Below are 56,888 nucleotides of genomic sequence, written 5' to 3' on the forward strand. Positions count from 1 at the left end.
AATGGCAAATTTGCAAAAGACTTCATACTTGAGAGAAAAGCGGGTTACGTTAGAATGAACGCTGAACGCGGTATAGCTGAGAGAAGCTTGCTAAATCAAACTGGCAAAAAACTTCGCGCGATGATGCCTTGGATAACTAACGGCAAACTTATAGATCAAAATAAAAACTAAGCCTTGAGCGAAAAAAAGACTACAAAGAAGCGACCTACAAAAAAGAGCGCAGGTCGCTCTAACAACAAAACCTATCTTGGTATCGGCATTATCGCAGCTATTTTGATAATAGCACTTAGCGTAGCCCTTAGTATAAAAAATAATAGTGCAGAACAGATAAGCAAAGCAAATGAGCCAAAGATAGAGAAGCAAATTCTAAAAAAAGCTGAGACAAAGGTTGCTAGCAAAGAAAAAAAACAAGAATACGAGAAGAGAAAATACCCTCTAAAATTTGATGAAGATGAAAATTTAAGTAAAATTTTTACCGATCCTAAGCATAAAAGTGAGCTTGTTTTAAATTCAAAAGTTGAGCCAAAAGAGCAAAAAAAGATAGCTGAAGTAAAGAGTGAAGCCAAAAAAGAAGAGATAAAAAAAGAGCAAAACGATACTAAAAATTTACTTGCAAGTTATAAAAACACAGAACCTAGCGTAATAGAAAATGAACAAAAGATAGAGCCATTTTATAGCTCAAAAATCGAACAAAAAACCGAGCTAAAATCTCAAAATTTTGAAGTAAAAGTCGATCAAAATAAAAGTACTGAAATAGAAAAAAAAGAGAAATTTAAAAACGAGAACATAAAAGTCGAGCCAGCTAAAAAAGCTGAAAATTTAACTACCAAAAAGATAGAAAAAACAAAATACGAAGAAAAAAATATAAAAAAAGATAGTTTTGAAGCGGTACCTTTTACGCCAAATACTAGTGTAAAAGGGCGCGCAAAGCTCGTCATCATAATAGATGATGTAGCGACATTTGAACATGCAAGTATGATAAAGTCGCTTGGCCTAAAAATTACGCCGTCTATTTTTCCAGCGACAAAGACTCATCCAGATACGCCTTCTATAGCTAGAACGTTTGAGTTTTACATGATACATCTTCCAATGCAAGCAAGACACTTTGATAGCCCAGAGATAGGTACTTTGACTACAAATGAAAGCTATGAAAGCATACTTGCTAAGATAAAAAAGATACGCAAAGATTTTCCTCGCGCAAAATATACAAACAACCATACAGGATCTCGTTTTACCAGCGATTTTGATGCGATGGATAAGGCTTATAGGGCATTGATTGATCAAGATTTTATTTTTGTTGATAGTAAAACCATATCTCAAACTGCCGTGGCAAGGGCTGCCAAAAAATATAATCAACCTTATATCGCAAGAGATATATTTCTAGATGACAATCCATCTGCCGTAGCTGTTAGACGTGAGCTTGTAGCTGCTGTAAATTTAGCTAAAAAAAGAGGCTATGCGATCGCCATCGGGCATCCAAAGAAAAATACGATCACAGTGATAAAAGAGAGCAAAAATAATCTTTTAAAAGATGTTGATGTGGTTTATTTAAAAGATATTTTATGAGACTTGACTTTATCCCAGAGCCACTAAATAGACTAAAAAATCCACCAAAGCAGCTAAATTTTATCGGAGATACTTCACTTTTATCTTTACCAAAGATCGCAGTTGTTGGCTCAAGAAAGGCAAGTGTTTATACAAAAGAGTGTGTTGTAGCACTTTGTGCAGCACTAAAAAGTGCAAACGTCTGTGTGGTAAGTGGTGGAGCAATCGGCGTTGATATCGTAGCTCATAAAGCTGCTATGCCACGAACGATTGGCATTTTTGCGAGCGGACTTGATACCATCTATCCAAGCCAAAATAAAGTAGCGATAAAAGAAATTTATGAAAAAGCCTTGGCTCTTAGTGAGTATGATGAAGGTGAGCCACCACTTGCTTATAGATTTTTGGAGCGAAATCGCATAGTTGTTGGGCTTTGCGAAGCTTTAGTCGTCGCTCAAGCTGATCTTAAAAGTGGCTCTATGCAAAGTGCAAGGCTTGCAAATGAGCTTAAAATTCCAGTTTATGTACTGCCACAGCGCATGGGCGAAAGCGATGGGACAAATTTTTTGCTTGCAAATAAAAAAGCTGAGCTTATTGATGACTATCATAAATTTGCTTCACTTTTTGGCGAGATTAAAGAGCAAGAAAAAACTAGTGATGAGATTTTAGAATTTTGTAAAAATGGCGTAAGTCTTGATGAAGTTTTGGCAAAATTTGGCGATATCATCTATGAGTACGAGCTTGAAGGACTAGTTGAAATTTCAAATCTAAGAGTAAAGAGTGTGCTATGAGAGAGAAATTTATGGCGATCGATGTTGGGCTAAAGCGAATAGGGCTTGCATTTGGCTTTGGTGAGGTCGTAACTCCGCTTGAGCCAGTGCTTAGGAAAAATAGAAATCAAGCCGCAAGAGATGTAAGTAAAAAAGTAAATGAATATGCTCCAAATACGCTAGTGGTTGGCGTGCCAATCGGCGGTAGTAGCGAAGATGAGATGAGAAGACGCATCGAGCATTTTGTCTCACTTCTTGATGTAAAGGCAAATATTGTCTATCAAGATGAAGCTTTTAGTAGCAGCGAAGCTAGTGAAATTTACACCAATACAAGACGAGATGGCAGGCTAGATAGCATTTCAGCCACTATTATTTTAAAAAGATATCTTGGGATAAATTAAAATTAAAAAGTAAAAATCGGTCTATTTCTCAAGAGAATTTTTAAAAGCTAGCTGAAAGCTATCTGTGCTAAAAGGCTGCTTCAATACTGTGACATGATTTGGCAGATCGTTAGCTGACTCATCGCTTTTACAAATGGCTACAATACGAAAATTTTTAATATTTTTAAACTCAAGTATATCTTCTAACATCGCTTCATTTTTTAAAATTTTACTATCGATAAAAACAACAAATGGAGTAAAAATAGAATCTTTTATGTGTCTCATTAGATTGCTAAGGTCGTTTTTGCCGATAACTTTTAGACCTAAAAAATTTATCTGAGCACTAATGGTATCAAACAAAGCATCGTCATCGCAAGCAACTAAGATATTTGTATTTGTTTGATTTTTGATATTTATTTGTCTTTGGATGGCTCTATCGCCTGTTAGTGCCGCGCTAAAAGATATTAAAAATTCTCCATCATTATGAGAGATCATAGATTCATTTGCTTTTTTTAGATAGTCATTTATCTTGCTGAGATAGTAGTGACTTGGCCTCATTACGCTATGGCTAGATTTTATCTTAATGTCAAAATGTACAGATTTGGGATTATAATTTTTAAGTTGAAAGAGAATGTAAATGTCTGCATATTCGGTAGAGTAAAGGAAAAATTTGCAAATATTTTCAAGTGTTTTTATGAGATTTGTGGCATCAAATTTTAAAAGCCTTGGATAACTTGGATCGTAGCTAAAAATGATGGAATTTTTAGTATCTTGCGCATCTTGGTATATGGCGCTAAGAAAAATTTCCATTCTGTTTATGATATCGATATGCTTATCTTTCATATTATCAACATCCCGTCGCCGTATGAGTAAAATCTATACTTTTCATCAACTGCCGTTTTATAAATTCTCATCGTCTCTTCAAGCCCTATGAAGCTAGTAACTAGCATTATTAGAGTTGATTTTGGTAGATGAAAATTTGTAAGAAGGTAGTTTTGTCTAATTGGTTTATTATTTAGGTTTAAAAATAACTTACAAAAGCCGCTTACTTGCTTGCTCCTTGCAAATTCTTCAACACATCTAGTAACCGTCGTGCCAACGCCAAGGATTGGTTTATTAGAATTTATAATCTCTTGAGCTTGCTCGCTTAGCTCGTAAAATTCTGAGTGCATTTTGTGGTCATTTATATTTTGGCACTCCACACCTTTAAATGTCCCAGCGCCAACGTGAAGCGTAATGTAGGCGACTTCATGCTTTGCTTTTATCTGCTCTAGCATTTGTTCACTTATGTGAAGGCTAGCTGTCGGAGCTGCCACTGCACCACTATTTTTAGCAAATATGCTTTGATACCAGCTCTCATCATCCTTTGTGTCAGCCCTTTTAATGTATGGCGGAAGCGGGACGTGGCCAATCTTTTCAAGCTCACTAAAAAGGCGAACATTATCAAGCAAAATGCCATTTTGCGTAAAATTTACCACTCTTGTGCCATCGTCATTTAGCTCAAGCACATTTACTTTTAGATTATCAGGAAAATTTAAAACGCTACCAGAGCTTACTTTACCTCTTATATAGACGCTAAATTTATTTTCGCCTATGGGCTGATTTAGCATTACTTCGCAAGCCCCGCCGCTTTCTTTTTGTCCTAAAATGCGAGCTTTGATAACTTTTGTGTTATTAAAAATGACCGCTGCGTCCTCTGGGATGAGGTCGGAGAGATCTTTAAATTTGTAGTGTTTTATCTCTTTTGTATTTTTAAAATAGACGAGCAACCTTGCCTCTTCTTTTGGCAAAACTGGTTCTTTTGCGATGAGCTCTTCAGGCAAAAAATAATCATAACTTGAGACGTCGTTTATATTACTCATCGCTTGCTACGTCGCTGTCTTGTTCTTCTTTTTCGTCTTCATCGTCGCTCTTGTTAGCTCTTTTAGCGACGATTATTGAAATTCCATAAAGTCCGATAAGTGGCAGTGCCATTAAGACTTGGCTTATCACATCAGGTGGTGTAACGATGGCTGCAAAGATAAAGATGATAACAACAGCGTATCTGAAGTAATCTTTTAGCATCTTGTCATCGACAAGTCCGATCTTTGCTAAGAAAAATGTAATGACTGGTAGCTCAAATGAAATTCCAAAGCCAATTAGTAGTTTTGCAAAAAAGCCAACATACTCGCCAATGCTTGGTAAAGCCGTAAAGAGCTGGCCACCAAAATTTACCAAAAATGCAAAGCCAAGTGGGATGACCACGTAATAACAAAACGCCGCTCCGCACGCAAACATAAATGAAGCTGAAAGCACAAATGGGATCACATATTTTTTTTCATTGTCATAAAGTCCAGGGGAGACAAATAGCCAAAACTGCCAAAAAATGATAGGTAGCGCGATCACGACACCAGCAAAAAATGCAACTTTCATCGCTGTAAAAAATGGCTCTTGAATTTGAGTGAATATGATATTTGAGCCAGCTGGTAAGACCTGCTTTAGCGGTTCGCTCATCCATGCAAGCAGTGGGTTCCAAAATGTAAAGCAGATGCCAAAACAGACAAAAACGCTTACTATGCTTATAAAAAGTCTCTTTCTAAGTTCGATTAAATGGGGTCTTAACTCTTCAAACATTACGCCTCTTTTTTATCGTTTAAGATCGCATCTTTAACTAAATTTGTTGGATTTTGTATATTTTCTACCGTTTTTTTCGTGTCGCTTACGACGTTTTGTATATCGTTAGTGATATCATTTGCGCTTTTTTTGATCTCGTCAAGCTCCTCAAAAGTAAGCTTTTTACGCACACTTTGCGTACTTTTAGTTATGCTTTCTTTATATTTTTGAGCATCTTCTTTTAGCTCAGCTATCTTCATTTCTTGATCAAATGTTGATTTTGCGTCGTTTATGCCTTTTTTAAACATTTTTAGAAATTTTGCAATCTGAACCATCGCGCTTGGTAGCTTGTCAGGACCTAAAACTAACACTGCAATAATGGCGATAACTAAGATTTCAGAAAAACTCATTCCAAACATTTTTGCCTCTATTAAATTTTATTTAAGCTTTGTATTTTATCTTGTCTTTGCTCAAAATTTTATAAATTTAGCCCTCGATAAAGAGTGCGATTTCGTCGCTTAGTAAGAAATTTGGGTTGTAAAATTTGCCATTTTTAAAGAGCAGTTTTTCATTTTCTACAAGTATATTTGCTCTTTTTATCTGAGCCTCACTTAAGCGTCCAGCCTCCACGCCAACTATGCTTCTAAGCCCTAAAAATATATGCTCTCTTGCTAGCTCACTCTCGTTTAAAATTTCCTTTTCTCTATGTATTGGTTTGGCGATGTAAGCATCTATGTTATTCTTGGCGTAGTATCTGATGCCGTCCACAAAACCCACACTAAAAGCCCCTGCGCCAAGGTAGTTTTTGCCTTGCCAGTAGCCAAGATTGTGCTTGCAAATTTGACCAAAATTTGAAATTTCATACTGCTTAAAACCAGCTCGCTTGATCTGCTCTATCATAAATTTAGTCAAATTGTCGCTATCTTTTTTATAACTTTTTTTGCCAGCAAATGGGGTGTTTTCCTCAAGTGTGAGCGAGTATGCACTAAGGTGAGTGATATTAAGATCTTTTAAATTTGCCACTTCAGCTAAAAGGCGTTTTTTAGTATCAAATTTGGTGTCGTAGATAAGGTCTAAATTTATGCTCTCAAAGCCAGCTTTTCCAGCATTCTCTACAGCTTTAAAAATTTGCTCCCTGCTGTGAATGCGACCAAGAAATTTAAGCTTATCTTCAAAAAAACTTTGAGCACCAAAGCTTATGCGATTTGCCCCTAAACTTTTCATCGCTTTTAGCCAAACAAGGCTTGCTGAGTTTGGATTTGCCTCGAGAGTGATCTCGGTTGTTGGTGTGCAAAGAGGCACTAAAATGCTAAAAATTTCATCATAAAATTTAGCATTTACAGCACTTGGTGTACCTCCGCCAAAAAATACGCTTGAAATTTCTCTTACATTTTGGCTTTTTAGCTGAAAATTTAGATCAAGAACTAGCGCTTGAAAATAAGTGCTAGCCTTGTTAAATTCGTCGTCACTTGATCCAAAAGCACAATAAGGACACTTGCTTTCGCAAAATGGCACATGGATATAAACTTGCAAATTTCTCTCTTTTAAATTTTGAGGATTATAAGAAATTTGGCATTTATAGTAGTTTAAAAGTAGTTTTTAGTCTTTAAGAGTTTGCTTGGCAAAAAGCCAAAATTTATCTTAAAAATTTTTGCAAAATGTGCAGTATTTGTATAGCCTACGATATTTGCAGCTTCTTTTATGCTGATATCATTTTGCTCCAAAAGAGTAAAAGCGAGCTTTAGACGCTCTTTTGCTAAGAGCTGGTAGATCGTATCTTTGAAAAATAGCTTAAAATTTTTCTTTAGCCAAAAGTCATTTGTACCACAAAGATGAGCTAGCTCTTTGATACTTGGAGGATTTTGCATACGACTTAACAAGATTGTTTTAGCCTTTAAAAGAGTCTTTTCTTCGTCACTGTTAAGTGAAATTTCGCTCTCTTTTTGTATTTTGCTTTTATAAATAAGCTCTAAAATTTTTGACTCAGTAAAAATTTCCCTCAGCGCGCCTTCATATAAATTTGTCGTCTCAAGTTCATTTAAAACGCAAATTTGCGCTAAATCTTTTTTGTATTTCAAAAGCTCAAATTTATCATCAAATCTAAGTCCAGCAAATATCTCAAGCTTATTTGCATAACTTTCGTCAAAAAGTAGTGTTTTTGTCTTATAAAATTTATTTTGATACTCAAAGATGCCTTTAAAATCGTCATTAACAAGCCCAATGCAAAATTCATCTTTGTTTAAAATATACTCTTTTCTATCAAGTTTAAAGCAAAGATCGTTTTTAGCCTCATTAAACATTAAAAATAGGTATTTTTTAGACTTGTGACGATCTCTTTTTATCCTGCCGTTACATAAAATTTCACTTTTTAGATAGCTAATACCGCTGCTTTGCTTGTAAAACTCTACGCTTATTTGTTTTTCTTTTTGAGATATCTTTCTCGTTCCATATTTTTTGTCTAAATTTATCATTTTATCCCTCAAGCGTTAAATTTAATCCCTTTAGCGTTACGTATGATATTGATAACGATTATTTAATTTTAGTAAAATGCGCATTAAATTTTTATAAGGAGTTTTTGTGAAAAGTGCATTAAAAATTTCTATTTGTGCGGCAATTTTTATAAATTTACCGCTTTTTGCAAATGAAGATAAAGTTCTACCAGAAGTTAAAGTAGTGAGTGCAACAGGATTTGAGCAAAATATCAAAGACGCACCAGCAACGCTTAGCGTTATAACCAAAGAGGCATTAGAAAAGAAAAATCACAAAGATATCGAGAGCATGACCAAAGATATCCCAAGTCTTTTTGGGACGACTCCAGAAGCGGCAAATAGACGAGGAATTTCTATACGTGGATTCTCTCCAAGATTTACTAAAATTTTAGTAAATGGCATGCCAGTACCAGGCGATAACGCCTATAAAGGCCTTAGAAGCGTTGGAAGCTCATATAGTTTCATTCCGCCAGCAAGTGCGATAAGCCGTATCGAAGTGATACGTGGACCTATGAGCTCGCTTTATGGAAGTGACGCGTTAGGTGGAGTTATAAATATCATTACAGATGAGTTTAGTAATGAATTTGGTGTAAATCTTGGCTCAAGCTATAAATTTGCTAGAAATAAAAATATAAGCGGCGAGTTTTACAATAGCCTTTATTTGCACTCTGGACTAATTGACGATGTTTTAAGTGTTTCTGTTTATGGTAAAAATTTAAACAAATCAGAAGATAAAATTTCTTATGCAAATAGAGAGCAAAAGGACAGAAATTTTGGTACAAAGCTATTTTTTAGGCCAAATGAAAATAATGATCTTACGCTTGAGCTTGCAAGAAGCGATGTGAAATATAAAAGAACTAAAGGCAAAACACTATCAACTGGTACTAACTCGGTTGCTAGTGAGAGAATAAAGGGCGATGTGATAAATTTAAGCCACGAAGCAAGGCTTGATAATATCTTGCTTCAAAGCTACTTGTCTTACGGCAAGATAAAAGAGATAGCACAACAAAATTTGACGCTAAAAACACTAAATTTTGATACAAAAGGTTCATATTTTACTGATAACAACGCCTTTACTTTAGGACTAAACGCCAAAAAAGAAAAGCTTGATGAAAAGGCAACCACAGCAGACGCTGCAAATGTAAAAAGATATGACATTTCGCTTTACGGCGAGGATGATTATCACCTTACAAAAGACTTTATCTTAAGCACTGGCATTCGCTATAACTACGATGAGAACTACGGTTCGCATGTTTCACCAAGAATTTATGGTATCTATAACTTAAATGACTTTTTTGCCCTAAAAGGCGGAGTTAGCACAGGATACGCGACGCCTGACATCAAGCAACGCACGCAAGATCTTGCATTGCCATTTGCTGGAGGAGGTGGAGCACAGCTTGGCAGGAGCAGCCTTAAGCCAGAGACAAGCGTGAGCTATGAATTTGGCGGCGTTTATAATGACAATGAAGGCTTTGAAGCATCGCTAACTGGCTTTTACACAAGCTTTAAAGATATGTTAAGCTATAGCCCTATCTGCTCAAGAGGCAGTGTTTGCAGACATAAAGGCAAAATTTATCCAAATGGTATTTGGGAGAGTGTAAATATCGGTAAGGCTGAGATTTACGGAGTTGAACTAACAAATGAGTGGCAAGTCACAAACGCTCTTAGGCTAAATCAAAGCTACGTCTATACAAGATCAAAGCAAAAAGATGGAGCGGAGATCGGCAAAAGCTTAAACAACTATCCGCTTCATACATTTAAATTTGGAGCGAACTACGAGCTAAACAGATGGCTAAATTTCTGGTCACAGATAAATTATTATGGTAGGACTAAAAACTCATTTAGCTATGCTGATGACATCAGACCTTACGTGATCGCTGATCTTGGTATAAACTACAACGTAACTAAAAATTTCAGTCTAAATTTGAGCGTTTATAACCTCTTTAATGAGTACTTTACGACAAGATCAGGCAGATACGATGTTTTGATAGTTGATGGACAAAAGATCGAACTTGGCTTTAATTTAAAGTTTTAAAATGTTTAAAATTTGGCGGAAATTTCACTTAATTTTAGCTCTTGTCTTTGCTTTGCCACTTTTGATAATCTCAATTAGTGGAGCAATTATTTCGTATCACGATGAGATAATTGAGGCTTTTAGTAAAGATGAGATAGACATAACGACTAATAAAAGCGCTTTAAAAATAGATGAAATTTTAAAGGTCTTTAGCAAGACCATGCCAAATTTTAACCTTAGTTATATAAAGATAAAAGGCGAGGCAAATAGAGCTTATGTAGTAAGTGGCACAAGCGAGAGTGGCGAGTTTAAGTCATTCTTTGTAGATCCTTATACGGGCGAGATAGTCTCTGAAAATAGTGTAGAAAAATTTATAGGGCTAGCTTTAAATTTACATAAAAATCTAGGACTAGCTCTATTTAAAAATGAAAATTTATCTAAATTTGCAAGTGAGCTAGTTGCGATTTCGACGCTTGCATTACTTGTGATTTTAATAACCGGGGTGCTGATACATTTTTGGAGATTTAGAAGTAAATTTATTAGCGCCTTTAAGCTAAATCTAAAGGCAAAGAAATTTACATTTTTATATTCGTTGCATGGATTTTTAGGGCTTTATTTGGGGGTTATTTTGCTTATTATCTGTGTTAGCGGTCTATACTTTTCTTATGAGAGCTTTGCTAAGGTCATAAATCAAATTTATGGCGAGCAAAAGGTATTTAAAAAGCCAAATTTTACTAGCAAAAATGGTTTTAGCCTAAATGATGAGCAAAAGGTAGAAAATCTTCAAAAGGCTTATGAAATTTTTACTTTAAAATTTGGAAATGAGTTTGATGCTTTAAATTTTATTCTCAATAAAGATGGCGTAAAATTTATGATCTTTTACTTGCCAAAAGGTGCTAGTGAGAGTGACGGCGTTAGGCTTGCGGTCGATACGGCAAGTGGAGAAATTTTAAAAAATACCATGCCAAAATCTTTTGAAATTTATAAATTTATGCTTGATCTGCACGCTGGATATATATTTGGAGAGGCTGGAAAATTTATCTTTTTTATGGCTTCTTTTGGAGTTGGCGTGCTACTTTTTAGCGGTTGCGTGATTTACTACAAACGGCGTAAAAAGTAGTTTTTATTTATCTATCTCTTAACTCTTTTTAGTTATTATCCCAAATAAAATTTTTTGGAAAAAACATGCAAAAAAAATATAGACCAAACGTGGCAGCTGTTGTTTTGTCTAGCTTGTATCCGTTTAAATGTGAAATTTTAGTAGCAAAAAGAGTGGATATGGACGATATCTGGCAGTTTCCTCAAGGCGGAATAGACGAAGGCGAGAGTCCAAAGCAAGCCTTAAAAAGGGAGCTTAAAGAAGAGATTGGAACTGATAAAATCGATATTTTAGAAGAGTATCCGCAGTGGCTAAGCTACGACTTTCCAGTAAACGCGGCAAAGAAATTTTACCCATTTGATGGGCAGACGCAAAAGTATTTTTTAGTTAGACTTAAAAATGGTGCCAGTGTAAATTTAAAGACAGAGCATCCTGAGTTTAGCGAGTATAAATTTGTAGATTTTGGTAGAAGTTTAGAGAATATAAATCACTTTAAAAAACCTATTTATGAAAAGGTTTTGAGTTATTTTAAAGAGAAAGGATATTTTTGATGTTGATCGTTCAAAAATTTGGCGGAACTAGCGTAGGAACACTTGAACGCATCGAAGCTGTGGCAAATAGAGTCATTGAGACAAAAAATAGCGGTGCAGACGTAGTTGTGGTAGTTTCTGCGATGAGCGGAGTTACAAATCAATTGGTTGAATATAGTGAGTATTTTTCAAAACATCCAGATGGCGTCGCCACTGATATGCTTTTAAGCTCTGGAGAGCAAGTAACGACCGCGCTTTTAACGATCGCACTTAATGCAAAAGGCTATGCATGTGTGGGTATGACAGGTGCGATGGCAGGCATTATTACTGATGATATTCATACAAAAGCAAGGATCGAAAGGATAGAGACTGCTAGGCTAAAAGCCGAGCTAAAAGCTGGCAAAATCGTGGTTGTGGCTGGCTTTCAAGGTATAGATGAAAAAGGTAATATCACAACCCTTGGTAGAGGTGGTAGTGACCTTAGTGCAGTTGCATTAGCAGGGGCGCTTGATGCTGATCTATGCGAAATTTTTACCGATGTTGATGGCGTTTATACGACTGATCCAAGGATAGAAAAAAAGGCAAAAAAACTTGAGAAGATAAGCTATGATGAGATGCTAGAGCTCGCTTCTGCTGGAGCAAAGGTGCTACAAAATCGCTCAGTCGAGCTGGCAAAAAAACTAAATGTAAAACTCATTACAAGAAGTAGCTTTAATCACAACGAAGGTACATTAATAGCAAAGGAAGATGACAATATGGAAGCAGTTTTAGTAAGCGGAATAGCACTAGATAAAAATCAAGCAAGAGTAACACTAAGAGGCGTAGTTGATAAGCCTGGCATCGCAGCAGAAATTTTTACAGCTTTAGCTCATGAAAACATAAACGTAGATATGATAATCCAAAACGTAGGACATGACGGCACTACAAATTTAGGCTTTACAGTGCCACAAAACGAGCTTGAACTAGCAAAAGAGACTATGCAAAAGCTCTCAGCTGCAAAACATATAGAATTTGATGACGCGATCGTGAAAGTTTCAGTTATTGGCGTCGGCATGAAGAGCCATAGCGGTGTAGCATGTCTAGCATTTGAAACGCTTGCAAAAGAGGGCATAAATATCCAAATGATCTCAACAAGCGAGATAAAAATTTCAATGATCGTTGATCAAAAATATGGTGAGCTAGCGGTTCGCGTACTTCACGATGCTTATAAGCTAGATAAATAATGCAAGATTTTATTCAGTGGACGTTAAAGGCTATTAGGGACGAAGGCCCTTTGATGAGCTGGATGGAGGAAAGGCGTGTCGAATGGACGCCTTTGCTCGCATCTAGGCTTAAATTTTTACTTGAAGGAAGGGCTTTTATAACTATAAGCGATGAAGAGCGAAGATGGTTTGAAATTTATCTTTTAAAAAAGATGAACCATTCAAAAAGCATAAGGCCATTTTTGCCATTTTTTAGCCTAAGATCACTTTATCCATCGCTCGATGAGATAGAGACAAATGAACAAAAGCAGCTTCTAAAAGATATGCTAAGTCTTGCTTTTCCAAATGGTTACTTGTTTTTTTATATTGGAAAGAGTCTTGATAGATATGCGAATTTAGCCAAAAGCGATGAGGATAGTTATATGTGGCTATTTGACGAGCAGGCACAAAATAGCTTTACTCTTAGCTCAAGCGATGAAAATTTAGATATTAAACTAATAAGTCTTTGCAAAATTTTTGATAAAAGCATCGATGCGGCGCTCTTTGCAAAGGTGATACTCTAAATGCTTAATAAAATCGTCATTACAAGCGATTTTGAAAATTTAAAAGCCAAACTTGAAGATGAGTTTGGCATTAATAATTTAAGATTTTATGTAAGTGATGATTTTTTGCTAGAAAACGCAAAAGAGGTCATCACAGAAGCATACATTGCTGAAAAAGATGAAAAAATTTTAGTAATACATGCTAATTCTTTTAGGACAGAGGCTCAAAATGCACTTTTAAAGATCATCGAAGAGCCTCCAAGAAATATCAAATTTATAATAGCTGCGCAGAGTAAAAATTTACTTCTACCAACGATTAGATCAAGAATGCTCATAGAAAATAATCTCACAAAAAAGCCAAAAATAACTCTTGATCTAAATTTAAAATCTCTTAGCCTAAAAGAGCTAACAATCTTTATCGATCAAAAGATCGCAGACGAGCAAGCACAGAAATTTAGCAAAAACGAGCTAAAAGAGCTTGTTGGAGTTATCGTGACAAAGGCAGTTGATGCTGGGTATAAATTTAGCGGCGAGGAGATGGATTATTTTTTCTCGCTTATCAAGCTTGCGGATCTAAATGCCAAGTCTCACGCCGTGCTAACGCCGCTACTGCTTACTATATTTCAAAAAGGACGACGTTGAAATTTTACAAGATAAATAACAAAAGCGACTTTGATGAAATTTGCAAAGCTATCTCACCAAGTCCTGCTGGCATTAAGCTCATGCATGAAAAGAGCGAGATAAATTTTATTTACATAGATGAGATAAAAACCCCAGCGGCAAATATCCTAAAGCAAGATGCATTAAGTGTTGGGGCTGAGCTTGTGACACACAAAGATACGATTTTGGGCCGTGAGAGTCTAAATAAAGCATTGCTAATGGCGACAAATGCACAGCTTAGACAGCTAGCTAAAAAAGAAAAGCTACAAGACTTTGGACTTAAAAATTTAGCAGCCTTTTTAGAGACAAAATTTATAAAGCCAATAAAGCCTCTTATAATGGGCGTTGCAAATATAAACACAGATAGCTTTAACGAACAAAGCCGCATAAATACGCAAAATGGTATCTCAAAAATAGAATACATGATAGAAGCAGGTGCAGACTATATCGACCTTGGTGGCGTTAGTTCAAGGCCTGGGAGCGAGTACTGCGGTCGCGAAGAGGAATTTAGGCGCATAAAAGATATCGTGGAGGAAATTTACAAGCTAAATTTACATGAAAAGGCGAAATTTAGCCTTGATAGCTTTGATCCTTATTGTCTTGAATTTGCTCTAAATCACGGCTTTAAAATGATAAATGACATCACGGCAAATGCCTCACTTGCCACGCTTGCGGCGCGATATGACGCTGAGTTTTGCATGATGCATATGCAAGGCGATCCTGCGACTATGCAGGTCGCACCAAAATATAATGACTTAATCGGCGAGATAGCAGACTTTTTTGAGCAAAAGATAGCCCTAGCAAAGGAGCTTGGTGCCAAAAAGCTTGTGCTTGATGTGGGTATTGGCTTTGGCAAGACAGCTGAGCAAAATTTATTGCTTATCAAGCATTTGGAGCATTTTTTGAAATTTGAGTGCCCACTACTAGTTGGTGCCAGCCGCAAATCAGTTATAAATCATTACAGTCCAAGTGAGGTTAAAGACCGTTTACCAGGCTCGCTTTACCTACACTTAAAGGCCTTCGAAAACGGCGCACATATCATCCGTACACACGACGTGGCCGAGCATAAGCAGCTTTTTAATATGCATGAGGCGATGAGTCAAGCCACGCTTTGGTAGGGTGCTTGGCTAAAAGAGGCTAGATGAAAAATTTACTTCCGCCACCTTGGATCAAATTTCCCCATATCGATCCATTTTCTATCGGTTGGAGGATGGGCGCTGGTGAGGATTATAAGTTTAAATTTAATGACTGGCTAAAATCGCTAAGTCAAGATGAATATAGCGAGCATCGGCGGCTTTTTGCTGAGCCTGCGACGTGGCGTGGATACTGGGATGAGACGCTTGGAGGCGACGAAAGTGCGCTTTTTATCAACGATGACTTTGTTATAGACCTTTGGGAGCATGAGCCTAGATATGAGTTAAAATGGCTTAAAAAGCGCTATAACGCTGGAAAATCGGATAAATTTCTTCTATTTTGGGGTCATCAAAAGAGTGCAGGTATAAGTGCAAGCTGTCTTAGTCAGTGGTACGCCTCTGGCTTTTGGCAAGATGAAACTAGATACCTTTGCGCTGAGCAATATATGATGGCTAAAAAGGCTGAGTGCTTTGGCGATAAAGAGACTTTGGAGAAAATTTTATCCGCTAAAGATCCAGTGCATATGAAGGCGCTTGGCAGGCAGGTGCGTGGCTTTGACGCTAAGATCTGGGACGAGGTCAAATTTAACGTCGTGCTAAATGCGAGCTATTTAAAATTTAGCCAAAATGCCCCTTTGCGAGACTTTTTGCTCCAAACTGGGAGTAAAGTTTTGGTTGAGGCAAGCCCAGTTGATAAAATTTGGGGCATAGGTTTGTCCGCAAGCGATGAAAATGCGCAAAATCCTATGAAATGGCGAGGGCAAAATTTGCTTGGCTTTGCGCTGATGAGGGCGAGGGATGAGATAGCAAATGTCTATAAAAATGTCCATCTTTGTGACGCAAGAGAGCTAAATTTGGATCATTTATAAAGTATGTTTAAGATAAAATGCGGTGTAAATTTGGAGCAAAAATGACAAAACAAGAGTACGAACGAGCAATAGATACGCTAAATGCGTGGGCAAAGGCCTACTACGACGATGACGAGCCACTTGCAAGCGACGAGGAATACGACGCACTATATCACGCGGTTTTAGCCTTCGAGCAGGCAAATCCAAGCGAAATTTCTATCTTTTCACCTACAAAACGCGTGGGTGGTACTGTAAAAGAGGGCTTTAGTAAGGCCAATCACATCAAACGCATGTGGAGTATGGAAGATATCTTTGATCTAGCCGAGCTTGATGCGTGGCTAAAACGCGGCGAGAAAGAAAATTTAACTTTTGTAGCTGAGCCTAAATTTGACGGAGCGAGTTTAAATTTGCTCTATGAAAATGGCGTTTTAGTTAGGGCGATAACAAGAGGCGACGGCGTTACAGGCGAGGATGTGACACTAAATGCAAGGACCATTAGCTCGGTGCCAAAGAGCATTAGCTACAAAGGACTTATCGAAATTCGAGGCGAAGTCGTCATAAGAAAAGATGACTTTGAGCTACTAAATGCAGAGCGCGCAAAAGATGGCGAGGCGCCGCTTTCAAACCCTAGAAACGCTGCAGCTGGCAGTCTAAGACAGCTTGATGGTGCGGTGACTGCTAAAAGAAAGCTACTTTTTATACCTTGGGGTGTGGGCGAGCAGAGCCTTGGGCTAAAAGATCACAGCGAGGTGATGAAATTTGTGCGTGATCTTGGCTTTGAAAGAGATGATTTTTTCAAAATTTTAAAAAAAGACGAGCTTGAGGCTGCGTACAACGAGCTTTTGGCAAATCGTGACTCAAAAAGTGTGATGATGGATGGTATGGTGATACGTGTAAATGACCTTACGCGCTGCGAAGAGCTAGGCTATACGGTCAAATTTCCAAAATTTATGGTGGCGTTTAAATTTCCAGCCATTGAAAAGGTGACTAGGCTAAAAGATGTCGCACTTCAAGTTGGCAGAAGCGGCGTAGTAACGCCTGTTGGCGTGCTTGATGAGGTAAATATCGATGGTGCAAATGTAAAATCCGCCACACTTCATAACTTTGACGAGATCGAGCGCCTTGGCGTTATGAAAAACGACTATATCGGTATCATCCGCTCAGGTGATGTTATACCAAAGATAACAAAGGTTTATAAGGATAGGCGAGATGGCAGCGAGCAAGCGATTGATAGGCCTAAATTTTGCCCAGTTTGCGGCTCGCACCTGCTTGATGAGGGAGCGTTTTTAAAGTGTCAAAATTTAAGCTGCAGGGCAAGAGTGGTGGGCTCTATCATCCACTATGCGTCGAAAAAATGCCTAAACATCGACGGCCTTGGCGATGCGATCGTAAATTTACTATTTGATAAGGGGCTAATTTCCTGCATAAAAGATATCTACGGCCTTAAATTTGATGATCTCATTGCGCTTGAGGGTTTTAAAGAGAAAAAGGTAAATAATCTTTTAAATGCTATCGAAGCTAGCAAAGGTGCGGAGCTATCGCGCTTTATCACGGGTCTTGGCTGCGAGCACATCGGCGAAGTGGCGGCTAAAAAGCTTGCAAGTAGCTTTGGGCTAGGCTGGCTTGATGCTAGTTTTGAAGAGCTTGTCTCGCTTGAAGGCTTTGGCGTGGAGATGGCAAATAGCTTGATAGACTTTGCCGAGGTAAATAGGGACGAAATTTTAGCTCTTAGTCAGATCGTGCAACCAAGCGTAACGCAGGTGCAAAGCATCTCAAATGCGCTAAGTGGCAAAACGGTGGTGATAACTGGCACGCTAAGTCGCCCAAGAGATGAGATAAAGGCTGAGCTTGAGAGTTTTGGCGCAAAGGTTTCAAGCTCAGTTTCTAAAAAAACAGACTTCGTGCTAGCTGGCGAGGAGGCTGGCAGTAAGCTTGATAAAGCAAATGAGCTAGGCGTGCGAGTGATCGATGAGAGCGAATATGAGAGGCTAAAACTTGAGGCTTGATAACTACGTCGCAAGCGTTTTAAACATCAGTAGAAACAAGGCGAGCGAGCTAATAAAATCTGGCAAGGTGCTAGCAGATGGCGAAATTTGCACCAAGGTTTCAAGCGAGGTTAGTGAAGCTAAAATTTCGCTGCTAGATGAAATTTACGTTGGGCGAGGCGCGCTTAAACTAAAGAGTTTTTTAAAAGCAATGAAATTTGAATTAACTGGTAAAAACGCACTTGATATCGGAAGCTCAACAGGTGGCTTTATGCAAATTTTACTTGAAAGCGGCGTAAAGAGCGTGACTGGTGTAGATGTGGGTACTAATCAGCTTGACGATAGTTTAAGAAGCGATGAGCGGGTAAAAATTTATGAGAAAACTGACGTCAGAGAGTTTGCTAAGCAAGAGCAAGGTAAATTTGATCTAATAACCTGCGACGTGAGCTTTATCTCTTTGGATGAAATTTTGCCAGCTATTTGCCAGCTTGCAAACGAGAATTCGCTCATTATAACGCTTTTTAAACCGCAGTTTGAAGTGGGCGTTGGTATAAAACGCAACAAAAAAGGCGTTGTCACTGACGCTAAGGCTGTAAATTTAGCGATGAAGCGCTTTGAAGTGCTAGCAAGCAGCTTGAAATTTGAACTGATAGCTTGCAAAGAGTGCGAGGTCAAAGGAAAGGAAGGAAATGCCGAATTTTTCTACGCTTTTAACAAAAGATAATATCACTGCCGTTGCGATCGGGCACTTTGACGGCGTACATAGGGGACACAAGCAGCTTCTAAAGCAGCTTGGCGAGTTTGGCGGACTTGTCGTGATCGATAAGAATAAAGCCAACATTACGCCAAAGCTAAAGCGAGCCGAATACTCAAACTATCCTTGCTTTTTATATGATTTTGACACCATTAAAGGGCTTAGCGGCGAGGAATTTATCACATTGCTAAAACATGATTTTAAAAATTTAAAAAAGATCGTTGTTGGGTTTGATTTTAGATTTGGCAGAAATAGAGCGTGGGATAAGCACGATTTGAAAAGAATTTTTGATGGCGAGGTAGTTGTCGTTGATGAGGTTTGCTACGATGGTATGGGCGTGCATAGCTCAGCCATTAGGGAGCTAATACGTCAGGGCAACATTGAAGAGGCAAACAGGCTAATAGGCAGGGAGTACTCGATCGAGGGAAATGTGATAAAAGGGCAGGGCATCGGCGCAAAAGAGCTAGTTGCTACGCTAAATTTAGAGATCAAAAGCTATCTTTTGCCGCGCGAGGGCGTCTATGCGACAAGAACTAGGATGGGCTCATACACCTATGGCTCGGTCACATTTATAGGTAATAGGCTTAGCACAGATGGAAATTTTAGTGTCGAGACGCACATCTTAGACGAGATCGCGCCAAAAGTAACGAAGCACGTTGCCGTTTGCTTCATAAAACGCCTAAGAGATAATAAAAAATTTAATAATCTTAGCGAGCTAAAAGAGCAGATAAAGCGTGATATAAACGAGGCTAGACAGTGCGTGGGCGTGTGCGATCTCTTTTTTGGATAGACGATGAGATACTTTGACGGATACGGAGCTGGTATATGAGAGATGAAATTTTTAAAGAGCCTATAAGTAAGCAGTTCGAGTTTGACGACTTTGTGGCGAGCGTATTTGATGATATGATCTCGCGCTCGGTGCCGTTTTACGATGTGAGCTCAAATCTAAATGCAAAGCTACTAGCTAAAATTTTGCCAAAAGATGCAAGTGTATGCGACCTTGGCTGCTCGACGGCAAATAGCCTACTTTTACTAAATAACCTTAGAAACGACCTCGTGCTAAGTGGCGTGGATAACTCTGAAGCTATGCTAGCAAATGCCAAAAATAAGGCAAAGGCTTATGGAGCAAAGATAAAATTTTTGCTTGATGATATTTTAAAGTGTGAGCTAGTGGACTTTGACGCAGTTTTGGCAAACTATACTTTGCAGTTTATCAGACCGCCAAAAAGAGCTGATCTGGTGCAAAAAATTTATAACGGACTAAATGAAAATGGCGTCTTTTTGTTTAGTGAAAAGATCATCTTTGAAGATAAAAAACTTACTAAAAGCGTCATAGAAATTTATGAAGACTACAAACAAGCACAAGGCTACTCACGCTATGAGATCGCTCAAAAAAGAGAGGCACTTGAAAATGTACTGGTGCCATACACCGAAGAAGAAAATAGAAGCTTAGCCCTAAATGCTGGCTTTAAGCGAGTCGAGAGCACATTTAAATGGGGAAATTTTATGAGCTTCATTGCATTTAAGTAAAATTTTCATTTAAAAAGTGGTTATTTTTATAAATTTAAGCTAAATAATATATATATAGTTACACATAAAAAATAAGGATATTTTTTATGGAACTAATACTGCAACGCATTATAGATGAAGTGAGTAAAAATTTTGGTAAAGAATTTTTAGAACACTATCTGTCTGGTAGCTTTGGCTCTATGAGTAAAAGTGAAACGGAAATTCTTATATTTCATCTACTTTCAAAACATTTTGAAATTTCATCAAACTACGAAATATCAAATTTATTAAAAATAAGCGAAACAAAGGTAAAGAATTTAACTTTAAATGCCCATTTAAGGTATCCAAGACAAAGTGGAGATGAAATAGTTAGAGAAACTCTTGTAGATATTGCTAAAAAATTTAGTGCAATCTATGATGAGCAAAATGGTGAAGTTAAAATTCATATACAAAGTAGTGTTCAAAAGCGCGAAATGATAAATGCAATAAATAAACTTGGTTCGTTTGCTGATTATGGCTTAAATAATGAAATTCTAAAAATCAGAATAAATACTTTATTTTCTTTATTTGAAAAGTTTCTAGATAAAGAAAAATTTAAAGACACTGTTCAGACTTATCTCAAAGATAAAAAACTAAATGAAAAACAGTTTTTTGATGCACTTAATAATAGCCAAAGATTTATAGGAATGATAAAAAGATCTAATATAAAAATTAGTTATGTGATAAATACAATATTAAATTTTATTTAAAGGAGTTGTTGTGAAGACTATAGGAAAAATTTTAGTCTTATCTGTTCTTGGTATGGTTGTACTTGTTACTGTTGTGTATATGTTTGGTTTAAACCAGCCTACTATACGTTACGGCAGTAGTATAGTTGAGGGGTATACTGTTTTTCAGATAGAAATGCCATCTGAAAAAGGCACAGTAGATGATGTTATTGTAAACGATGGTAATTGCCCAATAGAAAGATTTAAAAAAGCAGACCAACGTAAATTGAGAGCTTATGCAGAGAAATATCCTGACCTTGTTGTGAATAGCGAACAACATAGCAATTTTATAGAAAAGATGAACGGGTATGTTTTTGATAATCTAAATGGCAAGTATGATCTATTTAATGGAGGAGCGCAGATATCAGATACAGCTACTGGAAGTAATAGTAAGTATTTAGTCGTACTTAATGCTAAAAACGGGGGAAAGGTTCCTTTTTTCGACATAAAATATAAAACAAAGGAAGCTGATGAATTTTTTGATTTATTAAGTGATGATTCAAGAGCTTTATATGTTGATGTTTTCCCGTCCAATAGCGTGCAAATCGTTGTTAAATGCTATAAAGATGAGCTGAAAAAAATGGTGGTCAAGACAAGCAATGGTGACTTTGATTATGATTTAAGCAAAATAAGATAAAGCCATGAAAAAAATAGAATAATTTTATTACTAGTATGCATATTAAGCATAGTTTTGGTAGGTTGTACAGATGGTGAAAATTCAAATAAAAATTCTCAAATAAAAGATAAAATACAAGAGAGCTCAAATAAAGTAAAAGAGAAAATAGAGCAAGTTTTAAATAAGATAGAAGTGCCTGAGATTAAATTTATTCAAGGCGAACATTGGATTTTTAAAACTCCTATATATAAAATAGCTATAACCGCTAAAGAAGATAATACAGTTATAAACGATGTTGTTGTTAATCGTGGAAATTGTATAGTAGATAAATATCGTGGCATTAACTCAAAAAAAGCACAAGAGTATGCTAATAAATATCCACAAAATGTGAAAATTGCATCCGAAAAACAGCAGAATGAGGGTAGTTTATTTCATGATATTGTAATGGTTGATAAGAATAAAGGAATACTTCTTGTAGATACAAAAAATAATGAAAAAATCATAGCAAGGAGTAGTATTTACAAGGCTGATAAAGAGAATATAGCTTATTTGCAAAATTTAAATGATGAGTCAAGAAGCTTATATATTGATGTATTTCCTTTAAAATTAGATTTTGCTGGAAAATATGAGCTAACAATCAATTGTGATATAGGTGATATCTTGGAAGTTATTTTAAAAACAAATGGTGGTGATTTTAAATACACGCCAACTAGGAGATATTAGTGAAAAAGACTGTTTTGCTAATATTTATTGCGATACTTTCACTGAAGGCTACAGATAAAATTTGTGAGACTAAACTCGACATGATTGAGGGTTGCTTATTGAAAGAGTATGAAAATGAGCGTTTAAAGGCTGATATCCCATACAAAAATAATAAAATAAATGGAGTTGTAAGAGAATACTTCTTGTCAAATGGTAGGTTGAATATAGAAAAACATGTGACAGATGATGTTTTAAATGGAGAATTGAAAGTTTGGTATGAAAATGGACAGCTCATGGAAGCCATCAATTATAACAATGGTAAAGTATTTGATGGACACTATAAAATATTTTACGATAATGGAAAATTAAAAGGCGAAACTTGGTTTAAAGATAGTCATAAAACTAAAGAAAAATACTACAAGAAAGATGGTAAATTAAGCGTTACTATGAATTATAAAGATGGTAAATTTATAGGCGGTCTTTGCGAAAGAGATAAGATAAAAATCCCAGCAAACACTAATGATTTTGTTGAATACTCATTGGAACAATTATCTACAATGTGTGAGAATGACTTCTTATTTTAGTTTAAATTTAGCGGGAGTTACCCGCTAAATTTACTCATTTACCGCTGCGTTTCCGTGATGGTGGAAGTCATCGTAGATGATCTTTGAAGTTTGGAATTTTATGCGTTTTAGTTCGCGAACTCGTAAAAATTCTTCTTCATTGATCTTTTTGATCTGAATAGCTGCTTTAAATGTCGGAGTCTTACTGATGTAGTCCCAACCGCTGCTTGTTAACTCATTGCAAGAGCTCTCCCAGTAGTGGAAAGTCATCTGGATGATGCCATCAGGAACGATGTCTGTTACTTCAGCTTTTACGACGATGTAGCCGTATCTACTCCATGCTTTGATGAAGTCGCCTTGTTTTAAGCCATATCTTGCTGCAAGTGCTGGATTCATTTCGGCGATAGGTCCGATGCTATCTCCGCCTTCTTCAATCGCTCGTGAGCGTCTTGTCATAGTGCCAACGGTGTATTGATAGACCTTTCTAGTGGTTAGAAGTTGTATCGGATACTCATCGTCAGTCTTTTCATCGACTGAGCCAGCCATGATAGGATACTCAGGCGACATATTCATCTTCTTAGCAAACTCAAGTTTTGCACTCTCGATCTTATCGGCTTTATCCACAAAAAGGCATGGCACAAAACGACCTTTGCCATCAGGTGTGAAAAATTTCTTATCAAGATATAAGCTCTGACCGCCCATGTCATCTTCATTTGGACATGGCCAGTGTAGTCCATGATATTTTTTGATACGGTAATAACTCATACCACCATATCGTCTTGGGTCGCATTTTCTAACTTCTTCCCAAATTTCTTCTGGTGAGTTGAAGTTAAAGCCCTCTGTTGCACCTAAACGGCGTGCGATCTCACAAACGATCCACCAGTCTTGTCTAGCATCTCCTGGAGGTGTGATGACTGCTTCGTTGTGCTGTACGCGGCGCTCTGCGTTTGTATAAAGTCCTTCTTTCTCGCTACTTGCAACGCCTGGAAGTATGACGTCAGCTTTTAGTGAAGTCTCGGTTAAGAATAGATCTTGCACGACATAGAAATCAACATGAGCGATACCTTTTAAGAAGTGGTTTGTATTTGGCTCAGAGATGACCGGATTTTCGCCGATAGTCCAGAAGAAATGCACCTTGCCATCAAGGATCGCATCAGGTACTTCGGTTTTATGAACGCCTATTTTTGAGCTCAAAAATCCAGGTTCTAGGTGCCACATTTTTTCAAACCAAGCTCTTTGCTCTGGATCAGTGACTGAGCCAAGATTTGGGAAGATATTTGGTAAAACACCCATATCGCAGCATCCTTGAACATTTTCTTGTCCACGTAATGGTAAGTCGCCTGTGCCAAGCTCACAGATGTTGCCAGTGATCAAGAATAAATTTGATACATCGCAAACTCCGCCAACGCCGTGGTTAAAGTGAGTTACACCCATGCCGTGAGTGATGACAGCCGGCTTTGTGGTAGCGTACATTCTAGCAGCCGCTCTGATATCCTCTGGATTTAGCCTTGTGTATTTAGCCACGACCTCTGGAGCATAGTCCTTTACAGCTTCTTTTACATACTCGATGCCTATTGTGTGATCTCTTACAAATTCCTCATTTACAAGACCTTCTTCGATGATAGTGTAAAGAAGTGCGTTGATAACAGGGATGTTGTGCTCAGGCTCTAGCTGCAAGTGGATGTCTGCTCTACTTGCAAACTCAGTCTTAATAGGGTCGATAACGATCAGTTTTGCACCGCGGTTTAGCGCTCTTTGGATGTGCATAGCTGCGATTGGGTGACCATTTTCTGGGTTTGAGCCTATCATTAATATACAGTTACTATAAGTGCCAATCTCTGTAAAGCTATTTGTGGCAGCTCCGTTTCCGATTGTTTTAGCAAGTCCTGCTACTGTCGGAGCGTGTCAAATTCTAGCGCAGTGATCGACGTTGTTTGTACCAATTACTGCACGCATTAGCTTTTGAGCGACGTAGTTGTCCTCAAGCGTACAGCGTGCTGAGAAGTTACCTGCTAGTGAGTCAGGGCCGTATTTCTCTTTTGCCTCTTTCATCTTTTCTACGACAAGGTCAAGTGCCTCGTCCCAGCTAGCTTCCTCAAAATCACCATCCTTTGAAAATACGCCATTTTTCTTTCTAATAAGTGGTTTTGTGAGTCTATCTGGACTTGCAACGTAGTCCCAGCCATAAAAGCCTTTTAAACATAAATTTCCTTGATTGACTGGATTGTCTTCAACGCCAGTGGCGGCACGAACGACGTTGTTTTCCACGTGCAAGGTTACTTGACAGCCTGTCCCACAATAAGGACAGATGACTTTGCCTTCTTTCATCACTTTCTCCTTCTAATTATGCATTTTCTGCATATTTATTTTGAGTAATATTACTAGTGCGAAACTTAATCTTTTATGAAAAATTCTTTATTTAAAAAATAAATTTTAATTTTAAGTTATATTTTATATAAAATTTAAAAAGCCGAATATATAGGAATTTAAAAAATATGCTAAATTTGCAGAAATTTCTAAAATTTATCAAATAAGAAATAAATTGTGTAAATTTGACACATAATCTGAAATAATAAAATTAATTTTTTATATTTAGTGATAAAAGGGATTTGCAGACAAATTTATTTTAATGAAAAATGTTAGTGAAATTTAAAAATAGAAAATTTAAAAAAAAGAAATTTAAAAGGAGAGCAGGTCACTCTCCGTGGGATTATTTATCTCTTAAGCCAAGCTCAGAGATTAGTTTTGAATATGTAGTGTAGTCTTTGTTTTTAAGATACTTTAAAAGTCTTTTTCTTTGACCAACTAGTTTCAAAAGACCTAAACGTGATGAAAAGTCTTTTTTGAAAATTTTAAGGTGTTCTGTAAGTTCAGTTATTCTAGCTGTTAAAAGAGCTATTTGAACTTCTGGAGAGCCTGTATCTCCCTCTTTTCTAGCGAATTTCGCAACTATTTGAGCTTTTTTAGCCGAATCCAAAGCCATGATGACCTCCTGATTGGTGAATTTTGGAAGAGCGATTATAGCATTTAAAACATAAAGTTAGATAAAACCACGCTTTTTAAAAATTAATGAAAAATGCAGTAAAAATTTAATAAAATTAGAGCTATTTAAAGAGTTAAGGAAGATAAATGCTTTTTACAAAGGCAAGCGAATACGCTCTACTTTCGCTTATTTTAATATCTCAAAAATCATCGCCAGTTGATGTTGATACGATCTCAAATGAACTTAAAATTTCAAAAAGCTTTTTAGCCAAAATTTTACAAAATCTTGCAAAAGATGGAATTTTAAAGTCGTTTAAAGGGGCAAATGGCGGTTTCGCACTAAATAACGAACCTGAAAATTTAAGCATAAAAAAGATAATAGAGTGCGCTGAAAAACGTGAACTTAACGTCTTTGAGTGCTCATCTTCTGCAGATGGCTGCCCGTCAAATAAAGCCTCAAGCTGTCAAATTTGGTCGATGTTTAGCGGTCTTCAAAGCAAGATCGACGAGATGCTTGATGCGATCAAACTAAGTGATATCATTAAGAAGTAAAGTTGGCAAAGCAAAAAAATAACATCTTAACTCTTGTTGCGCCGTTTCTTGCGCCAATTGTTAAGTTTAAAAGTCTTAGCATCGTTGGTATCATTGTTGCCATCCTTGCTATCATTATCGTACCGCTTCCAAGCGCGGTGCTTGACTTTTTCTTGGCACTTTCTATTTCTATTTCTGTGCTTATAATCTTAATTTCGATTTATGTGCCAAAACCAACCGATCTTAGTACATTTCCGACACTGATCCTTATCGTTACGCTTTTTCGCCTCTCGCTAAACATCGCAACTACGCGTATGATCTTAAGCGAAGGTCACAATGGCCCAGAAGCGGTCAGCGAGATCATCTCAAGCTTTGGAAATTTTGTCGTTGGTGGCAACTTTGTCATCGGAACCATCGTCTTTTGTATCTTGGTTCTCATAAATTTTATGGTCGTAACAAAGGGTTCAACCCGTGTGAGCGAGGTGCAAGCACGTTTTACACTTGATGCGATGCCAGGTAAGCAAATGGCGATAGATGCGGATTTAAACGCAGGTTTGATTGACGAAAAAACAGCGCGTGAAAGACGTCAAGCCATCATCGGCGAAGCAAATTTTTATGGCGCGATGGATGGTTCGTCTAAATTTATAAAAGGTGACGCCGTCGCTGGCATCATCATCACTATCATTAATATCATCGGTGGCTTTGCTATTGGCTCGTTTCAGCATGGCCTTGATATGGCTACATCGGCCCAGTATTATACGATCCTAACTATCGGTGACGGTCTTGTGAGTCAGATCCCAGGACTTATCACATCAACAGCAACTGCTATCATCATCACAAGGGCTAGCAAAGACGATGAGGACTTTGCAGAAGGCACTCTAAATCAGCTCTTGGGAGACTATAAAACCTTACTAATAGTTGGCTTCATACTCTTTATGTTTGCTCTTGTTCCTGGACTTCCGACACTATCTCTTGGCTTCATTGCATTACTGTTTTTGGGGCTTGGCTACATCATCAAGCAGACCAAAGATGGTGGATTAAATTTAAACCTTGCGCCAAAAGACAAAGCTGCTTCTAAAAAGACTGGAACAGGTGTGTCTGGTGCCGCAGGAGCTGGTGCGACAAGCGGCACCGCTGCTAAGGTTCCAAAGAAAAGCGACGAAGAGATAGCAAGAGAAGAAGAGACGAAGATAAATGATATCTTGAAGCTTGAAATTTTAGAGCTCGACCTTGGATATGGCCTACTAAAGCTAGCTGATGTAGATCTCATTGAGAGGATTCGTGCTATGAGGCGAAATATCGCTTCAAGTCTTGGCTTTTTGATGCCAAAGATAAGAATTCGTGACAACCTTCAACTACCGCCAAACGAGTACCGCTTTAAGCTAAAAGGTATCGTGATCGGTCAGGGTGAAATTTATGCGGATAAATTTCTAGCGATGGATAGTGGACTAGTTAGCGAAGATATCGAGGGGATTCCGACAAAAGAGCCAGCTTTTGGGCTGGACGCGCTCTGGATCGATGCTAGCGTCAAAGAGGACGCCATACTTAGCGGCTACACGATAGTTGATCCTGCAAGCGTCATATCAACGCATATGAGTGAGCTTATCAAACAAAATGCAGCTGAGCTTCTAACTCGCCAAGAGACGCAAAATTTATTAGACAAACTAAAGATCGACTACCCAGTTGTAGTCGAGGATACGCTAAGGATCGCACCTATAAATTTGATCCAAAAGGTTTTAAAAGCGCTGCTTAAAGACAATATACCGATCAAAGACCTACTTAGTATACTTGAATCAATTAGCGACATCGCCGAGGTTAGTAAAAACCTAGATATGATCATCGAGCACGTGCGCGCAGCGCTCTCACGTGTCATCACTTCGCTTTATGTCGATGAGAAAGGTCAGCTAAATTTTTACATTTTAGATAGTGCTGCACAGCAAAAGCTTATGGACGCGGTGCAATACAAAGACGGCGCATATCATCTTATGATAAATGTGGCTCAGACATCTTCGATCGTGCAAGCTTTGAGGCGTGAAAAAGAGAAACGTCCGATGAGTCAGCACGGAGAGATGGTGCTTTGCGTGGAGCCAAGCCTTCGCAAATTTATAGCAAATATCTGCGCAAATTTTGCCATCGACATCGTGGTGCTAAGCTTTGCTGAGATCTCGGCAAATACGCCATTTGAAACGGTTGGCGTCATAGAAATAGAAAATTTATAAAGGAAAACGATGAAAATTTATCACCTCTCGCACACCGACCTTGATGGATACGGCGCGCAATACATAACAAATTTTTACTTCAAAGATGTGAAATTTCTAAACTCAAACTACGGCAGGGAGATAGATGATAAATTTGCTCAAATTTTAGCTGAGATAGATGCTTCAAATGATGATAAAAACATCATCTTGATCACTGATCTAAATTTAAGCCTAGCTCAGTGTGAGAGCTTTGAAGATATGATAAGGGGTAAAAATATAAAGCTATTTTTGCTAGATCATCACCAAAGCGGTGCAGAGTGTGCGAGTGCCTATCCATGGTATTTTTTAGATAGCTCAAGGTGCGCCACAAAGATCACTTATGATTTTTTTGCAGGAATTTTTGGCAAAAACAAAGAGCTTGAAATTTTTAGTGACGTCGTAAATGCCGTAGATATCTGGCTAAAAGATGATAAAAATTTTGAGATGGGAAAGGTCTGCTTGGGGCTTGTGGCAAATGCTAAAGAGATAAATAAAGTGATGTTTGAAGCTGAAAACAACCTCTATATGGATCACATCCTAAAAGAAGCAAGCAAATTTTTTAACGAAAAAAACGACTATATCGGCCTTGATATGCAGGTGCATGCTATTAAGAAGTCATTTTTCAAAGAGGATAAAGACGACACGCTAAGCAATCTAATCTCAAACTATGTCGTAAAAAAGCTTAGTGAAAATAAAGAGAAATTTAGCATAAGCTATAAAAATCATAAAGGAATTTTAACCTACAATATCGGCAATGTTTCGGTTATTGGCAACGACTTTTTAGTGGCAAATCCTGAATTTGACTTCTTTATCGACGTGACAAATAAAAAAACGCTAAGCTTTCGCGCAAATGGCAAACTTGACGTTAGCACCATGGCAAAACACCTAGTTGGCGGTGGCGGGCACGTCAATGCAAGCGGCGGACTATTTGCAAATTTCAAAGATGGCTTTAGCTATGAGCCGATCAAAGCACAGATAATCGATCTAATAACTAAAAAAACACAGGAGGAAATATGAAAGAAGAAGAGGTAAGCGTAGAAGAACTTAGCTATGAGCTTAGTATGGTGCTTGAGGCGATGTTCTACTATGCTGGAGTAAAAAAAGATAAACTTGAAGAGGCGGCAAATCTTTATGTTGAGTGCATCGATGATGCGTTAGAAAATTCTGACGCTAGCGGTAGTGAAGAGGTCATAGAGATAGTTGAATATATGAAAAAACATCATTCAAAATTATTTAAATAAGGAAAGAAAATGAAGAAAATTTTAGTTTTAGTGGCAGCGGTTTTTGCGTTAGATACTATGGCAAATGAAAATTTAGACAAAGCAAACGAGCTTTATGCAAAGAAAAATTTTAATGAAGCTTATCCTTATTTTAATAAGGCTTGTGGAGAGGGTGAGAAAAAAGCTTGCACGATGAATGCGATCATGCTATTTAACGGCGACGGCGTAGCAAAAGATAGAGTTCAGGCTGAGAAAATTTTTACAAAAATGTGTGACGAAAATGAGGGCATGGCCTGCGAAAAACTAGGCGAAATGATCGCTTATGGCCTTGTAAAAGATAAAGACGCAAACGAAGCAAAAAACGAAGAAAAAGCAAAGGCTTTATTTAAAAAAGCTTGTGATAACGGCTACCAACCAGCTTGCGACTTCGTAGCAAAATAAATTTAAGAGGCTTAAAATGGGCTACAAACATAAAGATTTGATAGGAACTAGAGAGCTTAGCAAGGAAGAAATTTTATATTTTTTAGAGGCGGCGAAAGAGTTTAAGGAGCTAAATTTAAGCCAAGTGAAAAAAAATGACTATCTTCGCGGAAAGACCACGATAAACGCATTTTATGAAAACTCGACAAGAACTAGAACATCCTTTGAGATTGCCGCAAAGAGACTTGGAGCTGATACGATAAATTTCAGCTCATCAAGCTCGAGCGTGACAAAAGGCGAAAGCCTAAATGATACGATGAATAACATGGCTGCGATGAAAAGCGACATCATTGTGCTTCGTCACCCAAGCTCTGGTGCAGCGAAATTTGCAGCGGATAGAACTGACGCTAGTGTCGTAAATGCAGGGGATGGCACAAATGAGCATCCAAGTCAAGCCTTACTTGATCTTTTTACGCTAAGAGAGCATGGTAAAATTTTAGATAAAAACCTAAACGTGGCGATCATTGGCGACATCGCCAGAAGCCGCGTGGCAAGGTCTGACATCTGGGCGATGAAGAAATTTGGCATAAATTTAAAGCTATTTGCGCCAAGGATGATGATGCCAAAAGATGCTGAGGTCTTTGAGTCTCAAATTTGCAAAAATATGGAAGAAGCCTGCGAGGGCAGCGACGTCATCATCATGCTTCGCATCCAGCTAGAGCGTGGCGGTGCGGACGTAGCATTTCCAAGTTCGAGGGAGTACTCGAAATTTTTTGGACTAAATAAAAATAGGATAAAGCTAGCCAAACCCGATGCTATCGTACTGCATCCAGGACCGATAAATAGGGGCGTAGAGCTAAACTCAGATGTGGCTGATGGTACGCACTCAGTCATACTAAATCAAGTTGAAAACGGCGTTGCTATAAGAATGGCGATACTAAATACGCTTGTAAAAAATAGGGGCTAAAAATGAGAATAGCAATAATTAACGGCACTATCGTAAATAGCGACGAGAAATTTAAGGCAAATATCCTAATAGAAAACGGCAAAATAGCTAAAATCGGAAGTGAGAAATTTGAGGCTGATAAGGTCATAGATGCGACAAATAAGCTTGTCATGCCAGGACTTATCGACATGCACGTGCATTTTCGTGATCCTGGTCAAGAGTACAAAGACGACATCATCTCAGGATCACGGGCGGCCGTAGCTGGAGGAGTGACTACCTGCCTTTGCATGGCAAACACAAATCCAGTAAATGATAACGCGTCGATTACAAGAGCGATGATAGAAAAGGCTAAAAACTGCGGACTAATCGATCTTTTGCCAATCGCAGCCATCAGCAAAGGACTTGGTGGCAACGAGATCGTTGAAATGGGCGATCTTATAGAGGCTGGAGCAGTTGCATTTAGTGATGATGGCCTGCCAGTGACTAGCTCAAGCGTGATGAGAGCAGCACTTGAGTATTCAAGTATGTTTGGTAGCTTTTGTATAAGCCACTCAGAGGATTGCTCACTTTGCAGACAGGGCGTCATGCACGAGGGTAAGGTCTCAGCCATACTTGGACTTCGCGGAATGGCAAGAGAGAAAGAGGAGATCGCAGTGAGTCGTGATATGCTACTTGCAAAGCTTACTAAAGCACACATCCATATCGCTCACGTAAGCTCGGAGTACTCGCTAAAGATCATAGAAATGGGCAAAAAAGAGGGCATAAACATTACTTGTGAGGCTACACCACACCACTTTAGCTTTAGCGACGATGAAATTTTAAAAAATGCCTACGATACAAATTTTAAAATGTCACCACCGCTTCGTGAAATAAGCGACGTAAAAGCAGTAAGAGAGGCACTAAAAAGCGGACTTATAGACGTTATCGCGACCGATCATGCCCCACACCACACAGATGAAAAGATAGTGGAATTTGACAAGGCGCCATTTGGTATCATCGGACTTCAAACCCTTGTGCCACTCACTCTTAAGCTCGTAAATGAGGGCGTTATAAGCTTAGAGCGCATGGTGGAGCTAACATCTACAAATGTAGCTAAGATGCTAAATTTAAAAGATAAAGGCAGGCTTGCTGAGGGCATGCTAGCTGACATCGCGGTGATAGATCCTGAGATCGAGTATGTTTATGATGAGAAGATAAACCGCTCAAAATCTATAAATTCTCCACTCTTTGGTAAAAAACTAAAAGGCGCAGCGACTACCACGATAAAAAGTGGCAAGATCGTTTATGAGTTTGGGAAATAGTCTAAAATTGCTCGAGTTTGCGGGTAAATTTGACTTAGCCTATTTGATAGATAAAATTTGCTAGAAATTTCTAGCAAATTTTGGTTTGGATTATGAGTTGTATTTTTTAACGATACCGCGAACCACTTTTTCTATAAAAAGCGCAGATTCAACCTCGCAGCATTCTCTTGTTGAGTGAGGTGAGTGGATGTTTGGTCCAATAGAACATGCACTAAGACCCGCTTTTTTCTCCAAAAGCACGCCACATTCAAGTCCAGCATGCACAGCTGTTATCCTTGCATTTGGCTTATAAATTTTTAGCTCTTCTAAGATATCGTTTGCAAATTTATCATTTATAGGCTTCCAAGCAGGGTTTCTATCTTTTGCAATGACGCTAAAGCCAAGCGCTTTTGCAAGCTCAGAAATTTCAAATTCCATCCTGTTTAGCCCGTCTTTACTCATTGATCTAGCAAAAAACTCCACTTCAAGCATGTCATCATCTTTGATCTTTACAAGTGAGAGGTTTACGCTATCTTGTGGTATGCCTAGCTCGCAGTTGTAGGCTCTTACGCCTTGTGAAAATGAGTTAATAAGAGCTAAAATTTTCTCGCCATTTTCTAAAATTTCTTCACCCGTGCCAAGCTTTTTCACACTTAAATTTTCACACTCACTTTTTAGCTCTTTATCGCTTAGAACCAGTGCAGTTGCGCCACTTGGGATAGAGTTGCTTCGCTCGCCACCTTCAAATTTAACAAGCTTACATCCATTTTTAGTCACAAATGCCGCCAAAACCTTGATCGCATTTGGGATATTTTTATGTATCTCGTTGCCAGAGTGTCCACCAGGCAGTCCGCTCACTTTTATTTCATAAAGCGTGCTCTCTTTTGTTTTTTTGCTATTAAGCGAGGTATTGGCAAATAAATTTACACCGCCAGCACAGCCGATGGTGACCCTATCGTCCTCTTCGCTATCTAAATTTAAAAGCTTATCGGCTTTTAACTCGCCACTAAAACCAGTGGCTCCGATCATGCCGACTTCTTCGTTGTTTGTAAAGAGGCACTCTATGTCATCAAATTCGCTTATCATCTGCATCATGATAGCCACGCCGATACCGTTATCGGCACCTAAAGATGAGTTTTTGGCTCTCATGTAGCCATCATCGCCGTAAACTATCTCGATCTTTGGAGCATCGCCCATGCAGACCATATCGTAGTGGCTTTGCAAGCAAATTTTTGGTTTGCCCTTAAACGCATGAATGTTGCCAAAGCTATCGACTGTAACCTCACAGCCCTTATCTTTTGCATAGCTAGCTAGAAAATCACGCATCTTATCGGTCTCATAACTGCAGTGTGGTATCGTAGTAAGTGTCTCAAATTTCTTTAAAATTTCACTATTTGACATATTTGCCTCCGTAAATTTATTTTATCTCGCCCTTATAGCCAGTCGCATCTACTGCTTTTAAAAGCTCTTTTTCATCGACCTTATCATCTGCTATAACGACAGCTTTTCGCTCTTTTAGCGATACATCTGCCTTTTTTACGCCATCAACGCTAAGAGCAGCCTTTCTAACAATCGCCGTGCAAAGCGGACAGTGCATGCTGGGTACAGAAATTTCTATCTTTTTATCAGCATAGCTTGCTGCTACTAAAAGGGCTAAAACTAAAATTTTACGCATAAATTTCTCCTAAAAGCTCCGGATATGTAAGGAGTAAAAGTAAAATCACTCCAAAAAGTATATATATAAGTATCCATTTTTTCTTTTTATAGCTTAGGTTGCAGCTTTTTGGCTTGTAAAATAGACTAATTCCTGAAATCACAAAGCAAATGACGGCTATAACGCTTAAAGGGACGCGGTACTCGTATAAATTTTGTGTCCAAGATAGAAATGAAAAAGATGTGCCAAAAAGCAAGAAAAGAAGTGCTGGCAAACAGCACAAGGTAGCACCGATGGCGCTACCTATGGATGTTAGTATCAGCCAAAAGGCTCTCATTTTAGCTCTGTTGAGACGTAGTCGTAGCTAAATTCTTTTGGCGAATAGTAGTTTTGTGTGTTGCTATCAACCTCAGCGTATGGATAGCCAAAGTTGTTTAGCGGAGTTTGCTCTGGAGTCGGCTTTAAGATAAAGTCGCGGCCGTAGTTAAAGCCTATCCAGCACATCTCCCAGTTACCAAAGCAATAATCTCTCACAGCTACGATCTTAGCGTCATCATTTGTTAATTTCTCACCAAGTCTAACCTTTGTGACGTCTGCTGGATCAACTGGTATCCAACCATAGCCTTTTAAGTAAAACTCAGCCCTGCAGTGCTGTCCGCCTGAAATTTTAGCTACGCCATCTTTTGCGCTACCCATTTGATCTGAAAATCTAGACTGACCAACTCTAATGCCAAAAATTTCTCTTGCTGGGATGCCAACTGATCTGCAAAGTCCCACAAAAACTGAGTTTATATCGGTGCATTTACCAACTAGCTTGCCACTTTCCAGGATCGCTCTAACATCGCCCGTGCCACATCCAAGGACACTGTTATCACGCTGCATAGTGTTTGCAACCCACGTGTAGATCGCTTTTGCGCGCTCTAAATCGCCCTTTAAATTTCCAACTATATCTAGTGCTTTTGCTCTTACGACGCCGTCAGTTGGGATGTGTGAAGTTGGTTTTAAAAACTCCAAAATCGCAGGATCGACCTTCTCGTTTGGATCGAAATTTACCTTGCTAAAGTCGGTATTGCGCTCTGTTGTTTGAATTTTAAACTGCACATTTAAGATAGGTCTTGGCTCATTTTCTTCAAAATCAGCATACATTGTAGGTATTAGCGTATCTGAAATATAGACGTTTTTAGCGGTTGTGTTTATGACGTAGTCTTGAGTTAGTTGCTGATAAGTGGTGCTTAGTGGAAGTGGCAACCAAATTCTTGAGCTTTTGCCCTTTTCAAGTAAGAAATGTTTGAAATTTACATCGAAATTTCTAACTACTGGATTTGCTGGTTCATCGCTAGCTAGAGTGACACTTGGAAGCAGACTTGCTGCACCTAAAAAACTACTGAATTTAAAAAAATCTCTTCTTTGCATAAAATGCCTTTTTTGCTTAATATTAGCCAAACTTGGCTCTAAAACTGCCTGCTATTCTAGCATAAAAATTTTATTTATGATAAAATCCGCCACATGAAAAAGATTATATTTTTAGGCTTTATAGCGTTATTTTGCAACGGTTGCCTTTACATGAATGAGCGTGGAGTTTCGACTCAATATTATAATGACTGTAAAGAGTATTATGACGCGACTGGCACCTACCAAAAAGAGTGTCCACACAATATCGTCGATTGGAAATAGCGTGAATCTTAGTAAATTTAACGAGCAACAAAAGCAAATTTTTAATAGGATAGAAAATTTAGCAAATTTTGATTGCGAGCTTGAGCTAGAAAATAGTGTAAATGTGAAATTTAAAAATTTAAATCAAGCCGATAAAGACGAAATTTACGACCTCGCCCTTAGTCTAAAGCCTTGGAGAAAAGGGCCATTTTTACTTGATGATATATATATAGATAGCGAGTGGCAAAGTTTTATCAAATTTAATATCCTAGCACCGTATCTAAATTTAGCTGGCAAGTGCGTGGCTGATGTTGGTTGCAACAATGGATATTATATGTTTAAAATGCTTGAATACGGCCCCAAAAGCATAACTGGTTTTGATCCTAGCGCGCATACATTTTTGCAGTTTAAATTTTTAAACAAATTTATCCGCTCAAATATCACATATGAGCTTCTTGGTGTTGAGAACTTACCTGAATATGGAGTTAAATTTGATACGATTTTTTGTCTTGGAGTGATATATCACAGAAGTGATCCTATTAAGATGCTAAAAGAGCTAAAAACTGCGTTAAATCCTGGAGGCGAGCTATTTTTGGATACTATGTATATTGACATGGAGGGCGATTTTGCACTGAGCCCAAAAGATAGGTATTCAAAAATTCCAAATATCTACTTTGTACCGACTCTCTCGGCCTTACAAAACTGGTGCGAGAGGGCTAAATTTAAGGACTTTACCTTGCTTGAGACAAAGGCTACTGATATAAATGAGCAGCGAAAAACGCAGTGGATAGATGGTGAGAGCCTTGGAAATTTCTTAGATCCAAATGATAGTACAAAGACCATCGAGGGCTACCCAGCGCCAAAAAGAGCATATGTTAGAGTTAAAATTTAAGGATAAAAATGGCAGAAGAAAATATCTATGATGTAAAAGATGAGTCGCAAATAATCTTACCAGAAGATGAAAATCCATTAAGAAACGAGATCAAAACTGCTCCACTTGCAAAGCTAAATTTTAGCGGAACGGCATTTTTACTTGAAAAAAATCACGCAAAGACTAGATTTTTTACTACGGATGATATGGTGTGCGATACTGAGGGGCTTATTCATAGCGGATTTATTTTTATGGGGGCAAATCACGCTGCGCTTTTAGCCATAAATGAAGAATTTTGCGTTAGTATCGGGGCTAGGATAAATTTCTTTGGACCGCTAAAGCTTGGTGACGTGGTGGAATTTGACGCTCAAGCAAGATTTGAAGAGAGTAGAAAAAGAGAAGTAAAAGTGCTTGGATACGTTAAAGATATAAAAATTTTTGAAGGAATATTTCAACTTGTCACACTTGAAGAGCATATCTTCTTGGCTCAACAAAAAAATATCCAAAAAGAAGCTGCTATAAGGCAGAAAAAAGAGCGAGAAGAAGCCAAGGCTAATAGCTAAAAGTAAGTAAGAATTTTTGATTTTCTTATTATTTAATCCCAAATAAAACGAAATTTTAAAAAGACAATCTTTATCTCATTATCCTATTTTGGTAAATAATTGGTAACATTTTTTAAATTTTTAAGGAAAATTAAGCAATAAAATTAATTTTCTGTGATAATATCCTTGCAAAACTTTTTATCAAAAGGAGATTTAGATGAAAATTACAAAAGTTAGCTTAGCTGCTTTGGTTGCTTTAGGTGCATTTTCAAGTGTTGCAAGTGCAACTCCACTTGAAGAAGCTATAAAAAATGTAGATCTTTCAGGATTTGCAAGATATCGTTATACAAATGATAGTACTAAGAAAACTACAGCTGATACTGTAAAAGGTAATACTGCAGGCCATGCTTTTAGAATGCAAACATCATTTAAAGCCGCTATTGATGATAATTTCTTTGGTGTATTGACACTAAGATATGCTGCTACTGATGATTCAGGCGATAAAGTAGCAACTGGTACAGATAAAACAAATACAACAAATTCTTTTGGTGTATATGAGATGTATCTAGGATACAAAGTATCTGACACTACTATTACAGCTGGCAAGCAACTTATCAAAACTTTCTATGATGATGGTGATATAGCAGGTACTGGTCTAAAAGTAGTAAATACTGATGTACCTGGTCTTACTTTAACAGCTGCAGCTTATGATGCACTACAAAGCGACGGTACTGAAATAGATGGTCCATTGCTTAATAGAATAGTAAATGGTACTGAAAATGATAAATTTAATGGTTCTGCTGGCAATCTTTACTATTTAGGTGCAGCTGGCAGTTATGATCCAGTATCTTTTAAAGCAGCTATTGCAAATCTTCAAGAGATAGCAACACTTTATGGTGCTGAAGCTGGTGTTAGCTTTAATGTAACCGATGATGTAAATCTAAACCTAAAAGGTCAATTTGTCCATAACGACTCAGATCACAAAGATGTAGCTGATGCTAACTTCTGGGCAGTTCAAGCTGGCACAAAACTATTTGGTGCTAAGCTTAACGCTGGCTATTTAGACTTTGATGCTAAAAATAAAGATAATAATAAGTGGTCATTTACTTCAATTGATGCAAGCGGACAGTTAATCAACCCAACTAAACTACTAAATAGTGTAATGGGTGGCGGCGGAAAACAATATTACAACAATATCAAAGGCAACAACGACTACTGGTTTGTTAATGCTGGATATGATATAGATAAATTTGGTCTTGGTGCTGGTTATACTCAAGGTAAAGGCACAAGCTATGCTCTTGATAAAGAGAGAGCAAAAAGAAATGAGTGGTATGCACAAGCTAGTTACAAATATAGCAAAAAACTTAATTTCCTAACTTGGTATGCAGCTGCTAAAGACAAAAAAGATGGTGAAAACTACAAACAAAATCGTATAAGATTTGAAGCAAAATATAGCTTCTAAAACCTTTATCCGAGCGAGCTTTCGCTCGGACCTTTTTAAAATTTAATAGACTCCTAAAATTTCTCTACTCTTTTTGATTGACTCTTAGTTTTATAAAAATATAAATTTTTAATAGTGATTAAGTGTACTTTAGAAGCTTGAAATTTGAAATTAATACCACCGAAATTTTTAGCTATTTTTTACTATACCTATCCAATAACCAATATTGTTTTGCTCGGTCTTTAGTGTACTGACTTCTCCGTGCCCTGGATAAAGCGTGAAGTTACCTTTTAAATTTTTACATTTTCCTAGACTTTTTAACATTTCATTTTTATCTGAAAAAGGAAAATCCCAGCGTCCTATGCTTCCTCTAAATAAAAAATCCCCACTAAACATCATGTCTTCTATCTCTATCATCGAGCAGCCTGGTGTATGTCCTGGAAAATGATGAAATTTGATGCAAAAATCATCAATGTTAAAATTCTCATCATTATCAATCAAAACATCCGGAGTAAAAGTACTTTTCATATAACCAAAAATATCACTCTCACACATGAAAGCATCGAATTTATTAATATAAACTGGAATTTCTAGCTCATCTTTTAATTCACCAGCATCAAAAATATGATCAAAATGCCCGTGAGTGCAAAGGATGGCTTTTAAATTTTTAGCATTTTGTAAAACCCACTCCTTTGCCCCGTCTCCTGGATCTATCACTAAAGATGAGTTATTTTTTGTAACGATGTAACAATTAGTGCCAAAATCTCCAAAACTTTTGTGTATTACTCTCATTTTTTACCTTAAATTTATTATTTCTTAAAATTTTACATCTTTTTACTTAAACTTAAAGAAAAATTTTAAATTCACTTAGTATAATTTTTACAAAAGGAAGCAAATCTAGGCAAAGGAAGAATGAAGGAGTATCAAAAGATCGAAGAAACTTTAGTTTTTAGCTTAAGAGATAAAACTAAAGATAAAAATTTGTTGTTGGGTGTTAGTGGAGGTATTGATTCTGCTGTGGTAGCGACTTTGTGTGCAAGAGCAAAACCAAATGAAACTCATGCACTCATTATGCCAACAGCATCATCAAACAGACAAAATATGGACGACGCCTTAAATTTATGCGAAAAATTAAACATAAAATATAAGGTTTTATCAATAGAGGGTATTTTAAATGCCTTTTACGAAACGATAGATGTAAATTTAAGCAATTTAAGAAAAGGGAATTTAGCAGCTAGAGTTAGAATGAGCTTGCTTTATGATTATTCATCTAGTATAAACGCTCTAGTTATCGGAACAAGTAACAAAAGTGAGCTTATGCTTGGATATGGCACGATATTTGGGGATTTAGCATGTGCGATAAATCCTATTGGAGAGCTTTACAAAAGTGAAATTTTTGAATTTGCAAAACATCTTGGGGTTGATAAAAATTTTATCAACAAAGCACCTTCGGCTGATTTGTGGGATGGACAAAGTGACGAAGGCGACATAGGTTACAGTTATACTGTTATTGATGAGATTTTAGAAAATTTAGAAAATAACAAGGAGCAAGTCATCAAAAAGTTCGGATTAAAAGCAGTATCGGATATAGAAAATAGAGTTGTTTCAAACAGGTTTAAACGACAAATGCCGTTGATAGTGAAAATTTAAAGGATTAAAGATGAGAGAGATTCCGTTTTATAGACCAACTATCACTGAGCGTGAAAGTGAGCTTATTGAGGAGGCTTTGCACTCTGAAAATACTACTAATATCGTTGCTAGATTTGAAGAGAAGTTAAAAGAGTATTTTGGTGCAAAATTTGTAGTTACCACAAATAATATCGCAGCCGCACATCACTTGGCACTAAGCGCGCTTGATACTAAACGCGGAGACAAGGTCATTTGCTCCATAAATGCTTTTCCTAGCATTGCACAAGCTGTTAGACATTTTGATGCTGAACCTATTTTTGTGGATGTTGATGAAGAAGATTTTAACATCTGCCCAGACGCCCTTGAGAAAGTGCTAAAAGAGCAAAATCATAAAAAATTAAAATGTGCTTTTATCTCTCACATCGCAGGGCAAAGTGCTAGGATGGACGAGATAACGGCTATTTGTGAGAAATACGGTGTAAAAATTTTAGATGATGCAAATCGCGGTATGGGACTAACATATAATGGTAAAAAGGTTGGTTCAGACTCCTTTTTGTCATGCTTTCAAACACATTCGCGTGTGCAAAATCCTATATCAACGGTTGGATTTTTTACGACAAATGATGAGGAAATTTATAAAAGAGCAAAACTACTTCGCAACTATGCTCTTGTAAATGGCATTGATAAATTTGGTAGCTTGAGTTATATTTATGATGTCGTTGATATTGGCTTAAAGTATGATATAAACTCAATAAATGCAGCATTTTCTATTGCACAGCTAGAAAGAACAGACAAGCTCATACAAAGAAGACAAGAGATCGCAAAAATTTATGACAAAGAGATTGGCGAGTGCCACAATATAACAATCCCTGTCAAAAAACGCGAACACATTTATACTCAGTATATTATTAAGATAAACAAAAATCGTGACGGCTTTGCTAGAGAGCTTTTGGAACACGGTATTCACACATCATTGCACTACATACCGATACATTTACTAAGTTATTATAAAAACAAATACTCGCTTAAAGTAAATGATTTTCCGAATGCTTTAAAAAATTATCAGCAAGTGTTGTCGCTACCTATTTATCATAGTTTGAGTGATGAAGAGGTGCAATATATCTGCAGCAAAGTAAAAGAAATTTCTAAAACTCGTGTTTAAGAAATTAAATATTTTCTTGCATTCTTGGGCGAATGACTACTTCTTTCGCCCAAATTTCTTTCAAATTTTACTAGCATTTTTACTTTTGCCACTAAGTTTTATCTATTTTCTTATTGTTGTTTTTAAGAAATTTACTGCTAGAAAAATAGACTTTGGCATAAAGGTGATAAGCGTTGGAAATTTGACACTTGGAGGAAGTGGTAAGACCCCGCTTTGCGTAGCAATTGCTAAAAATTTCGAGGGCGCTTTCATCATCCTTAGAGGATATAAAAGAAAGAGCAAGGGCATGCAGGTTGTCGCAAGGGATGGCGAAATTTTACTTGACGTGGCAGCGAGCGGCGATGAGGCGATGATATATGCTACAAGCCTTAAAAACGCAAATGTAATAGTAAGCGAAGATAGGAAAATAGCTATAAACTACGCTAAAAAGCATGGCGCAAAGTATATCTTACTGGATGATTGTTTTTCTAAATTTGACATAGCCAAATTTGACATTTTGGTGCGCCCAAGACCAGAGCCAAGGCTAAAATTTTGCCTGCCAAGTGGGGCTTATAGATATCCATTTAGCTTTTATAAATTTGGTGATTTTGTAGCGATTGAAGGGCAAACTCACTTTAGAAAAAGTGAAATTTTAAATAAAAGCGAAAAAATGGTACTAGTAACTGCCATAGCAAACCCAGAGCGCCTCAAGCCATTTTTTGATGAGTGCATAGCTCGCGTCTTTTTTCCTGACCATTATGATTTTTCAAAAGATGAGCTAGAAGAGATTTTAAAAAGATATGGTGCGACCTCGCTTTTGATGACGCAAAAGGACTATGTAAAGGCAAAGGATTTTGGGCTGAGAGTATCGCTTATCACGCTTGAAGTTACGCTAAGCGAGGAGTTTAAAAAGGTTTTAGCGCAGCAAATTTAAGCCCATTTTGTTATAATGAGCCACTTTTTAAAAGGAAAATTTAGATCAAAATGAGAATTTTAATCACCTCAGTCGCAAAGAAAAAAGAGGCAAAAAAACTAAGCAAAAAGCTCGTGAAAAAGGGACTTGCAGCTTGCGTGAGTAGCTTTAGCGCAAAGAGCATTTATCTTTGGGAAGAGAAGCTTTGTGATGAAAAAGAGCAAATTTTACTCATAAAAACGGACGCGAAATTTAAAAAAGTAGCTAAATTTATAAGAAAGCACCACAGCTACGAAACCCCAGAAATTTTGGCGCTTAAGCCAAAAGAGGTTTTTAAAAAATATGAAAATTGGATAAAAAAATCAACCAAAAAGGCAAAAAATGAGACTAACACCAACTAGAAGCGTAAAAGATGAAAAGGTAAAAAATGTAAATTTAAGCACAGCCATGCTTAGCCCAAGCTCTGCTCACGGCGGACTTTATGCGCCAAAAAAGCTACCAAAGATCACAAAGGCAAAGTGGCAAGAGTTCTCAAGCCTAACCTACGAAAAGCTCGCACTTCACATCATCTCTCTATTTAAATTTGACGTGCCAGAGGCGTTTTTCAAAAAAGCGGTTAAGAGATACGCGAGTTTTGATGATCCAAAGCATCCAGTCATTTTTAAAAAAATAGATAAAGATTTATACGTAAATGAGCTATATCACGGTCCAACGAGGGCATTTAAGGATATGGCGCTTCAGCCTTTTGGCTCACTTCTTAGCCAGCTTGCAAAAGAGCGAGGCGAAAAATATCTCATCATGTGCGCAACGAGCGGTGACACGGGCCCTGCGACACTTCAAACCTTTGCAAATGACGAAAATATCAAGGTTGTTTGCCTCTATCCAGATGGTGGCACAAGCGAGGTTCAAAAACTGCAAATGCAGACCATGCAGGGTGAAAATTTAAAGGTTTTTGGTATAAGAGGCGACTTTGACGACGCTCAAAGGGCGCTAAAAACGCTACTTGCAAATGATAAATTTAAGGCCGAGCTTAAGAAAAAATGTCTTAAACTAAGTGCGGCAAACTCGGTAAATTTTGGCAGAATTCTCTTTCAGATCATCTACCATGCCTACGCCTACGTAAATTTACTAAAACAAAAGGCACTTAAGGCAAACGAGAGCTTTGACATCATCGTGCCAAGTGGAAATTTCGGCAACGCTCTTGGGGCATATTACGCTAAAAAAATGGGCGCAAAGATTGGCAAGATCAAGATCGCTTCAAATGCAAACAATATCTTGACGCAGTTTTTCACCACTGGCATTTACGACCTCAGGGATAAAAAGCTGGTTAAGACGATAAGCCCTGCCATGGACATTTTGATCAGCTCAAACGTTGAGCGCTTGCTGTTTGATAAATTTGGTAGCGTTAGAACAAATGAACTCATGCAAAGTCTTGCAAAAAATAAATTTTATAAGCTTAGTAAGCAGGAGCTTGAAGCGTTAAAAGAGGACTTTGAGGCTAGCTGGTGCGACGATAAAGAGTGCGAGGCATATATCGCAAAGCTCGCAAAGGGCGGCTACGCGATCGATCCACATACGGCTACTTGTTTTAAGATGATGGATGCTAGCCACATAAACGTCATCACATCGACCGCGCACTGGGTGAAATTTACGCCAAGCATGATCAAAGCGTGCCAGATCAAAGATACAAAAGATGAAAAAGATGCGCTGACAAAGACCGCTAAAATCTTAAATGACAGCGTACCAAACTCGATAAATTCGCTATTTAGCGCGAAAATTTTACACAAAAATATCATAAAAGAGGACGAGATCGAAAAGTGCGTCCTAGAATGGATCGAGCGATGATAATTATACCAGCCCGCCTTGCCTCAACAAGGCTTAGTAACAAAATTTTAAAAGAGATAAATGGCGTACCAATGTTTGTGGTAACGGCTCTTAGAGTAAGTGGTGTGGATAATGTGGTGGTTGCGGTGGATGAGCAAAGTGTGCTGGATATCGCCAAGGCTCACGGTATAAAAGCTGTGCTAACTAGCAAAGATCATCAAAGCGGGACTGACAGGATAAACGAAGCGGCGCAAATTTTGGGACTAAGCGAGAGTGAGATCATCATAAATGTTCAGGCCGATGAACCATTTATTGAGCCTGAAAATATCGCCAAATTTAGAGCATTTTGCGAGCAAAACAAGGGGAAAGCCTTTATGTTTTCTTGCTATAAAAAGATGGACGATGAGTTTGCGGATGATAAAAATTTAGTTAAAGTTGTGACTAATTTTGAGGGATATGCACTTTACTTTTCAAGATCAAGGATACCATTTAACAGAAGCGAGTGCAAAAGCTACAAGGTGCACCTTGGCATTTACGGATACAGTGTAAAAAGTTTAAAAGAGTTTTGCACTCTTATGCCTTCAAGTCTTGAAAATACCGAAAAGCTCGAGCAGCTTCGTGCTTTAGAAAATGGCAAAAAGATAGTGATGCTAGAGGTTGAGAGCCAAAGTATCGGTATCGATAGTGAAGAGGACTACCAAAGAGCTCTAGCTAAATTTGGTAAAAAATAAGTCGGTAAATTCTCTTTAAATAAAGTCAATATTTAAGGAGAATTTATTTAAATTATTAATCTTTAAATGCAGCAAAAAAATATTTTTCTACTCAAATAATATAAAACTAATTTTTCTTGATCTTTATTTTTTTGATTTTATCTTTAACTACATAAAATTTTAAAATTGCACTCGAGTAAAAGTCTTTATAGAAACCTAAAAATTTAGGCTCTTTCTTAGTGCAGATAGCTGCAAACACGCTCTCAAGGTCTATTCTCTCTTTTTGTGTCAAATTTTCCATCTATTTTCCTAACAACTTTCTCATCTTGTTTATAACAAATAATATTTCATCGTCATCAAGCTCACAAAGCAGTTTACAAACCGCAGCGGCAGCTTGTGGCTTTGAGTTACCAAGTCTCCAGTCCTGGTATGTTCTCATTGGTACACCAAGCTCTTCTGCCATTTTTGCTTGTGAAATTTTCTTACCGATATTTTTTGCCTCAACTGCATTATGAAGCAAATTAAATATATCACTTGTTTCAATCATTGAATAATTATACGTTATTCATCATTAAATATACCTAAAATATTATATAAATAATGTAAAAAAGTATATAAATATCAAAATAAGGTATTAAATATACTAAAAATTATTTATAATATACGTTATAACGTATAAAAAGCTTTTAAATTTTTGAATAAAATTAGAAATTTCGGGTTTTTATGTTGAAGTTAAATTTATTATTTTGTTTTAAATTTTATTTCTTTTTACGCAAAGCTTATATTATAGGCGTTAAAAAAGTTTAGTTATATAGGCTAAATATATATAAATAAATTTTTTTAACTTATATACTTGACATTGATAAACTAAAGTTGTATAATCCGCTTAGCAATTAAAAAGAAAGAGTGCTAAAAGTGAGTAAAACAAATAAACGTGATTTGATACTAAACTCTATTATCGAAGCTTATTTGCAGGATAATATGCCAATTGGATCAAATGAGCTTGGCTCTCGTATGAGCGCGGCTATTCCGGCTTCTACGATACGCGTTTATTTTAAAAAGCTTTCGGATGAGGGCGAGATCACAAAGCTTCACATTAGTGGCGGTCGGATACCAACAATCGCTGCGATGAGAAGATATTGGAGTGAAATTTTTGCTATAAGTGATATAAACTTAGAGATAAATGATGCCGAAGAACTGAAAAAGTTATGTGATGAATTTGAACTTTATTGTATGATTTTTGGCACAATCGATAATGAATTGCTAGAAATTTTAAATTTAAATAATAGATATATGATCTTAAATTTTGGTGAAGATGAGATCGTTATTAAATTTGATGCTAGGATGTATAAATTTTTAAGTAATCTTGCTGGAGTTAGTTTAAACAAGCTTGAGCTTATCTGCTCTCAAGTTGGCTTAAGCGAACTAAAAAGTAAAATAAGAGAACTTAAAAGGACTAAAATTTACTTCCAGGAAAATGAAATTTTAGCCTTTGATATGTTTAAAGATAGACGTTTTAAGATGGTTTTTGACCCAAGTTTTAGCTTACAAATGGATGAGAAACTTACATTTTCTCCTATGTTTGATGAAAATTTTATGGGCCTCAAATTTAGTGCGAACTATTTTGGTAACGAAGCACAGATGATCTGTGCTGGCAGTATTTATACTGACTATGTGAAATTTATAAATCTAATAAAGGAGGCTGCGTGAGCGAAGAGGTAAAAGGGCAAAATCTACCTGAGGTTGAGCCTGTGCAAGAACTAGCTAATGATAGCGTAAATTTGGACGCACTTGGCGATATTTCAAAGGTTGAAAAACTTGAAAAAGAGCTCGGGGAGATAACTGATAAATATTATAGAGCAAATGCTGAATTTGAAAATATCAAAAAGCGTTATGAAAAAGAGAAGACGGACGTTGCAAACTATGCAAATGAGAAATTTGCTAGGGACTTACTACCAGTCATTGATGCTCTTGAGATCGCTGCGAATTTTGATCCAGAGGATGATGAATTTGCCAAAAAGATCAAAGAAGGTATTTTGATAACTATAAATCAGTTTAAAAAATGCTTTGAAAAGCATGGTGTAAGTGAGATACCAACTGATACTGAGTTTGATCCAAGTGTGCATAATGCCGTTTTAAGGGTCGATAGCGAGGAGAAGCAGAGTGGTCAAATCGTACAAGCTTTGCAAAAAGGCTATATGATAAATGGTAGGGTTTTGCGCCCAGCTATGGTCAGTGTAGCAAACTAAATTTATAAAAATAAAATCTAATAAAAAGGAAAAATATGTCAAAAGTTATAGGTATAGACTTAGGTACAACAAACTCTTGTGTGAGCGTTTTTGAGCGCGGCGAGAGCAAGGTTATCCCAAACAAAGAGGGTAAAAACACAACTCCATCTGTTGTTGCTTTTACAGACAAAGGTGAAATTCTGGTAGGTGACGTCGCAAAACGTCAAGCAGTTACAAACCCTGAAAAAACGATATATTCTATCAAGCGTATCATGGGTTTGATGAGTAATGAAAAAAATGCTGAAGAGGCAAAAAGCCGCTTGCCATATCACGTTGTAGATAGAAACGGCGCTTGCGCAGTTGAGATCGCTGGTAAGGTTTACACTCCGCAAGAAATTTCAGCAAAAATTCTTATCAAACTAAAAGAAGACGCTGAAGCATACCTTGGTGAAAAGGTAACAGATGCGGTTATTACTGTGCCAGCTTACTTTAACGATAGTCAAAGAAAGGCCACAAAAGAGGCTGGAACGATCGCAGGACTAAACGTACTTCGTATCATCAACGAGCCAACAGCTGCAGCACTTGCTTATGGTCTTGATAAAAAAGAGGCTGAGAAAATTTTAGTTTACGACCTAGGTGGCGGTACATTTGACGTTACAGTACTAGAAACTGGCGATAATATCGTTGAAGTTTTAGCAACTGGCGGTAACGCATTCTTGGGCGGTGATGACTTTGATAACAAGATAATTGACTGGCTAGTAAGCGAGTTTAAAAATGAAAATGGCATCGATCTAAAAGGCGATATCATGGCACTTCAACGCTTAAAAGAAGCTGCTGAAAATGCTAAAAAAGAGCTAAGCTCAGCTCAAGAGACTGAGATAAATTTACCATTTATCACAGCTGATGCAACTGGTCCAAAACACCTTGTTAAAAAGCTAACTCGTGCTAAATTTGAGGGCATGATCGACTCACTTGTGGGCGAGACTATCACTAAGATAAACGAGGTAACAAAAGACGCTGGTTTAAATAAAAGCGACATCAAAGAGGTCGTAATGGTCGGTGGTTCAACTCGTGTGCCACTAGTTCAAGAAGAGGTTAAAAAGGCATTTGGTAAAGAGCTAAATAAGAGTGTAAACCCAGATGAAGTCGTGGCTATCGGTGCTGCAATCCAAGGTGCGGTTATAAAAGGCGACGTTAAAGACGTGCTACTTCTTGACGTTACTCCACTTAGCCTTGGTATCGAAACACTTGGCGGCGTGATGACAAAGATCATCGAAAAAGGCACAACCATACCAACTAAGAAAAGCCAAGTCTTCTCAACTGCTGAAGATAACCAAAGTGCCGTTACTATTATGGTTTTACAAGGTGAGCGTGAGTTTGCAAGAGATAATAAGTCACTTGGAAATTTCAACCTTGAAGGCATTCCAGCAGCTCCAAGAGGTGTTCCTCAAATAGAAGTTGAGTTTGACATTGACGCAAACGGAATTTTAACTGTTTCAGCAAAAGATAAAGCAACTGGCAAAGCTCAAAACATCACTATCTCTGGATCAAGCGGCTTAAGCGAAGAAGAGATAAACAACATGGTAAAAGATGCTGAGCTTCATAAAGAAGAGGACAAAAAGCGCAAAGACGCAGTTGAAGCTAGAAACCAAGCTGACGCACTAGTTCATCAAACTGAAAAAAGCATGAGCGAGCTTGGCGAGAAAGTTCCAGCTGAGGATAGAAGTAACATCGAAGCTGCGTTAAATGATCTAAAAGAGGTCTTAAAAGATGAAAATTCTTCAAAAGAGCAAATCGATGCTAAAGTAGAAGCTCTAAGCAAAGCTAGCCATAAACTAGCAGAAGCTATGTATAAAAAAGATGAAAACGCTGGAGCAAACGGCGGAAATAATAAAAAAGACGACGACGTTATAGACGCTGAAGTCGAGTAAAACTCCTAGAGCAGGGCACTTGCCTTGCTCTTTTATAAATTTATCTTCATAAATTCTTAAAATTGATTTAAAATAAGCAGTTTAAATAGTTAAAATTTATATAATGCCAAACAAAAAGGCTAAAAAATGTACTTATTTTTTTTGATTACTCATTTAATTTGTGCCATTGTATTTATAGGATACGTATTTTTCGATGTTTGCATATATCCGTTTGCTAAAAAAACGGTTGATGCTAAAACCCTTGAAATAGTTAAAAAAGCCTACACAAAAGGCAGCGCAAAGGTATTTGGCACAGCGTTTTTATTGCTTTTAATAAGTGGCGCTTATATGGCAAAAGACTATTTTGGAGGCGAGCTTGGTTGGTGGCAAAGCAACTTTCAAAAGCTACTGCTTATAAAAATTTTTGTTTTACTTATAATGTGCTTTGTAACTTTTATCTCTGTTTTTAATGTCGTTCTTTTAAAAAAGCCTGATCCATTTGGTAAATTTTCACATTTAATAGCTCTAGTACTTTGCCTGATAATGGTCGTTTTGGCAAAAGTAATGTGGTGGGCTTAAAAATTTAGCTAATAAATCTAAGCAAATCGCTAGCTAAAAGTTAAAAGCATTCTAATCAATACTCTTTAACTTATCTTTATTTAGCCCTTCTTCTATGCGCTTTATCTCTTCACTTCCATCTCTTACGACGTTTTTGTCAAATTCCAAGTAGTCATTTATCTTTTTTGGATATTCAACGTGACTTAGAATAAATTTAAAGACATTTAGTCTAGCTTCTTTTTTGTTATCGCTTGAGACGATGACCCATGGTGAAATGCTATTGTGAGAGGCAAGAAGCATAGAATATTTAGCGATAGAGTACTGATCCCAAAGTTCTTGTGCTTTTTGATCAACGGGTGAAATTTTAAATTGCTTTAACGGATCATTTTGCCTCTCTTTGAAGCGTTGTTTCTGCTCATCTTTTGTGATTGATAGATAAATTTTAAAGAAAATTATGCCAGAGTTTATGATCATCTCTTCAAATTTTGGCACTTCACGTAAAAATTCCTTATGCTCTGCTTGCGTGCAAAAGCCCATCACTGGCTCAACACCAGCTCTATTGTACCAGCTTCTATCAAAGATCACGATCTCTCCAGCACTTGGTAGATGAGTCACATATCTTTGAAAATACCACTGCGTTTTTTCGACATCACTTGGCTTAGCAAGCGCTACTATACGGCAACCTCTTGGATTTAGATGCTCAGTTAGGCGTTTTATCGTTCCGCCTTTGCCGGCTGCGTCGCGTCCTTCCATTAGCATAAGTACTCTAAGGCCTTTTTCTTTTACGTAATTTTGAAATTTTAAAAGTTCAATTTGAAGCAGTCTAAGCTCTTCCTCATAGCCAAGCTTCTCGCCTTTTTGGTGTTTTTTGTCTTTTGACATCTTTGCTCCTTTAAAATTTCACATATTTTCACGATTTTACAATAAAATAGAATAAATTTAAGAATTTAGACTAAAATCATCTTTTTTAATTTAGCAAGGATTAGTATGTTTTTAAAATTTCTTTTTTCGCTTATTTTATTTGCAGGCTCGCTTTTTGCCGAGGTTTTAGATGTTAGCAAAGCCTTTGTTTTAACTCCAAGTGTAGATAGTCAAAATGTTGAGGTAAAGTTTAACTTTGGTGAAAATATCTATCTTTATAAAGAGAGTTTTGAGATTAAACTAGCTGGCAAAAAGATAAATGAGCTATTAAATTTGCCAAGTAGTGAAAATACGGGAGAATACGAAATTTATCCAAAAGATTTTTCGATTTTTATCCCATTAAATTTGGTAAAAGAAAATCTTTCAAATGGCAAAGCGATACTTGACATTAACTATCAAGGCTGTGCTAAAAACGGCATTTGCTACCGTCCACAAAGTAAAATTTATGAGATAACTGACCAAGCTGGAAAATTTAGTATCGCTACTTTTAAAAAAGAGCAAAAAAGCGGTACCGACAGCTTTGCTGAAGAATTTTCTAGCGAGCAAGATATTGCAAATGGGCTTGGAGATAAAAATTTCTTTATCTCGCTTCTTACTTTTTTTGGTTATGGTCTCTTGCTTTCACTAACACCTTGTGTCTTTCCGATGATACCGATACTTTCAAGCATAATCGTCTCAAAAGGCGCTAATTTAAATGCAAAAAAAGGCTTTTTATTATCATTCATTTATGTTGTCGCTATGAGCCTAGCTTATGCACTAGCTGGAGTGGCAGCTAGCCTACTTGGCTTTGGCATCGCAGGCGCTTTGCAAAATATCTATGTGCTTGGCACTTTTGCAGCCATTTTTGTCATTTTAAGCTTTAGCATGTTTGGATTTTATGATATAAAATTGCCAGCAAAATTTGAAAATTTGATAAGTAAAAAATCGCAAAATAGTTCAGGCTATGTTGGAATTTTTATTATGGGTTTTGCCTCAGCTCTCATAGTATCACCTTGCGTAGCAGCACCATTAGCTGGTGCGCTTCTTTATATCGCTCAAAGTGGAAATGTCTTTTATGGTGGCATTATGCTTTTTGTCATGGGGCTTGGCATGGGTGTGCCGCTACTTATTATCGGGCTAAGCTCTGGAAAGCTCTTGCCAAAACCTGGTAGCTGGATGGATGAAGTGAAAAAATTCTTTGGTTTTTTAATGCTCATAATGGCGATTTGGATCCTTTCGCGTGTGCTCGGAGAATTTTTTGAGCTATTAGGATATGGCATTATAGGCGTTTTTATGGCGGTTTATTTTGGGGCATTTGAAGTAGCAGAGCAAAGCTGGACTAAGTTTAAAAAAGCGTTTTTTATCCTAGTTTTTATATATTCAGTTATGTTAATAGTTGGTTCATTTTTAGGCTCAAAGGAGGCTTTTTCTCCGCTTTCTGGACTAAATTTAGCAAAAAGTGATAGTGCGTTAAAATTTAATTCCGTTAAAAATTTAGATGAACTAAATGAGATACTAAAAAACTCAAACAAGCCCGTTTTAGTAGATTTTTATGCTGATTGGTGTGTAAGCTGCAAAGAGATAGAAAAGATCACTTTTAAAGATGGTGATGTTATGGATGCTTTGGCAAATTTTGCACTTATTCGTATCGATGTAACAAATGGCGGATCACAAAATGATGAGATGCTAAGAAATTTTGGGCTTATTGATCCGCCTGCGCTCTTGTTATTTAGTGGTGGAGATGAGCTAAAATTTCTTAGAACTATCGGTTTTATAGATGCTAAAAATTTTCTAGCAAAGCTTGAGAAAATTAAATAACCTTGTCCTTGCTGTTACAAAGATCATTTAAGATACACTCATGGCAAAGCGGCTTTTTGGCTTTACAGGTGTAACGTCCAAAGAGCACCATGACTTGATGAAGCTTACCAAGATCTGTTTTAAAGGCATGGCTAAGATCAGCTTCAGTAGCTTCTGGCGTTTTTGCATGGCTAAGATCAAGTCTGTGCGCCACCCTAAAAACGTGCGTATCAACAGCCATAACATTTGCATTTGTAGCTTCTAAAAGTACGACATGAGCGGTCTTTTGTCCAACTCCAGCAAGCGCTTTTAGCTTCTCTTCATCAAGCGGAATTTCTCCATTATAAAGCTCAACCACGCTATTTGCCATTTTGATTAAATTTACCGCTTTGTTATTAAAAAAGCTACACGAGTTTATCATTAGTTTTAGGCTCGCTAAATTTGCACTAGCTAGCTCATAGACATCTTTATACGCTTCAAATAAGGCTGGAGTTATTAAATTTACTCTTTTATCAGTGCACTGGGCTGAGAGCATGACACAGACAAGTAGCTCATATAAATTTCTAAATTTAAGCTCGCTTTTGGCGTCTTTAAACTCTTCTAAAAGTCTTCTTTTTATCTCTAAAATATCTTTTTTTGTTCTCATTTTCGTATTTTACCTTATTTTCTTAAGTTAAATGAAAAGTTATCGCTTTATTTGATATAATCTTTCCCATAAAATCAATTTTTTAAAGGATTTATATGAAAAAATTTTTGTTTCCAGCAGTTTTAAGTTTAGCAGCGGCTGTTACTCTAAATGCAGCAGTAGTTGCAACAGTTGATGGTGATGCTATAAGCGATAGCGATATTTCAAGCCTTTTATCGGCAGCTATGCCAGGATTTGACGCTAGCAAGCTTCAACCAAATGAGAAAAAACGTATAATCGACGATCTAATAAATAGAAAACTTCTTTTAAAAGATGCTAAGTCAAGCGGTATCGAAAAAGATGTAGAGTACATCAAAGCTGTAAAAGCAGCGCAAGAAGGTATCGCGGTTGAGCTTTATATGAGAAAACTATTTGACGGTATAAAAGTAAGCGATAGCGATTTAAGAGATTTTTACAACAAAAACAAAGCTAGCATGAATCAACCAGCTCAAGCAAGAGCAAGACATATCTTAGTTGAAGATGAAAAAACAGCAAACGACATCATCGCTCAACTTAAAAATTTAAAAGGTGAGGCTCTAACTAAGAAATTTGCAGAGCTAGCAAGCCAAAAATCAATCGACAAAGGCTCAGCAGCACACGGTGGCGAGCTTGGCTGGTTTGGTCAAAGCCAAATGGTAAAACCTTTTGCAGACGCAGCATTTTCAATGGCTAATGGCACAGTTTCAACTAAGCCAGTTAAAACTCAGTTTGGCTACCATGTTATCTTAAAAGAAGATGGCAAAGCAGCTGGTACTGTAAGCTTTGAACAAGCAAAACCAGAGATCGAGCAAGCTGTAAAAATGGAGAAATTCCAAGCTGCTGTTAGACAAAAAAGTGAAGCTCTACGCCAAAAAGCAAAGATAGAATACAAATAAAATTTGGAGGGTAAAATGGGCGTTTTAGATATCGTAAAACCTGGTGTTTTAAGCGGAGATGATGTAACAAAACTTTATGCTTATGCCAAAGAGCAAGGTTTTGCAATACCTGCTGTAAATGTCGTAGGCAGCGACTCAGTAAATGCTGTTTTAGAAGCGGCAAAGGTTGCTAACTCGCCTGTTATAGTTCAGTTTAGTAACGGCGGTGCAGGTTTTTACGCTGGTAAAGCCTGCGAAAACGCAGCCGTTCTTGGTGCGATCGCTGGAGCAAAGCACGTTCATCTACTTGCCAAGGCTTACGGCGTGCCAGTCATCTTACACACTGACCATGCCGCTAGAAAGCTTTTGCCTTGGATAGATGAGCTAGTAAAAGCAAGCCATGAGTATAAAAAAACTCACGGCGTGCCACTTTTTAGCTCTCACATGCTAGATCTTAGTGAAGAGAGCTTGGAAGAAAATTTAAGCACATGCGAGAAGTATCTAAAAGAGCTTAGCGAGCTTGGCATCAGTCTAGAGATCGAGCTAGGTGTCACTGGTGGCGAAGAGGACGGCGTGGATAACACTGGCGTTGATAACGCACTTCTTTACACTCAACCAGAAGATGTCGCGCTTGCTTATGAAAGACTTAGCAAGATAAGCGATAAATTTAGCATCGCAGCTAGTTTTGGCAACGTTCACGGCGTCTATAAACCGGGCAATGTCGTGCTAAGACCAGAAATTCTTAAAAACTCACAAGCCTATGTCGCTAAGAAATTTAATACAAAAAGTGACAAGCCAGTAAATTTTGTATTTCATGGAGGTAGTGGCAGTGAGCTAAAAGATATCAAGAATGCTGTAAGTTACGGCGTTATCAAGATGAACATTGACACTGATACACAGTGGGCATTTTGGGATGGCGTACGCGAGTATGAGGCCAAAAATAGAGCATACTTGCAAGGCCAGATCGGCAACCCAGAGGGCGATGATAAGCCAAATAAAAAATACTACGACCCAAGGAAATGGCTAAGAAGCGGCGAGGAGAGCATGGTTAAGCGTCTTCAGACTGCTTTTAGCGACTTAAACTGCCTAAATAGGAACTAATCCTATGCAAAATCAAAATGATTTTAGTGAGCTAAGTGTGCCAAAGGAGCGCCAAGCTCACTCTTTCTTTGTCTTTTTTAAAGTTATCTTTATCCCTTTAGCCATCTATGTCTTAGCAATACTAGCGTATCTTGGCGTTATAAATTTTCAAATGAAGCTTCATACCATTGTCATGATGGGCGTTATACTCTTTGTCGCTTTTATATTTTCACGCCACAGCGCCTTGGTGGCCTACTCAAATTTCTTAGCAAATGCCAAAGACTACAAGATAAGATTAAAAGAATTTATCATCTCTCATCTCTTTGAAATTTCAGGCGTCAAAAAGGCAAACGCTAAATTTGAAGATTTTTTCGAGAGTTACACAAGAAATTTTAGAAATGACAACCTAGCAAATATCGGCCAAGCAGTCTTTCCTATGCTTGGAATTTTGGGTACATTTATCAGTATCGCTATCTCCATGCCAGAGTTTAGCTCAAATACCACAGATGGTCTTGAAAAAGAGATCGCTATACTACTAAACGGCGTGGCTACGGCGTTTTATGTATCGATCTATGGTATTTTTTTAGCGCTTTGGTGGATGTTTTTTGAAAAGATAGGCGTTAGTAAATTTGAGAAATTTTACAGCGAGCAAAAAGAGCTTAGCCGTGAGTTTTTCTGGCAGGAAAATGAACTAAATGCAAATTTTATGAAAGCCTCTGTTGGCTACTTCAAAGATAGTCATGACGCTTTTAAAATGGTGCTTGACGATAAATTTTTAAGAAATTTAAACGATCAGGTAAATGAAAAATTTGACAGACTAAAAGAGCTTTGCGAGGTTGAGAAAAATATCATAAATCAAAGCAAGGCTGAGCTTAGTGCAAACCTTAAAATGCTAAATGAAGCTAGCCTAAAACAAGATGAATTTGTAAAAATCCACTCTGATATGCTAAAGGCAGTAAGTGCATTTTCTAATGCCTTTAAAGATATGGAGGTTAAAATTTTAACCGAGCATGCAAAGCTTGGCGAAATTTTTAGCAGAAATTTAAACGCCACAAAAGAGAGCCAGCTTAAATTTGAGCAGACTATCAAGAGCTTTGACAAGGGTTTAAGAGAATTTTCATACTCGATCATGAAAGAGCAAAATGAAGCGCTTAAGGAATTTAGAGCCTCACTGATAGAGAGTGCTACGATATTTAAAGCCGCATATGAGCAAGAGGGCAGGAGCTTGGAGCGCGAAAAAGAGCGCGAGAGCCTTATTGCTGAGCTTAAGAAAAACATAGACGAGATCGACAAAGAAGCAAATTCTGTAATAGAAAAAATCGAAAATCTAGTGCAATGAAAATAAACAAAAATAACGAAGATCAATCAAGCTTTTGGGTTTCGTACGCGGACTTGATGGCTGGTCTGCTCTTTGTTTTTATGCTGCTAATCGGCGCTGTCGTCGTAAAATACGTCCTAACTCAAAACACCCTTGAAAATAAAGAGCAAACCATCATCACAGCCTTAGCAAATTTAAAAGACGCTCAGGGCAGAAATTTTACACTCGAAGAGCTAAATGACGCCCTAAAAAGCGAGCTTTCAAAGATAAGCGACGAAAATATAAATTTGAAAAAATCAAATGAAATTTTTGTTATCCAAATAGACGCTCTAAAAGAAAAACTAGCCCAGCTCATAGAGGAAAACAAGGACGCAAATGCGAGCATAAAAGAGCTAAACGCTAGTATTTTTGATCTAAATCAAAAGATGATCGTACTAAATGATGAAATTTCATCAAAAGATAGAGCGCTTAGTGACGCAAACGAAAGTAGTGAGAAAAATTTAGCCAAGATCGCATTTTTGCTCGAGCAAGTGAGCCAAAGAGAAGCTAGATACGACGAGCTTTTAAGGGACCTAAACGTCACTCGTGACAGAGTGAAAAATTTAACCGGTATCAGAGTAAAAGTGATCTCAGCCTTAAAGGATAGGCTAGGCTCAAGTATTGAGATCGACCCAAACTCAGGCGCGCTAAAGCTTAGCTCCTCAGTACTTTTTGACAAAGGCAGTGCAGTCTTAAAAGAAGAGGTCAAAGATGAGCTAAAGGCCACGCTTAGTAAATATTTTGACGTGCTTTTAAATGACAAAGATATCTCCTCAAACATCGATCAAATCATAATCGAAGGCTTTACAGATAGCGACGGAAGCTATA

Annotated in this window: 63 protein-coding genes (2 of these 63 cut by a window edge); 46 read left to right on the forward strand and 17 right to left on the reverse strand. The window is 37.4% G+C overall.

What is annotated here, in order from left to right; translation table 11 throughout:
- The 4 genes in view from ilvC to ruvX are tightly spaced (at most 3 nt apart) and all read left to right on the forward strand, a layout consistent with a single transcriptional unit that may run on beyond the window.
- Window positions 1-171, forward strand: partial view of a ketol-acid reductoisomerase gene (gene ilvC / locus B9N66_RS07990; RefSeq protein WP_054196937.1) — the 3' portion only. It extends 852 nt beyond the left edge of the window; only the last 171 of its 1,023 coding nucleotides appear in the window; its start codon lies beyond the left edge, outside the window; its stop codon occupies window positions 169-171.
- A gap of 3 nt (window positions 172-174) precedes the next feature.
- Complete coding sequence (locus B9N66_RS07995; RefSeq protein ID WP_087580580.1) at window positions 175-1,566, forward strand: divergent polysaccharide deacetylase family protein; 1,392 nt, start codon at window positions 175-177, stop codon at window positions 1,564-1,566.
- Window positions 1,563-2,333 carry a DNA-processing protein DprA gene (locus tag B9N66_RS08000; protein WP_087580581.1) on the forward strand — a complete coding sequence of 257 codons (771 nt, stop codon included), beginning with the start codon at window positions 1,563-1,565 and terminating at the stop codon, window positions 2,331-2,333. Before B9N66_RS07995 ends, B9N66_RS08000 begins: the two co-directional genes overlap by 4 nt.
- Window positions 2,330-2,713 (forward strand): Holliday junction resolvase RuvX, encoded by a 384-nt coding sequence (gene ruvX / locus B9N66_RS08005; RefSeq protein ID WP_087580582.1) that lies wholly within the window; start codon window positions 2,330-2,332, stop codon window positions 2,711-2,713. The genes B9N66_RS08000 and ruvX overlap by 4 nt, the downstream gene beginning before the upstream one ends.
- A 21-nt stretch (window positions 2,714-2,734) precedes the next feature.
- Here the strand turns inward: ruvX and B9N66_RS08010 are convergent, their stop codons facing one another.
- The 6 genes from B9N66_RS08010 to B9N66_RS08040 form a co-directional block, all read right to left on the reverse strand.
- Window positions 2,735-3,535, reverse strand: a complete 801-nt coding sequence (locus tag B9N66_RS08010) for a hypothetical protein (RefSeq protein ID WP_087580583.1) — start codon at window positions 3,533-3,535, stop codon at window positions 2,735-2,737.
- A complete protein-coding gene (gene queA / locus B9N66_RS08015; protein WP_087580584.1) occupies window positions 3,532-4,554 on the reverse strand; it encodes a tRNA preQ1(34) S-adenosylmethionine ribosyltransferase-isomerase QueA in 1,023 nt (340 codons plus the stop codon). Before queA ends, B9N66_RS08010 begins: the two co-directional genes overlap by 4 nt.
- Window positions 4,547-5,305: a twin-arginine translocase subunit TatC gene (gene tatC, locus B9N66_RS08020; protein WP_087580585.1), complete on the reverse strand. Its 759-nt coding sequence runs from the start codon at window positions 5,303-5,305 to the stop codon at window positions 4,547-4,549. The genes queA and tatC overlap by 8 nt, the downstream gene beginning before the upstream one ends.
- Window positions 5,305-5,703: a Sec-independent protein translocase protein TatB gene (gene tatB, locus B9N66_RS08025; protein ID WP_087577664.1), complete on the reverse strand. Its 399-nt coding sequence runs from the start codon at window positions 5,701-5,703 to the stop codon at window positions 5,305-5,307. The genes tatC and tatB overlap by 1 nt, the downstream gene beginning before the upstream one ends.
- Before the next feature lie 67 nt (window positions 5,704-5,770).
- A complete protein-coding gene (gene hemW, locus B9N66_RS08035) occupies window positions 5,771-6,817 on the reverse strand; it encodes a radical SAM family heme chaperone HemW (RefSeq protein ID WP_087580586.1) in 1,047 nt (348 codons plus the stop codon).
- A 53-nt stretch (window positions 6,818-6,870) separates the two neighbouring features.
- Window positions 6,871-7,755, reverse strand: coding sequence for an AraC family transcriptional regulator (locus B9N66_RS08040; RefSeq protein ID WP_087580587.1), 885 nt, complete (start codon window positions 7,753-7,755; stop codon window positions 6,871-6,873).
- A 106-nt stretch (window positions 7,756-7,861) separates the two neighbouring features.
- Here B9N66_RS08040 and B9N66_RS08045 point away from each other — a divergent pair, with 106 nt between their 5' ends.
- From B9N66_RS08045 to B9N66_RS08120, 16 genes are all read left to right on the forward strand, one after another.
- On the forward strand, window positions 7,862-9,808 hold the full coding sequence (locus B9N66_RS08045; RefSeq protein WP_087580588.1) for a TonB-dependent receptor domain-containing protein: 1,947 nt from the start codon (window positions 7,862-7,864) through the stop codon (window positions 9,806-9,808).
- 1 nt (window position 9,809) lies between these two features.
- Window positions 9,810-10,907, forward strand: coding sequence for a PepSY-associated TM helix domain-containing protein (locus B9N66_RS08050; protein WP_087580589.1), 1,098 nt, complete (start codon window positions 9,810-9,812; stop codon window positions 10,905-10,907).
- A gap of 65 nt (window positions 10,908-10,972) precedes the next feature.
- On the forward strand, window positions 10,973-11,437 hold the full coding sequence (locus tag B9N66_RS08055; RefSeq protein ID WP_087580590.1) for an RNA pyrophosphohydrolase: 465 nt from the start codon (window positions 10,973-10,975) through the stop codon (window positions 11,435-11,437).
- Window positions 11,437-12,639 carry an aspartate kinase gene (locus B9N66_RS08060; RefSeq protein ID WP_021091541.1) on the forward strand — a complete coding sequence of 401 codons (1,203 nt, stop codon included), beginning with the start codon at window positions 11,437-11,439 and terminating at the stop codon, window positions 12,637-12,639. The genes B9N66_RS08055 and B9N66_RS08060 overlap by 1 nt, the downstream gene beginning before the upstream one ends.
- Complete coding sequence (locus B9N66_RS08065; protein ID WP_021091525.1) at window positions 12,639-13,181, forward strand: HobA family DNA replication regulator; 543 nt, start codon at window positions 12,639-12,641, stop codon at window positions 13,179-13,181. The genes B9N66_RS08060 and B9N66_RS08065 overlap by 1 nt, the downstream gene beginning before the upstream one ends.
- The gene (locus B9N66_RS08070) at window positions 13,182-13,802 is read left to right on the forward strand and encodes a DNA polymerase III subunit delta' (protein ID WP_087580591.1); all 621 of its coding nucleotides are present in this window, start codon (window positions 13,182-13,184) and stop codon (window positions 13,800-13,802) included.
- On the forward strand, window positions 13,799-14,938 hold the full coding sequence (folP, locus tag B9N66_RS08075; protein ID WP_087580592.1) for a dihydropteroate synthase: 1,140 nt from the start codon (window positions 13,799-13,801) through the stop codon (window positions 14,936-14,938). Before B9N66_RS08070 ends, folP begins: the two co-directional genes overlap by 4 nt.
- A 23-nt stretch (window positions 14,939-14,961) precedes the next feature.
- Window positions 14,962-15,822, forward strand: a complete 861-nt coding sequence (locus B9N66_RS08080; RefSeq protein WP_087580593.1) for an NADAR family protein — start codon at window positions 14,962-14,964, stop codon at window positions 15,820-15,822.
- A gap of 41 nt (window positions 15,823-15,863) precedes the next feature.
- On the forward strand, window positions 15,864-17,807 hold the full coding sequence (ligA, locus tag B9N66_RS08085) for an NAD-dependent DNA ligase LigA (RefSeq protein WP_087580594.1): 1,944 nt from the start codon (window positions 15,864-15,866) through the stop codon (window positions 17,805-17,807).
- On the forward strand, window positions 17,797-18,510 hold the full coding sequence (gene tlyA, locus B9N66_RS08090) for a 23S rRNA (cytidine-2'-O)-methyltransferase TlyA (RefSeq protein WP_087580595.1): 714 nt from the start codon (window positions 17,797-17,799) through the stop codon (window positions 18,508-18,510). Before ligA ends, tlyA begins: the two co-directional genes overlap by 11 nt.
- Window positions 18,476-19,330 (forward strand): bifunctional riboflavin kinase/FAD synthetase, encoded by an 855-nt coding sequence (locus B9N66_RS08095; protein ID WP_087580596.1) that lies wholly within the window; start codon window positions 18,476-18,478, stop codon window positions 19,328-19,330. The genes tlyA and B9N66_RS08095 overlap by 35 nt, the downstream gene beginning before the upstream one ends.
- 35 nt (window positions 19,331-19,365) lie before the next feature.
- Window positions 19,366-20,070, forward strand: a complete 705-nt coding sequence (cmoA, locus tag B9N66_RS08100) for a carboxy-S-adenosyl-L-methionine synthase CmoA (protein WP_087580597.1) — start codon at window positions 19,366-19,368, stop codon at window positions 20,068-20,070.
- Window positions 20,071-20,156: 86 nt separating this feature from the next.
- On the forward strand, window positions 20,157-20,798 hold the full coding sequence (locus B9N66_RS08105; RefSeq protein ID WP_087580598.1) for a PTS sugar transporter subunit IIBC: 642 nt from the start codon (window positions 20,157-20,159) through the stop codon (window positions 20,796-20,798).
- 10 nt (window positions 20,799-20,808) lie between these two features.
- Window positions 20,809-21,453 carry a hypothetical protein gene (locus B9N66_RS08110; RefSeq protein ID WP_087580599.1) on the forward strand — a complete coding sequence of 215 codons (645 nt, stop codon included), beginning with the start codon at window positions 20,809-20,811 and terminating at the stop codon, window positions 21,451-21,453.
- 54 nt (window positions 21,454-21,507) lie between these two features.
- The gene (locus B9N66_RS08115) at window positions 21,508-22,155 is read left to right on the forward strand and encodes a hypothetical protein (protein WP_087580600.1); all 648 of its coding nucleotides are present in this window, start codon (window positions 21,508-21,510) and stop codon (window positions 22,153-22,155) included.
- Entirely contained in the window at window positions 22,155-22,718 is a 564-nt protein-coding gene (locus B9N66_RS08120; protein WP_087580601.1) for a toxin-antitoxin system YwqK family antitoxin, read from the forward strand. The genes B9N66_RS08115 and B9N66_RS08120 overlap by 1 nt, the downstream gene beginning before the upstream one ends.
- A gap of 30 nt (window positions 22,719-22,748) precedes the next feature.
- Here B9N66_RS08120 and B9N66_RS08125 read toward each other — a convergent pair whose 3' ends face one another.
- Window positions 22,749-25,025 carry a molybdopterin oxidoreductase family protein gene (locus B9N66_RS08125; RefSeq protein ID WP_087580602.1) on the reverse strand — a complete coding sequence of 759 codons (2,277 nt, stop codon included), beginning with the start codon at window positions 25,023-25,025 and terminating at the stop codon, window positions 22,749-22,751.
- A 382-nt stretch (window positions 25,026-25,407) separates the two neighbouring features.
- Window positions 25,408-25,680, reverse strand: coding sequence for a 30S ribosomal protein S15 (rpsO, locus tag B9N66_RS08130; protein ID WP_004317763.1), 273 nt, complete (start codon window positions 25,678-25,680; stop codon window positions 25,408-25,410).
- Between the two features lie 146 nt (window positions 25,681-25,826).
- Here rpsO and B9N66_RS08135 point away from each other — a divergent pair, with 146 nt between their 5' ends.
- From B9N66_RS08135 to B9N66_RS08165, 7 genes are read left to right on the forward strand one after another with little or no spacing between them, the layout of a single operon-like run.
- Entirely contained in the window at window positions 25,827-26,231 is a 405-nt protein-coding gene (locus tag B9N66_RS08135; RefSeq protein ID WP_087580603.1) for an RrF2 family transcriptional regulator, read from the forward strand.
- A 2-nt stretch (window positions 26,232-26,233) separates the two neighbouring features.
- A complete protein-coding gene (gene flhA / locus B9N66_RS08140; RefSeq protein WP_087580604.1) occupies window positions 26,234-28,429 on the forward strand; it encodes a flagellar biosynthesis protein FlhA in 2,196 nt (731 codons plus the stop codon).
- A 9-nt stretch (window positions 28,430-28,438) separates the two neighbouring features.
- Complete coding sequence (locus B9N66_RS08145) at window positions 28,439-29,464, forward strand: DHH family phosphoesterase (protein WP_087580605.1); 1,026 nt, start codon at window positions 28,439-28,441, stop codon at window positions 29,462-29,464.
- Window positions 29,461-29,688 (forward strand): hypothetical protein, encoded by a 228-nt coding sequence (locus tag B9N66_RS08150; protein ID WP_087578995.1) that lies wholly within the window; start codon window positions 29,461-29,463, stop codon window positions 29,686-29,688. The genes B9N66_RS08145 and B9N66_RS08150 overlap by 4 nt, the downstream gene beginning before the upstream one ends.
- A 9-nt stretch (window positions 29,689-29,697) precedes the next feature.
- Window positions 29,698-30,108, forward strand: coding sequence for a tetratricopeptide repeat protein (locus tag B9N66_RS08155; RefSeq protein WP_087580606.1), 411 nt, complete (start codon window positions 29,698-29,700; stop codon window positions 30,106-30,108).
- Window positions 30,109-30,124: 16 nt separating this feature from the next.
- Window positions 30,125-31,054: an aspartate carbamoyltransferase catalytic subunit gene (locus B9N66_RS08160; RefSeq protein WP_087580607.1), complete on the forward strand. Its 930-nt coding sequence runs from the start codon at window positions 30,125-30,127 to the stop codon at window positions 31,052-31,054.
- A gap of 2 nt (window positions 31,055-31,056) precedes the next feature.
- Window positions 31,057-32,334 carry a dihydroorotase gene (locus B9N66_RS08165; RefSeq protein WP_087580608.1) on the forward strand — a complete coding sequence of 426 codons (1,278 nt, stop codon included), beginning with the start codon at window positions 31,057-31,059 and terminating at the stop codon, window positions 32,332-32,334.
- Between the two features lie 90 nt (window positions 32,335-32,424).
- Here the strand turns inward: B9N66_RS08165 and B9N66_RS08170 are convergent, their stop codons facing one another.
- Genes B9N66_RS08170 through B9N66_RS08185 form a run of 4 tightly spaced genes read right to left on the reverse strand, consistent with a single transcriptional unit; the run spans window position 32,425 to window position 35,380 of the window.
- A complete protein-coding gene (locus tag B9N66_RS08170; protein WP_087580609.1) occupies window positions 32,425-33,714 on the reverse strand; it encodes a M28 family peptidase in 1,290 nt (429 codons plus the stop codon).
- Window positions 33,715-33,730: 16 nt separating this feature from the next.
- A complete protein-coding gene (locus B9N66_RS08175) occupies window positions 33,731-33,988 on the reverse strand; it encodes a heavy-metal-associated domain-containing protein (RefSeq protein WP_054196909.1) in 258 nt (85 codons plus the stop codon).
- Window positions 33,981-34,304, reverse strand: coding sequence for a hypothetical protein (locus B9N66_RS08180; RefSeq protein WP_054196908.1), 324 nt, complete (start codon window positions 34,302-34,304; stop codon window positions 33,981-33,983). Before B9N66_RS08180 ends, B9N66_RS08175 begins: the two co-directional genes overlap by 8 nt.
- A complete protein-coding gene (locus B9N66_RS08185) occupies window positions 34,301-35,380 on the reverse strand; it encodes a transglutaminase-like domain-containing protein (RefSeq protein WP_087580610.1) in 1,080 nt (359 codons plus the stop codon). Before B9N66_RS08185 ends, B9N66_RS08180 begins: the two co-directional genes overlap by 4 nt.
- Before the next feature lie 93 nt (window positions 35,381-35,473).
- On the opposite strand from B9N66_RS08185, the gene B9N66_RS09740 reads away from it, so the two are divergent.
- The 4 genes from B9N66_RS09740 (at window position 35,474) to B9N66_RS08200 (ending at window position 38,495) form a co-directional block, all read left to right on the forward strand.
- Window positions 35,474-35,641, forward strand: a complete 168-nt coding sequence (locus B9N66_RS09740; protein ID WP_002942642.1) for a hypothetical protein — start codon at window positions 35,474-35,476, stop codon at window positions 35,639-35,641.
- Window position 35,642: 1 nt separating this feature from the next.
- Window positions 35,643-36,512 carry a tRNA 5-methoxyuridine(34)/uridine 5-oxyacetic acid(34) synthase CmoB gene (gene cmoB, locus B9N66_RS08190; protein ID WP_257639816.1) on the forward strand — a complete coding sequence of 290 codons (870 nt, stop codon included), beginning with the start codon at window positions 35,643-35,645 and terminating at the stop codon, window positions 36,510-36,512.
- Between the two features lie 8 nt (window positions 36,513-36,520).
- Window positions 36,521-37,054 (forward strand): thioesterase, encoded by a 534-nt coding sequence (locus B9N66_RS08195; protein WP_087580612.1) that lies wholly within the window; start codon window positions 36,521-36,523, stop codon window positions 37,052-37,054.
- Between the two features lie 196 nt (window positions 37,055-37,250).
- Entirely contained in the window at window positions 37,251-38,495 is a 1,245-nt protein-coding gene (locus B9N66_RS08200) for a porin (RefSeq protein WP_087580613.1), read from the forward strand.
- Between the two features lie 168 nt (window positions 38,496-38,663).
- On the opposite strand, the gene B9N66_RS08205 is transcribed toward B9N66_RS08200, so the two are convergent.
- Window positions 38,664-39,266: an MBL fold metallo-hydrolase gene (locus tag B9N66_RS08205; protein ID WP_087580614.1), complete on the reverse strand. Its 603-nt coding sequence runs from the start codon at window positions 39,264-39,266 to the stop codon at window positions 38,664-38,666.
- 120 nt (window positions 39,267-39,386) lie between these two features.
- Here B9N66_RS08205 and B9N66_RS08210 point away from each other — a divergent pair, with 120 nt between their 5' ends.
- The 6 genes from B9N66_RS08210 to kdsB are packed head-to-tail and all read left to right on the forward strand — an operon-like array spanning window position 39,387 to window position 44,712.
- Window positions 39,387-40,124, forward strand: a complete 738-nt coding sequence (locus B9N66_RS08210; RefSeq protein WP_087580615.1) for an NAD+ synthase — start codon at window positions 39,387-39,389, stop codon at window positions 40,122-40,124.
- Between the two features lie 10 nt (window positions 40,125-40,134).
- Window positions 40,135-41,265, forward strand: a complete 1,131-nt coding sequence (locus B9N66_RS08215) for a DegT/DnrJ/EryC1/StrS family aminotransferase (RefSeq protein WP_087580616.1) — start codon at window positions 40,135-40,137, stop codon at window positions 41,263-41,265.
- Window positions 41,258-42,178, forward strand: coding sequence for a tetraacyldisaccharide 4'-kinase (locus B9N66_RS08220; RefSeq protein WP_087580617.1), 921 nt, complete (start codon window positions 41,258-41,260; stop codon window positions 42,176-42,178). Before B9N66_RS08215 ends, B9N66_RS08220 begins: the two co-directional genes overlap by 8 nt.
- A gap of 50 nt (window positions 42,179-42,228) precedes the next feature.
- Complete coding sequence (gene cutA / locus B9N66_RS10120; protein ID WP_087580618.1) at window positions 42,229-42,558, forward strand: divalent-cation tolerance protein CutA; 330 nt, start codon at window positions 42,229-42,231, stop codon at window positions 42,556-42,558.
- A complete protein-coding gene (gene thrC / locus B9N66_RS08230) occupies window positions 42,539-44,002 on the forward strand; it encodes a threonine synthase (protein WP_087580619.1) in 1,464 nt (487 codons plus the stop codon). Before cutA ends, thrC begins: the two co-directional genes overlap by 20 nt.
- Window positions 43,999-44,712, forward strand: a complete 714-nt coding sequence (gene kdsB, locus B9N66_RS08235) for a 3-deoxy-manno-octulosonate cytidylyltransferase (RefSeq protein WP_087580620.1) — start codon at window positions 43,999-44,001, stop codon at window positions 44,710-44,712. The genes thrC and kdsB overlap by 4 nt, the downstream gene beginning before the upstream one ends.
- Before the next feature lie 106 nt (window positions 44,713-44,818).
- Here the strand turns inward: kdsB and B9N66_RS09745 are convergent, their stop codons facing one another.
- Both B9N66_RS09745 and B9N66_RS08240 read right to left on the reverse strand, forming a co-directional pair.
- Entirely contained in the window at window positions 44,819-44,992 is a 174-nt protein-coding gene (locus tag B9N66_RS09745; RefSeq protein ID WP_180382092.1) for a hypothetical protein, read from the reverse strand.
- Entirely contained in the window at window positions 44,993-45,238 is a 246-nt protein-coding gene (locus B9N66_RS08240) for a DNA-binding protein (RefSeq protein ID WP_072594609.1), read from the reverse strand.
- A gap of 368 nt (window positions 45,239-45,606) precedes the next feature.
- Here B9N66_RS08240 and B9N66_RS08245 point away from each other — a divergent pair, with 368 nt between their 5' ends.
- The 4 genes from B9N66_RS08245 (at window position 45,607) to B9N66_RS08260 (ending at window position 49,408) form a co-directional block, all read left to right on the forward strand.
- Window positions 45,607-46,401 carry an HrcA family transcriptional regulator gene (locus tag B9N66_RS08245; RefSeq protein WP_087580678.1) on the forward strand — a complete coding sequence of 265 codons (795 nt, stop codon included), beginning with the start codon at window positions 45,607-45,609 and terminating at the stop codon, window positions 46,399-46,401.
- A complete protein-coding gene (gene grpE, locus B9N66_RS08250) occupies window positions 46,398-46,940 on the forward strand; it encodes a nucleotide exchange factor GrpE (protein WP_087580621.1) in 543 nt (180 codons plus the stop codon). The genes B9N66_RS08245 and grpE overlap by 4 nt, the downstream gene beginning before the upstream one ends.
- 35 nt (window positions 46,941-46,975) lie before the next feature.
- Window positions 46,976-48,850: a molecular chaperone DnaK gene (gene dnaK / locus B9N66_RS08255; RefSeq protein ID WP_087578979.1), complete on the forward strand. Its 1,875-nt coding sequence runs from the start codon at window positions 46,976-46,978 to the stop codon at window positions 48,848-48,850.
- Window positions 48,851-48,976: 126 nt separating this feature from the next.
- Complete coding sequence (locus tag B9N66_RS08260) at window positions 48,977-49,408, forward strand: trehalose-6-phosphate synthase (RefSeq protein ID WP_087580622.1); 432 nt, start codon at window positions 48,977-48,979, stop codon at window positions 49,406-49,408.
- Window positions 49,409-49,459: 51 nt separating this feature from the next.
- Here B9N66_RS08260 and ppk2 read toward each other — a convergent pair whose 3' ends face one another.
- Entirely contained in the window at window positions 49,460-50,269 is an 810-nt protein-coding gene (ppk2, locus tag B9N66_RS08265) for a polyphosphate kinase 2 (protein WP_087580623.1), read from the reverse strand.
- A 105-nt stretch (window positions 50,270-50,374) separates the two neighbouring features.
- Here ppk2 and dsbD point away from each other — a divergent pair, with 105 nt between their 5' ends.
- Entirely contained in the window at window positions 50,375-52,105 is a 1,731-nt protein-coding gene (gene dsbD, locus B9N66_RS08270) for a protein-disulfide reductase DsbD (RefSeq protein WP_087580624.1), read from the forward strand.
- Here dsbD and nth read toward each other — a convergent pair.
- The gene (gene nth / locus B9N66_RS08275) at window positions 52,098-52,730 is read right to left on the reverse strand and encodes an endonuclease III (RefSeq protein WP_087580625.1); all 633 of its coding nucleotides are present in this window, start codon (window positions 52,728-52,730) and stop codon (window positions 52,098-52,100) included. The genes dsbD and nth overlap by 8 nt on opposite strands.
- 95 nt (window positions 52,731-52,825) lie before the next feature.
- Between nth and B9N66_RS08280 the strand changes: the two genes are divergently transcribed.
- The 4 genes in view from B9N66_RS08280 to B9N66_RS08295 are tightly spaced (at most 15 nt apart) and all read left to right on the forward strand, a layout consistent with a single transcriptional unit that may run on beyond the window.
- Window positions 52,826-53,644 carry a peptidylprolyl isomerase gene (locus B9N66_RS08280; RefSeq protein ID WP_087580626.1) on the forward strand — a complete coding sequence of 273 codons (819 nt, stop codon included), beginning with the start codon at window positions 52,826-52,828 and terminating at the stop codon, window positions 53,642-53,644.
- Between the two features lie 15 nt (window positions 53,645-53,659).
- Window positions 53,660-54,724 carry a class II fructose-bisphosphate aldolase gene (gene fbaA, locus B9N66_RS08285; RefSeq protein WP_087580627.1) on the forward strand — a complete coding sequence of 355 codons (1,065 nt, stop codon included), beginning with the start codon at window positions 53,660-53,662 and terminating at the stop codon, window positions 54,722-54,724.
- Between the two features lie 4 nt (window positions 54,725-54,728).
- Window positions 54,729-56,042, forward strand: coding sequence for a MotA/TolQ/ExbB proton channel family protein (locus B9N66_RS08290; protein ID WP_087580628.1), 1,314 nt, complete (start codon window positions 54,729-54,731; stop codon window positions 56,040-56,042).
- A protein-coding gene (locus tag B9N66_RS08295; protein WP_087580629.1) for an OmpA family protein crosses the window boundary here: on the forward strand, window positions 56,039-56,888 show its 5' portion. Its footprint extends 242 nt past the window's final position; the window shows 850 of its 1,092 coding nt (coding positions 1-850); its start codon is at window positions 56,039-56,041; its stop codon lies off the right edge, out of view. Before B9N66_RS08290 ends, B9N66_RS08295 begins: the two co-directional genes overlap by 4 nt.

This window comes from Campylobacter concisus, from assembly GCF_002165775.1.
In the GTDB taxonomy this organism is placed as follows: Bacteria; Campylobacterota; Campylobacteria; order Campylobacterales; family Campylobacteraceae; genus Campylobacter_A; species Campylobacter_A concisus_E.

Coding starts and splice junctions, on each gene's coding strand:
- B9N66_RS08040 (WP_087580587.1), bottom strand. CDS start 7,755: ATGATAAATTTAGACAAAAAATATGGAACGAGAAAGATATCTCAAAAA.
- B9N66_RS08080 (WP_087580593.1), top strand. CDS start 14,962: ATGAAAAATTTACTTCCGCCACCTTGGATCAAATTTCCCCATATCGAT.
- cutA (WP_087580618.1), top strand. CDS start 42,229: ATGAGAATTTTAATCACCTCAGTCGCAAAGAAAAAAGAGGCAAAAAAA.
- B9N66_RS08215 (WP_087580616.1), top strand. CDS start 40,135: ATGAGAGAGATTCCGTTTTATAGACCAACTATCACTGAGCGTGAAAGT.
- dnaK (WP_087578979.1), top strand. CDS start 46,976: ATGTCAAAAGTTATAGGTATAGACTTAGGTACAACAAACTCTTGTGTG.
- B9N66_RS08055 (WP_087580590.1), top strand. CDS start 10,973: ATGCAAAAAAAATATAGACCAAACGTGGCAGCTGTTGTTTTGTCTAGC.
- B9N66_RS08280 (WP_087580626.1), top strand. CDS start 52,826: ATGAAAAAATTTTTGTTTCCAGCAGTTTTAAGTTTAGCAGCGGCTGTT.
- B9N66_RS08145 (WP_087580605.1), top strand. CDS start 28,439: ATGAAAATTTATCACCTCTCGCACACCGACCTTGATGGATACGGCGCG.
- B9N66_RS08160 (WP_087580607.1), top strand. CDS start 30,125: ATGGGCTACAAACATAAAGATTTGATAGGAACTAGAGAGCTTAGCAAG.
- B9N66_RS08170 (WP_087580609.1), bottom strand. CDS start 33,714: ATGTCAAATAGTGAAATTTTAAAGAAATTTGAGACACTTACTACGATA.
- B9N66_RS08210 (WP_087580615.1), top strand. CDS start 39,387: ATGAAGGAGTATCAAAAGATCGAAGAAACTTTAGTTTTTAGCTTAAGA.
- B9N66_RS08050 (WP_087580589.1), top strand. CDS start 9,810: ATGTTTAAAATTTGGCGGAAATTTCACTTAATTTTAGCTCTTGTCTTT.
- B9N66_RS08070 (WP_087580591.1), top strand. CDS start 13,182: ATGCTTAATAAAATCGTCATTACAAGCGATTTTGAAAATTTAAAAGCC.
- tatC (WP_087580585.1), bottom strand. CDS start 5,305: ATGTTTGAAGAGTTAAGACCCCATTTAATCGAACTTAGAAAGAGACTT.
- B9N66_RS08185 (WP_087580610.1), bottom strand. CDS start 35,380: ATGCAAAGAAGAGATTTTTTTAAATTCAGTAGTTTTTTAGGTGCAGCA.
- B9N66_RS08205 (WP_087580614.1), bottom strand. CDS start 39,266: ATGAGAGTAATACACAAAAGTTTTGGAGATTTTGGCACTAATTGTTAC.
- ligA (WP_087580594.1), top strand. CDS start 15,864: ATGACAAAACAAGAGTACGAACGAGCAATAGATACGCTAAATGCGTGG.
- B9N66_RS08175 (WP_054196909.1), bottom strand. CDS start 33,988: ATGCGTAAAATTTTAGTTTTAGCCCTTTTAGTAGCAGCAAGCTATGCT.
- ppk2 (WP_087580623.1), bottom strand. CDS start 50,269: ATGTCAAAAGACAAAAAACACCAAAAAGGCGAGAAGCTTGGCTATGAG.
- B9N66_RS08010 (WP_087580583.1), bottom strand. CDS start 3,535: ATGAAAGATAAGCATATCGATATCATAAACAGAATGGAAATTTTTCTT.
- B9N66_RS08150 (WP_087578995.1), top strand. CDS start 29,461: ATGAAAGAAGAAGAGGTAAGCGTAGAAGAACTTAGCTATGAGCTTAGT.
- B9N66_RS08200 (WP_087580613.1), top strand. CDS start 37,251: ATGAAAATTACAAAAGTTAGCTTAGCTGCTTTGGTTGCTTTAGGTGCA.
- B9N66_RS08155 (WP_087580606.1), top strand. CDS start 29,698: ATGAAGAAAATTTTAGTTTTAGTGGCAGCGGTTTTTGCGTTAGATACT.
- B9N66_RS08105 (WP_087580598.1), top strand. CDS start 20,157: ATGGAACTAATACTGCAACGCATTATAGATGAAGTGAGTAAAAATTTT.
- B9N66_RS08290 (WP_087580628.1), top strand. CDS start 54,729: ATGCAAAATCAAAATGATTTTAGTGAGCTAAGTGTGCCAAAGGAGCGC.
- fbaA (WP_087580627.1), top strand. CDS start 53,660: ATGGGCGTTTTAGATATCGTAAAACCTGGTGTTTTAAGCGGAGATGAT.
- queA (WP_087580584.1), bottom strand. CDS start 4,554: ATGAGTAATATAAACGACGTCTCAAGTTATGATTATTTTTTGCCTGAA.
- B9N66_RS09745 (WP_180382092.1), bottom strand. CDS start 44,992: ATGGAAAATTTGACACAAAAAGAGAGAATAGACCTTGAGAGCGTGTTT.
- ruvX (WP_087580582.1), top strand. CDS start 2,330: ATGAGAGAGAAATTTATGGCGATCGATGTTGGGCTAAAGCGAATAGGG.
- B9N66_RS08135 (WP_087580603.1), top strand. CDS start 25,827: ATGCTTTTTACAAAGGCAAGCGAATACGCTCTACTTTCGCTTATTTTA.
- kdsB (WP_087580620.1), top strand. CDS start 43,999: ATGATAATTATACCAGCCCGCCTTGCCTCAACAAGGCTTAGTAACAAA.
- nth (WP_087580625.1), bottom strand. CDS start 52,730: ATGAGAACAAAAAAAGATATTTTAGAGATAAAAAGAAGACTTTTAGAA.
- cmoA (WP_087580597.1), top strand. CDS start 19,366: ATGAGAGATGAAATTTTTAAAGAGCCTATAAGTAAGCAGTTCGAGTTT.
- B9N66_RS08095 (WP_087580596.1), top strand. CDS start 18,476: ATGCCGAATTTTTCTACGCTTTTAACAAAAGATAATATCACTGCCGTT.
- B9N66_RS08195 (WP_087580612.1), top strand. CDS start 36,521: ATGGCAGAAGAAAATATCTATGATGTAAAAGATGAGTCGCAAATAATC.
- rpsO (WP_004317763.1), bottom strand. CDS start 25,680: ATGGCTTTGGATTCGGCTAAAAAAGCTCAAATAGTTGCGAAATTCGCT.
- B9N66_RS08240 (WP_072594609.1), bottom strand. CDS start 45,238: ATGATTGAAACAAGTGATATATTTAATTTGCTTCATAATGCAGTTGAG.
- B9N66_RS08260 (WP_087580622.1), top strand. CDS start 48,977: ATGTACTTATTTTTTTTGATTACTCATTTAATTTGTGCCATTGTATTT.
- B9N66_RS08180 (WP_054196908.1), bottom strand. CDS start 34,304: ATGAGAGCCTTTTGGCTGATACTAACATCCATAGGTAGCGCCATCGGT.
- thrC (WP_087580619.1), top strand. CDS start 42,539: ATGAGACTAACACCAACTAGAAGCGTAAAAGATGAAAAGGTAAAAAAT.
- B9N66_RS08000 (WP_087580581.1), top strand. CDS start 1,563: ATGAGACTTGACTTTATCCCAGAGCCACTAAATAGACTAAAAAATCCA.
- tatB (WP_087577664.1), bottom strand. CDS start 5,703: ATGTTTGGAATGAGTTTTTCTGAAATCTTAGTTATCGCCATTATTGCA.
- B9N66_RS08065 (WP_021091525.1), top strand. CDS start 12,639: ATGCAAGATTTTATTCAGTGGACGTTAAAGGCTATTAGGGACGAAGGC.
- dsbD (WP_087580624.1), top strand. CDS start 50,375: ATGTTTTTAAAATTTCTTTTTTCGCTTATTTTATTTGCAGGCTCGCTT.
- B9N66_RS08060 (WP_021091541.1), top strand. CDS start 11,437: ATGTTGATCGTTCAAAAATTTGGCGGAACTAGCGTAGGAACACTTGAA.
- B9N66_RS09740 (WP_002942642.1), top strand. CDS start 35,474: ATGAAAAAGATTATATTTTTAGGCTTTATAGCGTTATTTTGCAACGGT.
- B9N66_RS08165 (WP_087580608.1), top strand. CDS start 31,057: ATGAGAATAGCAATAATTAACGGCACTATCGTAAATAGCGACGAGAAA.